We start from the raw sequence: 56,508 nt of genomic DNA, 5'->3' as shown, positions 1-56,508 counted from the left end.
CGGCGGTCCAGAACGCGATGGCGACCACACTGTTCCACTGGACGCTGCACCCATGGGCGCTCTATGCCGTCGTCGGCCTCGCCATCGCGTACGGCGTCTACCGCAAGGGACGCCTGCAGCTGATCTCCTCGGCGTTCGAGCCCCTGCTCGGCAACCGCGTGCACGGGGGCCTAGGCAAGGTCATCGACATCTTCGCCATCTTCGCGACCCTCTTCGGCTCCGCGACCTCGCTCGGCCTGGGCGCCCTCCAGATCCGGACCGGCCTGGAGATCGTCGCCGGGATCGGATCGACGGGCAACGCCGTTCTGATCGGCATCATCGCGGTCCTCACGGCCGCCTTCGTCGTGTCGGCCGTGTCCGGTGTCGCCAAGGGCATCCAGTGGCTCTCGAACATCAACATGGTGCTGGCTGTCACGCTCGCGCTGTTCCTGTTCGTGGTCGGCCCGTCGGTCTTCATGCTCGACCTGCTCCCCACCTCGATCGGCAGCTACATCCAGACGCTTCCCGAGATGTCGGCCCGCACCGGCGCCGAGGGCGCTGACACTCAGGCCTGGCTCGAGGGCTGGACCGTCTTCTACTGGGCGTGGTGGCTGTCCTGGACGCCGTTCGTCGGCATGTTCATCGCCCGCATCTCCCGGGGTCGCACCATCCGGCAGTTCGTCACCGGCGTGCTCGTCGTCCCCAGCCTGGTCAGCGTCGTCTGGTTCTGCGTCATGGGCGGCGCCGCGATGGACCTGCAGCTCAACGGTGTTGACATCGCCGGCGCCGGCGGGCTGGAGTCCCAGCTCTTCACCACGCTGGACTCCTTCCCGCTCGCAACGGTCACCTCAGTGCTGGTGATGGTGCTGGTCGCGATCTTCTTCGTGTCCGGCGCGGATGCGGCGTCGATCGTGATGGGCACTCTGTCCCAGAAGGGCACCCAGGAGCCCGGCCGGCTCAACGTGATCTTCTGGGGCGTCGCGACCGGTGCGTCCGCGGCGGTGATGCTGCTCGTCGGCGGCGCCGACGCCCTCAGCGGCCTGCAGACGATCACGATCGTGGCGGCTCTGCCGTTCGTCGTCGTCATGGTCGGGCTCGCGGTGGCACTGGTGAAGGACCTGCGCATGGACCCGCTCATGGTTCGCCGCAAGTACGGTGAGGCTGCGGTTGAGAACGCCGTGATCGCCGGCGTCACCGAGCACGGCGACGACTTCGTCCTCAGCGTCCAGTGCAGCAACGGGAAGCCAGACCCCAGCTAACGATCTCGTCCCAGACGCTCCGGCCGTGCGCCCCGCGCACGGCCGGAGCCTCGTGGTCGTTGGCCGTCTGGCCAGGCGACGGGTCCCCGGTCAGCCACGCGCGCAGACTAGCCCGAAGGGATGCCTGGCCACTCAGCTGGTTGCTCCCGCCGGGCCCGGTACGTGTGACCCAACGCGACCAGCCCGAAGCCGACGCCGAAGATGCTCAAGGTCACGGCCCCGTAGGCGATCGGGAACTCCTCGGGCCTGAAGGCGGGATCGGTGCTCCGGTTGATCGAGTCGAGGGTCAGATAGAGCGTCTGGAACACGAACGCCCACAGGTAGGCGATGGCGTACGCCGTGTTGGCGGCCAACCGCGAGCGGAAGAAGAGGCCGGCCGGGAGGACGGCGGCACCGATACCGCCACCGTCGTTGTGACCACCGCCCCGCCGAACACGGCTCCGAACGCGGTGGATGACACCGCCTCCACGCCCGCCGGTCCAGTCCGTCACCGGTGACGCCCTCGGTGGGACCACCTCGGCGTTCTACAACGACGCCTGCACCTGGGCACAGCCACCGGGAAGGCCGGTGACCAGGTCCAGATCGCAGTAACTGTGAAGGTGGTCGGCACCGGTTCTGCCAGCATCAGCGCACTCATCTACGACTTCTCCGGTTCCAGCTACCACTACAACGCCGACTTCGGAGTTGGACTCGACTCGCTCGCGATCACCGCGCTCCCACGGGGGTCCTTGCGTAAGGGCACCCCCTAGATGAGAGCGCGGACTGAACGTTCCCGGGAAGGCTACGTGCGAGATTCGCTGCCGTTGACCCGCCACGGGGTCGTGCTACTCCACGGCTCGACCGCGGCCGTTGTCGGCGGAGAGGCGTGAGTGTGTCGGTGTGGTCGGCTCGGCCTCTGTGAGCCGTTGGCTGGCAACCCAGCCGGCGACCTGGGCGCGTGACCTGACGCCGAGCTTCCCGAGGATGTTCTCCACGTGGGACTCCACGGTGCGTTGGGAGATGAGCAGTCGGGAGGCGATGTCCTTGTTCGTCAGCCCTTCTGCCACGAGTTCGGCGACCTGCGACTCCCGCTTGGTGAGTGGGCCGGGTTCCTGCTCGCGCTGCGAGGCGACGGGCCGACCGCCCTTCGGCTTGCCGATGCTCGTGGCTAGCGCGAGCGCCTCTTCGAGGGAGCAGCAGGCTCCTTCGGCAAATGCGGCCTCGTATCGCTCCTGACCGATGGCGGTGCTCACCGCCTCCTTCGCCTGACGGTCCCGCTCGAAGTAGAACGGCAGCTCGTCGACCCTCATGCCGCTGCGCCGCCACACCGCGGCCGACGCGCCGAGAAGCCGGGCGGCGAGGTCGTCGGGTCTCACCGCGCTGACGACCCATGCCATCGCCTCGACCGCAAATGGCATGCCGGCGACATACATCCAGGGCTCCCACCGAAGCAGGCTCTCCCGATAGCACCGGATGGCCTCGTCGGCACGGCCGGCGCGCCAGTGCGCGTTCCCGAGCGCGTACAGCACCCCAGCCTTGGAGGACTCGGCTGCGTGCTCCTCCGCCAGGGCCACCGCCTTCCTCGCATAGCCCTCCAGACGCGGGTCGTCGGAGAAGAAGGCCGCCGCGGAGCTGGTCATCAGCACATGGAACTCTCCATACGGGTCGCCGGCCTCCCTGAACGCAGCGGCACTCTGCTCCCACACCGCGATGCAGCCCGGGGCGTCCCCTTCGCAGAACAACGCCTCGCCTTCGACCTGTTGCACCCTCGCCCGTAGCCTCACGTCGTCGAGCTGCCCGCCGAGGTCGCGGCACTCCTCCAGCAGCCGTCTGCCCTGTGCCACCTCATTGACGTACATCGCACAATGGGCCGCGGCCCACAGGCCCTCAGCGCGCACGAGTGTGGGCTCTGGGACCCGGTCCAGGGCCTTCAGCAGCAGGCCGTAGCCCTCACGGACCGAACTCGCGAACCAGTACTCGACCAACGCGGTAGCCATCCGCAGTCCGACCTGCGCCTGGCCCGGCTCCCCGAAGCACCACGCGATTGCCGTCCGGAGGTTGTCCAGCTCCCGCTGAATGCGCAGCAGCCACTCGTTCTGCCCCGGCCCGAAGAACGCGTGCGCGGCCTCCTCCGCGAGCCCGGCATAGTGGTCGCGATGCCTGAGCCGCAGCTGCCGCAGCTCCCCCGCGCTCCGGAGCCGGCCCTCACCGAACGAGCGGATCGTCTCGAGCATGTGGTACCACCCGGCCTCGGCCTCCGATCCCTGCACCCGCTGGACCGCGGAGTGCTCCACCAGTCCGGCAAGAGCCGGGAGCACCTCTTCGACAGGCATCCCCTGGCCTGCACACACAGACTCCGCGCCACGCAGGTCGAACCCTCCGGCGAAGACCGACAGCCGACACCACAGCATCTGCTCCGCTGGGGAGCACAGCTCGTAGCTGGCGCGGATGGTGGACTCCAGCGTGCGCGCGACCCCGTCCGGCCCCTCATCCGACGGGCCGTACACCCGTCGGGTGCCAAGCCGTTGCACGACCTGGTCCAGGGTCATGCCGCGCATCCACGAGGCGGCCAGCTCCAGGGCCAGCGGCATGCCCTCCAGCCGCCGGCACAGCCCCGCGATCGGCGCGCAGCTCTCCGGCGTGAGCCGGAACGTGGGCTGCACTGCCCGGACACGGTCGACGAACAGGGCCACCGAGTCATACGTTGCGACGTTCTCAGGAGACACCTCGGAGTCCTGCTCCGGAACCGGAAAGGCCTGCACCGTCAGGAGCTGCTCGCCGGACACGTGGAGCACGTGTCGGCTGCTCGCCAGCGCCTTGAGGCCGGGCGCCGCCCGGAGCAGGGAGTCGAGCAGCCGGGCGCAGCCGGCGGCCACGTGCTCGCAGTTGTCCAGCACGAGCAGGAGGCGCTTGTCGACGAGGAAACGAGCCAGGCCCGCTGTGAAGTCGGCCTCGACCAGCGATACGCCGAGGGCGCCGGCCACGGTCAAGGGAACAAGGCGCTCGTCGCGCACACCCCGTAGCTCGACCCAGCACACCCCGTCACCGAACCGCCGTCCCACCGTGCCCGCGAGCCGCAACGCGAGCCTGGTCTTGCCGACCCCACCAGGACCGACGAGCGTGAGCAATCGGTTCGATGCGAGCAGATCTCGCGCACGCCTCAGCTCCTCCTCACGCCCGACGAAACTGCTCACTTCGGCGGGCAGCCCACCGTTCAATGCGTCCGCTGAGAGGGGCGCCGTACTCACCACGTCACCGCCCTGCGCAGTGCCAGCCTGACACCTCAATCTAAGACGATCGGCGACCGCCGTCGAACTCCACAGTCGGAGGCTATCGCTGGTACCAGCCCTCTACGAGAGTAGGTCCGACGTGGAGGAGGTCGAGGTCATCGTCGCCATCACTGGGCGCGCGACCCTACGCGCTGGCGACGTGTTCCTGAAGATCGACACCGACCAGGCGCGCACCGACATAGAGCTCGAGGCGATGACCATGGCGCCAATCCGCCGTAAGGCGGCTGCACGACGCGCCGCTGCCGCCGTCGCCCGGCCGGAGCCTCGACGAGAAGGCATCGCGCCTCGACAGCGAATGCGAGTGGATCATCACGAACAGCGTCCTTCCCACAGACCTCGTCATGCGCAACCGCTCGATCGCCGAGGCTGCCGCCGGCCGTGGACACCGGTGTTCATGCACGGCGACCTGCAGATCGCCCACGTGTTCGTCGACGTTGACGAGGTCACCGGCGTGGTCGACTGGTCCGAAGCGGGCCAGGGCGACGCCCTGTACGACCTCGCCAGCTTGACGCTCGGACATCCAGAACATCTCGGCGACGTCGTCGCCGGCTACGGCGCCGACGTCGACCTCGACGTGATCCGCGGGTGGTGGTCGTTGCGAAGCCTGACGGCCGTCCGCTGGCTGCTCGAGCACGGGTTCGACCCGTCCTCGCCAGGCTGTGAGGTGGACGTGCTGAGATCCCAGCTCTGAGGCTGCATGACCCGACGGCGTGCCCCGGGCCCCTCCCCGATGCCACGCTCATGCCGCTGTCCGCGCGCACCTGCCGAGCTGCCGAGGACGCGTTAGGCGGTCGGGCTCGGACGACTACGTGAGCCCTTGTGTGCATGTCGACGTCCGGAAGCAATCGAGGCGCTCAGGCTCGGATCACAATCTCCGGGACCTCGTGGGCGCGGGCACCGAACTTCGCCTTGAATTGCTCCAGCGACGTCTTGCCGCTCGACTTGCCCAGCACATAGCGCTGCACGCCTCGATCGCAGAGGGACTCGATGACCGTCGTCATCATCAGGTCATTGGCTCGGGCTGGCCCCGCCTGGGGCGTACTGGCGGTTCGCCACATCACGGCCTCCGGGCCATGCACGAGCACCAGTGTGGCGGCGACCGCGCGACCATCTTGATCGGCTACCCACACCTCGTAGAGATCGCCGAGCCGTTGGGCGGCCAACCGGCAGTGACGCGGTGGGTCGCGTCGAAAGGCCGCGAGCTGCAGCAGTGGGGTCGGAATGCGACGCCTTGCCGCCCTGCCGCGTACCCAGTCACCCCAGACTGCGAGGTATGTCTCGGTCCCGTGGACCGCGTCGTCTTCTCGATGCACCGACACACCGACCTGGAGAGCCTTCCGGGCACCGGTGCGGGCGCCGCCCTTGAAGCCAGCCCAGACCGCGTCCCACCCGCCGGTCAAGTCGACGATGTGGGTGCGGTTCGGAATCCGCCTCGTGCCCGGGACTCCGGTCCATGCCGCCGCATCAGCCGGGGTGGTGCTGATGTGGACCTCGGCAGCGCGGCCCTCGCGGAGCCGGGCGACGAGGGGATCGAGGTCACGCGACGAGACAGGTCCGTCGACAAGAAGCCCCGATGCGCCGAACCCGGGGGGCAGCGACCAATCAACGGTTCGTGCCCGTCGCCGCATTCGCACCAGCGGCAGCGTCACAGGACGGGCGTCAGATGTCTCGGCGCGACAACTGGCGTCGCGTCCACCTGTCGCTTCACAAGCGAGGTCGAACCAAGCCTGGGTGGCCAACGGCACCAGACCACCCGTGGCCCTCGCGTCGTCGTCAAAGACACCCTCCGGCACCCTCCCCATGCTTGAACGGTACGAGACCTGCATGCCGTCCGCCTAGACTCTCCGGTCACAACCACAGCCGTCGAATTGAGGCTGCCACCGCAGCTGCGAACGCACTACGCCCGTCTGGCGGAAACCTCGTCCTCGGTCGTACTCGGCCTGAAATGCGCCGGAGGGCTGGCCCCAATCTCCGGAGGGTGAATATTGACGCCCTTGGGGTGTCAGGTCATCCTGACAGCGTGAGTGGATCCTGGCAGCACGGCCGGCGCGCGTGGCAGCAGGAGGGAGAAACGCCGGCCCAACGGGAACGTGCCGCCATGCAGGCGCTGGGCGACATCCGCCTGATGCGAGAACTCCTGGACCAGGCAGAGCTGGGTGCTGTTCGCGCGGCCCGCGCTGGGGGTCGGTCCTGGGCCGAGATCGCGGCCGTGCTCGGCGTTACGCGGCAGTCGGCCTGGGAGCGCTGGCGAGATCTGGCGGATAGGGAGCAGCCGAGGACGACGCTGGAGCCGGAGGATGTCGAGGCCCTGCTCGACCTGGTGGCCAACGAACTGAGGCGAGACCAAAGTCGTGCGGTGCGAGACGGCTCGATCTGGCTTCAGAGGAGTCGAATCGAGGGTGATCGGGGCATGCTCGCCGTCAACTTCGACACCGACGAGAACCCTGGCGGGGACTGTTCGTACATCAGCTTCTGGGGCGTCGCCCGCGAGCCGACGGGTTGGGGGCTGGCAGGCGGGGCGTACAGCTGTCGCCTTGGCGAGGGCGGCCACACGTCGAGGTTATGGTTCCGCAGCGGGGGCTGGGGCACGGATGGCGATTGGTGCTTTGGTGGCATAACGGCCGATCCCGATCGAATTGTGCGCAGTGTCCGCGTCGCTACAGGCGGCGGCAGCACGGTGGAGGACGTCCCCGAAAGAGGCGTGGTGCTGATCATCGCCAGGGATGGGGATCTCGGCAGTGCCACAGTCGAGATGTTCGATGCCAGAGGCAACCTGGCCGCTTCGGGTCCCTTGCTTCAGCCCCGGGGGTAGCCGCAGGACGCCAGCGGCCTCGTTCGTGGATGGCCAAGGACGACCTGGCGCCGCTGCCGACGTGGCAGGTCAGTCATGCACGTGCCGCGATCCGCCCGCGCGGCAAAAGCGTCCGGAACTGCCGCGATATGTGCGTCTTTTCGCCCTGCCGGGGTACCGCCCAAGTGCGTGCTCGTCGAGTCTTTCCTTCGGGTGAGACACGCTCACGCCCGTGGTTGCGAGCGCGGCGGGCACGCCCCAATCCGAACGCACTCACATGCCGCCGAGAGTGCGCACTCCTGCGCCGATGAGCGGCCGCGCCACGAGCGGGCCTCGCGGCAATCATCATGAACCCCCGCCGACTGCCGTGCGGCTCAGTTGGCGAGCCACACCTCGTAGTCCAAGCAGGAGGCAGGGACCTCGACGCCACCCACTGGTCCCGCTGCCGGTCCACCGACAGTATCGGTGACGAACCCACCGCCGACCTGCACCTCATCGCCGACCTGCACGGTTCCATCATCCGGGATGTCGACATTCAGCGGATCGCTGGTCTCCACCTAGGCCTGGAGGCATGCGAACACCCCCGCTGTGGTCCTGCGTTCCTGCAGGTCAGCGGGGGTGTGTGTCGGTGGGCGATACTGGGTTCGAACCAGTGACCTCTTCGGTGTGAACGAAGCGCGCTACCACTGCGCCAATCGCCCGTGGAACGACTCGGAACTCTAACCTACCGGCGGGCCCGGCTCGAATCGAGGGGTCTCGACTTCGCTCGACCAGCCGTGTCGCCCACCCGACTCGATGGGTCACATGCCCGGCAGCTCGGGCACGGCGCCGGAGAGCCCCTGCACGCGGTCCCAGCCCTCGACGGCGACCGCCGGCCAGTCGTAGAGGTAGAGGTAGCCGACCACGGCCGCGCTCACGGCCGTCACGGCCAGGCCTGAGACCAGGAGGCGGCGGCGGCGTACGGCGGGGTCCATGGCGCGGGCGCGCTCCGCGGCCTCCCGCGCCTTCTCCCTGGCCCACTTCACGAGCCGGTCGGCCCACGTCCACTCGGTGGCGAGGATCGCCAGGCCGAGGATGATCACGACGAAGCCGGGACCGGGGATGCCGGGGCCGGACAGCACCACGCCGACCAGGATCACGGCGGCACCCACCACCGAGACCACGACCTTGGTGATCAGACCCGTGACCGGGTTGGAGTGCAGCCGCTGGTGCAGCCGCTTGAGGAAGCCGGGCTCGTCGTGCTCCGGCGACGCCTCCAGGTCGCTCACTCCCCCTCCAACCGCATCAAGAATTCGTATATCTCGACCCTAGCGTCCGCGTCATAGCCCGGCAGGCAGTTCGTCTCCTCAGCAGGACCGGGAAGGGAAGTGCATGAACCAGCCAGTCAACCGCCGAGTCGCTGCGGACGTGTCGATGCACGTCACCGTCGAGTGCTTCGACGTCCGCGGAAGGGCCCACCAGATCGACACCGTGCTGGGCTACCACCGCAGGGACGCCTATGCCGTGACCATGACCTTCCTGGTGGGTCAGGGTGAGCTCACCTGGACCTTCGCCCGCGACCTGCTCGCACGCGGCGTGAACAACCCGACCGGTGACGGCGACGTGCTCGTCGCCCCGGGCCTGGGCCCCTCCGGGAGGGCCGTCGTGCACATCGACCTGCGGTCCCCCGACGGGGAGATCCTCCTGGAGGCACCGAGCGCGGCCATCACGGAGTTCCTCCTCCGCACCTGCGCGCTCGTGCCGCCGGGCACCGAGTCGGGCGAGCTCGACCTCGACGGACTCGTGCGCCAGCTGGTGGCGGGCTAGACCAGCGCGGCCAACCAGGGGAACGTGGGGACTCCTGGTCGGCCGCGCCACACCGCCCAGCGGCGCGTCGTACGGCCGTCAGGCGTCGTGCTGGGCGATCCAGGAAGCGTGCAGCCCGGCGTAGACGCTGCCCTCCTGCGCGACCAGCTCGCGGTGCGGGCCGCGCTGCACGACCCGGCCGCGATCGACCACGATCACCTCGTCGGCCGCCTCGGCCGTCGAGAGCCGGTGGGCGATCGTCACCGAGGTGCGTGCCTCCATCAGCCGCTCCAGGGCCCGCCCGATCTGCATCTCCAGCCGCGGGTCGACGGCGCTGGTCGCCTCGTCCAGTACGAGCAGGTCGGGGTCGGCCAGGTGCGCGCGCAGCAGCGCCACCAGCTGGCGCTCCCCCGCCGACAGCGACTCGCCGCGCTGGCCGACCTTCGTGGCCAGCCCGCGGGGCAGCCCCTCTAGCCACTCGCTGAGGCCGAGCTCGCGCGCGGAGGCGCGGATCTCCTCCTCGGTGGCGCCGAGCCTGCCGTAGCGCACGTTGGCCGCGATCGAGTCGTCGAAGAGGAAGCCCTCCTGCGGCACGAGCACGACGCTCGCCCGCAGCGACTCCTGCGCGATCGTCCGCACGTCGAGGCCATCGAGCAGCACGGCACCCTCGACCGGGTCCATCAACCGGGTGAGCAGCTTGGCGAACGTCGACTTGCCCGAGCCCGTCTCCCCGACGATCGCCACCCGGGTGCCGGCCTCGAGGTGGAGGTCGACGTCGACCAGCACGGGCGGCCCGTCGGGGTAGGCGAAGCTGACGTGGTCGAAGGTGACGTCGATCGGCCCGCGGGGCAGCACCACCCCGTCGGGTCCGGGGTCGACGAGGTCGGCCGGGGTCTCCAGGATGCCGATGACGCGGCGCCAGCTGGCGATGGCGTTCTGCGCGTCGGTGAGGATCTGGGTGCCCATCTGGACCGGGCCCACGAACAGCGTGACCAGGAAGGCGAAGGCCAGCACCTTGCCGGCGGTCATGTCGGTGGTGAAGCCGAGCAGCACCCCGACGATCAGCACGCCTGCGTTGGCGAGGCCGGCCGAGATGCCGCCGAGCGAGAACGAGACAACCGTGAACTTCTGTGCCCGCGTGCTCGCCGACTGGTAGGCCCCGATGGCACGGTCGATGCGCCGCTGGGTGCGGTCCTCGACGGCGTAGGAACGGACCACGGCCGCACCCACCACGGGCTCGCTGATCGCCCCGAGCAGCACGCCGACCTGGTGGCGGACGACGCCGTAGGCCGCGGACAGCTTGCGCTGGAAGTAGCGGATGGAGAGGAACAGAGGCGCGAAGGACAGCCACACCACGAGGGCCAGCTGCCAGCTGTAGACGACCATGAGCACGGTGGCCACCAGCATCTGGCCCACGCTCACCACGAAGATGAGGCCGCCGAAGACCAGGAACTGGCTGACCTGGTCGACGTCGCTCGTCACCCGTGAGACGAGTGCCCCGCGGCGCTCGGTGTTCTGCGTCAGCAGCGGGAGGTCGTGGACGTGGCGGAACGCCTTGATCCGCAGGGTGGCCAGGCCGCGCTCCGAGGTCGCGAACAACCGGCTGGTCATGAGGTAGGACGCGGTGCTGGTGACGGCGATCGCGGCGGCTGCGGCCAACCCCATCCAGACGACGTAGCCGAGTCGCGGACCGCCTGGCCCGTTGAGGCCCCGGTCGAGGGTCTGCTGCACGGCGATCGGCACGACCACCTGCCCGCAGGAGGCGATCACCGCCAGCAGGAGCGTGGCCCAGACGCCCTCCTTGAGCTCGGGCGAGATCGCCACTCCGCGGCGGAGGGTGTCGATGGCCCCGATGTCCTCGCCGGTGTCCATCCGGGTGCCGGACGTCTGCGGGCCGGTCGTCGTCGTGCTCATCGCTCACCTGCCTCGTGGGCGGCCTGCTCGTAGGCGTTGACCAGCCGGGCGTAGGCCGGGCTGCTGGAGAGCAGGTCAGCGTGGTGGCCGCGGCCGGCGACCCGGCCGTCCTGGAGGTGGATCACGTCGTCGGCGAGGCTGATGGTGGCCTTGCGGTAGGCCACCACGACCAGCGTGGTGTCGCTGCCTCCCGTGGAGTCGCCGTCGCCCATCGCCCCGTGACGGAGGGTGGCCAGGATGCGGGCCTCGACCTCCGGGTCGACGGCCGACGTCGCGTCGTCGAGGATCAGCAGCCGCGGGCGGCGTACGAGCGCGCGGGCCAGCGAGATGCGCTGGCGCTGGCCGCCGGACAGCGACGTGCCACGCTCGCCCAGCCGGGTGTCGAGGCCGTGCGGGAGTGCCGCGACGAAGCCGTCGGCCTGAGCGGCGCGGAGGGCGGCCCACACGTCCTCGTCGGGGACTTCGGCGCCCAGGGTGACGTTGCCGCGCACCGTGTCGTCGAAGAGGAACGCGTTCTGCGGCACCAGCGCGACCGATCGGGCGAGCTCGCCATGGGCGAGGTCGCGGAGGTCGGCGCCGTCCACGAGGATCCGGCCGCCGTCGGGGTCGACGAGGCGGGTCAGCAGGCTGGTGAGGGTGCTCTTGCCCGACGCGGTCGCGCCCACGATCGCGACCGTGCGGCCGGGCTCCACGTCGAAGCTGAGGCCCTGCAGGAGCGGCGCCTCCTCGTCGTAGGAGTAGCGCAGGCCGTCCACCTCGAGCCGGGCCCCGACCGGCGTGGTGGGCAGCGCCTCGCCGCCGTGGGGCATCGAACCGGTCGCCTCGATCACCGCCCTGGTGCGGCGGAAGCCGACGACGGAGCGTGGGAACTCCCCGAGCAGCCAGCCGATCGCCCGGATCGGGAAGGAGACGATGGTCAGGAGGTAGGCGACGGTGACGACGTCGCCGGCGTCGGTCTGGCCGCTGGTCACCCGCGCCACCCCGACCGCGAGCACGACGAGGACACCGACGTTGGGCAGCGACGCCAGCGTCGGGTCGAAGGCGGCGCGGATGCGGCCGACGCGGATGTTGACGTCCCGCAGCTCGTGGGCCTTGGCGCGGAACCGCTCGGTCTCCTCGCCCTCCCGGCCCAGGGTCTTGACCACCATCGCGCCGTCGAAGGACTCGTGGGCGATCTCGCTGACCTCGGCGCGCAGGCCCTGCGCATGGGTCATCAGGGGCGAGGCCAGCCGCTGGTAGGCGAGGTTGGCGACGAGGACCAGGGGGAAGACCAGCAGTCCGACGAGGGCCATCACCACGTCGGCGAGCAGCATCTGCACCACCGCGATCACCATCATCACGACCGTGCCGAGCGCCATCGGCAGCGGCGCGATCGGCGCCCACGCCGCCTCGACGTCGGAGTAGGCGTTGGAGAGCAACTGGCCCGTCGGGTGCCGCTGGTGCCACTCCATGGGAAGCGTGAGGTATTGCCGGGTCACGGCGCGGCGGGTGTGCGCCTGCATCCGGTATTGCATGACGCCGGCGCCCAGCCGGCGGGCGACGATGCCGACGGCGCGGAGGATCGCCACGCCGAGGAAGAGGCCGAGCACTGCCCACAGCAGCCCGGCGCCGATCTCCCCGGTCTCGAACGCCGGGATGACGACGTGGTCGGTCGCCCAGCCGAGCACCCACGCGTCGGCGACGGTGAGCACCGCGAAGAGGACCGATCCGAGGGTCGAGAGGACGAAGATGCCCGGCTCCCGCCGGATCGCGTGGCCGAGGACCCGGAAGCCCTCGAGGGTGGTGGACCTGCGCTGACTCTCTTCGCTGCCCACGCCGTCCCGCTCCCCCTCGTCCCACGTCTCGTCTCGTTGCCTGGCGCAACCACCTCGTCCGGTCAGGCTATTCCCCGCCACCGACAGCGGCCACCTGCACGGTACGGCGAGGGTCAAGGCTGCGGCGCACGCCACTACGCTGCTCGGCATGACCAGCTTCGCCCGCCGCGAGCGGCTCCAGCTCTGCGACCTGCTCGACGAGGTCGGCGAGGCCGCTCCGACGCTCTGCGGGGGGTGGACGACCAAGGACCTCGTGGTCCACCTGCTCGTCCGCGAGCGCAGTCTCCTCGGCTCCCCCGGCATCCTGGTCCGCCAGCTCCAGCCGCTCACCGACATGGTCTCCGGGCGGGTGGCACGTGCCGACTACGCGCTGCTCGTCGACCAGCTGCGCAAGCCGCTCCTCAGCTGGGCCGCCATCCCCGCGGTCGACGCCGTCGCCAACGCCGCGGAGTTCTTCGTGCATCACGAGGACGTCCGGCGGGCCCAGCCGGAGTGGGCCCCGCGCATCCTGGACGCGGACGACCAGCGGGCCCTGTGGCGGATCGTGTCCCACGGGGGCAAGGCCCTCGTCCGGCCCGCCCGCGTCCCGGTCGTCGCCGTCGACAGCCTGAGCGGGCGGCGTACGACCCTGCGGCCCGGCGCCGACCCTGCCGTGGTGAGCGGCCCGCCCGCCGAGCTCGTGCTGTTCCTCTACGGCCGGCAGCGGGTCGTCGACCTCGAGTTCGACGGGCCGGAGGAGCACGTCACCGCCCTGCAGTCGGCGTCCATGGGGGTTTGAGCAGGCGCCGGGTGGAGCAGACTACGGGCACTGCCACCTGACTCTCGGAGACCCACATGCCACGCGCCTTCGCGACCGCAGCCCTTGCCCTCGCCACGACCGCGCCCCTGCTGGTGGGCGTCGGCTCCCCTGCGGGGGCGGACAGCAGTGACCGACCCTCACGCACCAAGACGTCCGCCGCCTGGTCCGCCACCTCGGTGGTCGCCGGCACCCCCGTGACCGTCAGCGGACGCGTCAAGGACCGGGTCAAGGGCACGCGGAAGGTGGTCCTGCAGCAGAAGATCGCCTCCGGCTGGATCAAGGTGGACGGCACGAGGACCACGTCCTCAGGCGACTACGTGATGGCCGTGCCGACCGGATGGTTCTACTCCAGCAAGCTGCGCGTCCTCGCCAAGCGCACGCGCAAGGCCGGCGGCGACATCTCGAAGGCCACCCGCGTCACCGTCGTCCCCGCCTGGGCGCCGCAGGGCGACCCGAAGGCGTGGCGGCACATCACCAGGTACCAGGTGCGCCTCAACCCCTGCCGGACCGTCACCTACCGGGTCAACGCAGCACAGGGGCTCCCGGACCCGGCGACAGCGCTCACGGCGGCGCACGCGGCGGTCGATGACATCGCGCAGGCCACGGGACTGACGTTCAAGTACCTCGGCACCACCGACGCGATGTTCCAGGGCTCCGGCAAGAGCATCCCCAAGGACACCGACCTGCTGATCTCCTGGCAGCGCGACGACCAGACCAAGCTCGACATCGGGCCCAGCTACGGCGCCCGCGGCGGCGCCGGCAAGGTCATCTGGGGACGCAACGCCCAGGGCAAGCGCATCGGCCTCGCCCTCAACACCGGCATCGCGGCCGACTCACAGGAGCAGGGCATGACCTACACGAGCATGACCCAGCTGCTCATGCACGAGCTCCAGCACGCCGTCGGCCTGCACCACGTGAACGACCCCTACCAGTACATGAACCCCAGCCAGTCGATCTACACCCTGCCCCTGGGGCAGTGGGGCGCCGGCGACCTCACCGGCCTGCGCAAGGTCGGCCTGCAGGCCGGCTGCGTCCGCCGCTGGTGAGACTTCGCTCGACTTGAGTCAGGCGCGCAGCCGGGAGAGGAACGCCCGGGTGCGCTCCTGGCTCGGGTCGTCCAGCACCTGGGCCGGCGTGCCCGACTCGTGGATGACCCCGTCGTGCAGGAAGCACACGGTGTCGGCGACGTCGCGTGCGAAGCCCATCTCGTGGGTGTTGAGCAGCATGGTCACGCCGTCGTCCTTGAGCTCACCGAGCAGGTCGAGCACCTCGCCGACCAGCTCGGGGTCGAGGGCCGAGGTGACCTCGTCGAGCAGCATCAGGCCGGGGCCGGTCACCAGGGCCCGGGCAATCGCCACCCGCTGCTGCTGGCCGCCGGAGAGGTCGTCCGGGCGCGCGGCCGCCTTGGACTCCAGGCCGACCCGCGCCAGCATCGCCAGCCCGCGCTCCTCGGCCTCGCCGGCCGCCACCCCGTGCACCTTGCGCAGCGCCAGCGTCACGTTGCCGAGCACCGACAGGTGCGGGAACAGGTTGTAGGACTGGAAGACCAGCCCCATCCGCGACCTCACCGCGTCGGCGTCCATCCGCGGGTCGGTGATGTCGCGGCCCTCGAAGGTGATCACGCCGTCGTCCACCGTCTCCAGGAGGTTGACGCAGCGCAGCAGCGTCGACTTGCCCGAGCCCGAGGCGCCGATCAGCACGACGCACTGGCCGGGCTCGATCTCCAGGTCGACGGCGCGCAGCACCACGTGCGAGCCGAACGCCTTGCGCACCCCGGTCATCTCCAGCAAGGCCATCTAGAGCATCCCTCCCGCCCCGTGGAACCCCTGCTTGCGCGCGAACCAGTCGGTCGCGCGCGCCATCGGCACGGTGAGGCAGATGAACAGGAAGCCGGCCACGACGTACGGCGTGTAGTTGAAGTCGAGCGACGTCTCGACCCGGGCGCGCTGGATCGCGTCATAGACGCCGAGGACGGCGATCAGGCCGCTGTCCTTCTGCAGGGAGACCAGGTCGTTCATCAGCGGCGGGAGCACCCGGCGCCAGGCTTGGGGCAGTACGACGTGGCGCAGGGTCTGGCCGTAGCTGAGCCCCAGCGCCCGGCCGGCGAGCCGCTGCGAGGGATGCACCGACTCGATGCCGGCCCGGAAGACCTCCGCCACGTAGGCCGAGTAGGACAGCACGAGCGCGGAGCAACCCCAGAACAGGGCGGACCGCGGCAGCCCCGAGAGGTTGAGCGCCGGCCCGCCGAAGCCGAGCAGGAAGATCACGAGCAGCAGCGGCAGCCCACGGAACACGTCGACGTACGCCGTGCCGAGCAGCCGCAGCGGGAAGGTGACCGGGCCACGAGTGGTCCGCATGACGGCGATGAGCAGGCTGAGCGCCACGATCAGCACGGCGCAGAGCAGTGTCACGCGGATGTTGAGCCAGAGGCCGTCGAGGACCGCGGGGAACGAGTCCACCGCCTTGTCCCAGTCGAAGTAGGTCTCCTGGACCCGCTGCCAGCCCGGCGACGTGACGACGGCCGTGCCGACGAGGCCGACGAGCAGCACCGTGCTCAGGGCCGCCACGGACCCGCTGCGCACGGCGCGTCGACGGCGCCAGGCGTCCCGCTCCTGCTGGACCGGTGAGGGCTGCCAGGGGTTTGGGGCGGCAGGCGCAGGCACCTGCGTCATCAGGAGAGCTCGGGCGCGCCCTGCTGCGCGAGCCACTGCTGCTGCAGCTCGTCGAGGGTGCCGTCCTCGCGCAGCGCGTCGACGGCCTGGCTGACGCAGTCGGTGAGCGGGCTGCCCTTGGCGAGCACCGCGCCGAACTGCTCGGGCGTCCCGGACGCCTGCGGCAGCTGGCCCACGATCGTGCCCTTGTCCACCTGCACGGCGACCATGAAGTAGGCGGTCGGGAGGTCGACGACGACGCCGTCGATCTGGCCGTTGTTGAGGGCCTGGACCGCCTGGTCGTTGGTGTCGAACGGCACGGCCTCCTCCTCGGCCTGGATCTGGTCGTTGATCGCGGTGAAGCTCGTCGTGCCGACCTGGGCGCCGAGGCGGGCGTCCTGGAGCTCGGCCGTGCTGGTCGCGCCGTCGATGGCGCTGCCCTTGGTGGTGATGACGGCCTGGCGGACGTCGTAGTAGCCGGAGCTGAAGTCGACCGCCTTGCGGCGCTCCTCGGTGATGGAGACCTGGTTGAGGTCGAAGTCGAACTTCTTCTCACCGGGCTGCACGACCGCGTTGAACGGCACCTTCACCCACTCGACCTCGTCCTCGGCGTAGCCGAGCTCCTCGGCGATGGCGTAGCCGACGGCCGACTCGTAGCCCTTGCCATTGCTCGGGTCGTTGTCGACGAACCACGGCTCGTAGGCCGGGTCGTCCGTCGCGATAGTGAGCACGCCGTCGGCGTAGGTGGACAGGGAGTCCTTGGTGCACGCCTCGGCCGCCTCGGTGCCGCCGGCGTCAGGCGCGGTGTCGACCTCGTCGCGCGGAGCGCCGCAGGAGGTGAGGGCCAGCGTGGCCAGGACAAGGGCTGCGAGGCTCGTCGTACGCATGGACGAATCCTAGGTGGTGCCCCTCGTCCGCCGACCGGCCGGAGGACGAGAGGTTTCCTACCACCGGGTCAGCCCTTCACCGCTCCGCCCTGCGCGTTCATGATCCGCCTCTGGAACACCAGGAACACGATCGCCACCGGTATGGTCATGATCGCGGCGGCCGCGAGCTTGACCGGATACTGCGTCCCGGAGCTGAGGGCGCCAGAGGCGAGTTGGGCGACGCCCTTGGTGAGCGTGAAGAGAGCCGGGGAGTCGCTCGCCACGATGAAGTGGTTGAGCTCGTTCCACGATCCCTGGAAGGAGAGGATCCCGATCGTGACCACGGCGGGACGCGCCATCGGGAGCACGATCGACCAGAAGACCCGGAACGGGCCGGCCCCGTCGACACGGGCCTGCTCCTCGACGGCGACCGGGATCGACTCGAAGAAGTTCTTCATGATGAAGATCCCCGCCGCGTCGACGAGCAGCGGGATCACCAGGCCCGGGTAGGAGTTGTACATCCCCAGCTGGTTGATCACCAGGAACTTCGGGATCAGCAGCACCACGTTGGGCACGGCCATCACGCCGATCAGGACGGCGTAGATGACCGTCCTGCCGCGGAACGGCAGCCGCGCCAGCGCGTAGCCCGCCATCGAGTCGAACAGGACCCGCCCCGCGGTGACCAGGATCGTCACGATCGCGGAGTTCTGGAACCAGGTGGGGAAGTCCGACCGCAGGAACAGCAGGTCGTAGGCCGCCGTCGTCGTCGTCTGCGGGATCAGGCCGAGCGGGTTCTGTGCCGCCTCGGCATCGGACTTGAACGATGTCGCCACGTCCACCAGGAACGGGAAGATGTAGATGACGGCCAGGACGACGAGCACCGCGTAGAGCCAGGACCTGGCGACCAGGCTCTCCCGCGGACGTGCCCTCGGCGTCGACCGAATCGCGCTCATCGCGCCACCCCCTGGGCCGCTGCCGCGACCGGGATGGCGGGTCGGCGGCGCTTCCGGCGCGGACCGCCCTTCTCCCGGAGCAGCCACCGCTGGAGCAGCGTCAGCACCACGATGATCGCGAAGAGGATGAAGGCGATCGCTGCTCCCTGTCCCCACTGCTGGTTGGTGAACGCAGCCTGGAAGGAGAGGTAGGCGGGGGTTAGCGTGGACTTCGCCGGGCCGCCGCTCGTGCCGGTGTAGATCTGGTCGAATACCTGCCACGTGCCGATCAGGCCGAGCGTCAGGACCGTGAACATGGTCGGACGCAGCATCGGGACCGTGAGGTAGCGGAAGCGCTGCCAGGCACTCGCCCCGTCGACCATCCCGGCCTCGTCGATCTCCTCCCCGATGGACCGCAGCGCTGCGATGAAGAGCAGCATGAACGTCCCCGAGGTCGTGAAGATCGCCATCAGGATCAGCGCGGACATGGCGAACGAAGGTCCGGACAACCAGTCCCACCAGGTGACGCCCAGGAACCTGTGCTCGGTGAGGGCTCCGGGGGCCGAGTCGATGCCCAGGGCGCGAAGTGCCACGTGGACGATCCCGCGCGGGTCGTTGAACCACGGCGGGCCGTTGATCCCCACCCACCCGAGCACCCGGTTGACGACGCCGGTGGCGCTGAAGAGGTAGAGCCACAGCACCGTGATCGCCACCGAGCTCGTGACCGAGGGGAAGTAGAACGCGGTCTGGAAGAAGCCGCGCCCCTTCAGCGCCTTGGCATTGACCAGGACCGCGAGCGCCAGGGCCAGCGCCGTCTGGAGGGGCACGACGAACAGCACGTAGTAGGCGTTGTTGCGCAGCGACGTACCGAAGTCGCGCTGGGCGAGCGTCCCCCCGGACAGGATCGCCCGGTAGTTGTCGAGTCCGACGAAGCCGACGCTCGAGGCGAACGGGCTTCCGCTGCCGCGCCAGTCCGAGACGCTGACCCACGCCGCCATCAGGACCGGCAGGAGGAGGAAGATGCCGAGGACGGCAACGCCGGGGCCGACGAAGAACCAGCCCCAGGCGTTGCGTCCGCGGTTGATCCCCCGATCAGCCTTGGGCATCGAGGGCCGCCTGCATGGTCTGCTGGACCGACTCCAGGATCGCCCTCGGGTCGCCGTCCTCCAGCCCCTCGAGCTGCGCGTTGAAGTCGGAGATCACGTCGGTGGTCCCGGCCTGCGACGGCGGGTTCTGCGCGTACTCCGCGCCGGCGACGAATGCGTCGAAGTCCGGGGTGTCGCCTACCCAGGTCTCGGCTGCCGATTGGACCGAGGGGATGACTCCGAACGCCTCGGCGAAGGCGATCTGGCTCTCCTCGCTGATGAGGTGCTCCACGAGGCTGACCGCCGCTTCCTTGTCGCCGGTCTTCTCCGGGATGCCCCAGCAGTTGGTGAACGCGAGCGTCCCGTCACCGGCCGGGCCGGCGGGCAGCTCGACCGCCCTCCACTTCACGTCCGGGAAGTCGTTGGTCAGCGCCCCGGCGATCCAGTTGCCCTCGACCACCATGGCGGCCATGCCCTTGCCGAAGGCCTCACCGCCCCAGCCGGCGCCCAGCGTCGAGGAGTAGTCGAGCGAGCCGTCCTTCATCAGCCCCTGCAGGTAGGTCAGCGCCTCGAGGTTCTCGGGGCTGTCGACCGTGGCCTCCGTGCCGTCGTCCGACACCATGGCGCCACCGGCCTGCGGGAAGAAGGCGCCGACCCGGGCGTACTCCGGGCTCATCGCCAGGCCGACGACGTCACCCTTGGTGAGCTTGCCAGCCACCTCGGCGAGCGAGTCCCAGTCGGTGGGGATGTCCGCGTCGGTGAGGCCGGCGGCCTCCCACAGCTCGGTGTTGATGATCAGGGCCAGGGTGGAGAAGTCCTTCGGCGCACACTGCAGCGCGTCGTCCACCGTGAACGCGTCCACGAGCGCCGGGTAGAACGCGTCCGGATCCTCGAGGTCGGCGCCGTAGGCGTAGAGCGATCCGTTCGCGGCGTAGCCCGCCATCTGGTCGACCGCCAGGTAGAAGACGTCCGGGGGGTTGTCCGCCGCGAAGCCCTGGCTGACCTGCTGGTTGAGGTCCGAGGCCACGGAGACGGTCGCCTGGGTCCCGGACTCCTCCGACCAGGCGGCGACCGCGTCCTCGACCGCCTTGGTCTCGGCCTCGCCCGAGGAGCCGATCAGCACGGTCAGCTCCTCGGCGCCGGAGTCGGTCTCCGTCTCCTCCTCGAAGCCGGAGCCGCCTCCGCACGCCGCGAGGGCGAGCGTGCTCACTGCCGCCACGACGAGCGGACGCAGGATGTGGGTGTTCATGATGGTCTCCTTGCGGGATGTGGTGTGACATCGGTGGGGGTGGGCCCTCCGCCGCTGGACTCGCGAACGACCAGCTGGGGCTCGAGGAGGGTGTGGCACGGGGTGCCGCCGGGGTCTTCGATCTCCCGACGGACGGAGTCGACCAGGGCCTTCGCGACATCGGCGAGTGGCTGGCGCACGCTGGTCAGGGCGGGGGTGGAGAGACCTGCGGGCGCGGAGTCGTCGAAGCCGGTGACGGCCAGGTCCGGGCCGACCGGGATCCCGCGGTCGGCGGCGGCGCGCAGTACGCCGAGGGCGAGGGTGTCGCTGGCGCACACCACGGCCGTCGGGGGCTCGGGCAGGGCGAGGAGCCGGCCGGCGGCCGTGACCGCAGCGTCGAAGTCGTCGCGGCAGCGCTCCTCCGGGCCCGGGCGGACGCCGCGCGCCGTACAGGTCTCCTGCCACCCGGCCCGCCGGTCGCGCCCGACGTCACTGTTCCCGGGCCAGCCGAGGTAGCCCACGCGGCGATGGCCCCCATCGAGCACGTGGCGGGTCGCCGCGGCAAGCCCGGCACGCCCGTCCACGTCGACCCAGGAATAGCTGGGCTCGGCGTTCCAGGCGCGGCCGAACGACGCGAACGGCACGGCCCACTCCTGCAGGACGGACGCCCTGACGTCGCGGGTCCTGGTGCCGGTGAGGATGAAGCCGTCGACGCTCGTCGTCGCGCGCAGCTCGCGGTAGGCCCGGAGCTCCGCCTGGGAGGTGTCGGCCTGGCACAGGATCAGGTGGTATCCCGCGCCGTCGGCCGCCTCGCACAGGCCGTGCAGGAAGTCGTCGAGCAGCAGCGCCGCACGGCCAGGGCGGGAGCGCTCGACCGTCACGGCGAGCAACCCCGAGGCGCGTCCCCGCAGTGCACGCGCCGACCGGTTGGGGCGGTAGCCGAGCTCCTCGATGGCCGCGAGGATGCGCACCCTCGTGTCCGGATTGAGGCGCTCGGGCCGATGCAGGGCGTTGGAGACCGACTGGGCGGAGACCCCGACGTGCCGAGCCACGTCCGCCAGCGTGACGTGACCGTGTGTCTCCGGACCACGAGCTGATCCCCCGCGGGCCATCGCCCCTCCGATCCGTGCCCTTGCCCCAGCCAGCGTGTTTAACGCTAAACTCCGCGATGTGACGGACGTTACACAGGCCGCCGAGAACGGGTCAAGGCCCTCGCTGCAGCCCCTCCTCCACACGTTGCGGTCCTGTGCCGCCGCGCCCGCGATGCTGCTCACCGAGCCCGACGGGCAGGTCCGGGCGGGCGGCGTGAGCGGGTGGTATCGCAGCGACGTGCGACTGCTCGACCGCCTCGAGCTGTCCGTCGACGAGTCCGGCCTGGAGCTCGTGCGGTCGGGTGCGCGTGGCGCCGACCACCAGGAGTTCTGCTACGTCGCGAGGTCTGTGGGGGATCCGATTCCGGATCCCACCGTCACCCTGGAGCTCACGCGGCACCTGACCGGCGACGTCTTGCGGGAGCGCCTCGTCACCGCGTCCACCGCCCAGCGGCCCGTCCACCTCACCGTGCGACTCACGGCGCGCGCCGACTTCGCCCCCCTGTCAGTGGTCAAGCAAGGCTCGGCGACCGCCGCGACGAGGCCGACGGCAGGTCCCGGCCGGCGCGTGGGCTGGCGTGTCGCTGACGCGGGCTTCGAGCTGGTCGGGTCTCCGTGGCCGGAGGTCGAGACCGGAAACCAGACGGTCCTCACCTGGGCGGTGGCGCTGGACCCGGGTGAGAGCCGGGAGATCTCGTGGCAGTGGGAGTCCGACGTGACCGGCCCGTGGGGCCGCGGCACCGCGCGCGGCTGGCAGGAGTCGATCGCCGTCGACGCGGCTGCTGTCACCGTCCGGCGCACCGTCGAACAGAGCGTCGGCGACCTGGAGTCGCTGCTGCTCGACGACCACGGAGACGCGTTCCTTGCCGCAGGGAGCCCGTGGTTCCTCACCCTGTTCGGGCGGGACTCCCTGTGGGCCGCACGGATGCTCGTGCCCTTCGACGTGGACCTCACCCTCGCGACCCTGCGGGTGCTGGCCCGGCGGCAGGGCAGGCGCGAGGACCCCCGTATCGAGGAGGAGCCCGGCAAGATCCTGCACGAGGTGCGGGGAGGGATCCTCGACCTGGGCCAGCAGGTGCTGCCCCCGCTCTACTACGGCAGCGTGGACGCCACGCCCCTGTGGGTGTGTGCGCTGGCCGACGCGGTCGACTGGGGGGCCGACCCCGACGCGGTCCGGCCGCTCGTGCCGGCCCTCGTCGAGTGCCTGGCGTGGCTCCGGTCGGCGTCGTCAGCGACCGGCTGGCTCCGGTACGTCGACCACACCGGCACCGGCCTGTCCAACCAGGGCTGGAAGGACAGCCACGACTCCATCCAGTTCGCGGACGGACGGCTCGCCGAGCCGCCGATCGCCCTGAGCGAGGTGCAGGCCTACGCGTTCGAGGCCGCCACGCGTGGAGCAGCACTCCTGGAGACGCTCGGACATCCGGTCCCCGCGGGGCTGCGGGAGTGGGCACAGGACCTGCGCGCCCGCTTCCAGTCCGACTTCTGGGTGGGCGACACGGCGACCGGGCATCCCGCGCTCGCGCTCGACGGAGCGGGGCACCTCGTCGACAGCGTGGCCTCCAACATGGGCCACCTGCTCGGCACGGGCATCCTGACCCCCGAACAGCAGCGACGGGTGGCTGAGCTCCTCACCAGCCCCGCGCTGGACTCCGGCTTCGGGCTGCGCACCCTGACCCGCGAGTCACCCCGGTTCTCCCGTCTCTCCTACCACGGCGGCACCGTGTGGCCGCACGACACAGCGGTCGCCGCAATGGGGCTGGCCCGCATCGGTCAGCTCGAGGATGCCGCCACGCTCGCGCGCGGAATCTTCCGGGCTGCCGAGGGCTTCGAGCACCGCCTCCCCGAGCTCTACGGCGGCGACTCGGCGGAGGACGTGGCAGTGCCCACCTCCTATCCCGCCGCCTGCCGTCCCCAGGCGTGGTCAGCGGCCGCGCCGCTCGCAGCGCTCGTCGCCTGCCTCGGCGTCCGGGTCTCGGGACACACGGTCACCGTCCCGGCGTACTCCCCCCTCGGCCTGGGGCGCCTCGCGCTGCACGGGCTCAAGGCGGCAAGGGCCCCCTTCTCCGTGCGGGTGGACGAGAACGGGCGCGTGACGGTGGAGCTGCCCGAGGGCTCCCCACTCTCGGTCCGGACGAGGGACTGAGACCGTCAGCGCACGGGGTGCCCGGCCGCGGCCAGGGTGTCCTTGACCTCCGAGATGCGCAGGGTGCCGAAGTGGAAGACGGTGGCGGCCAGTACGGCGTCGGCGCCGGCGTCGACCGCGGGCGGGAAGTGGTCGAGCCGACCCGCTCCCCCACTGGCGATGACCGGGATGCTGACCTCGCGGCGGACCGACCGGATCAGGTCGAGGTCGAAGCCGTCCTGGGTGCCGTCGGCGTCCATCGCGTTGAGGAGGATCTCGCCCGCGCCGAGCTCGGCCGCCTTCACGGCCCACTCGATCGCGTCGAGGCCAGCGGACTTGCGGCCACCGTGCGTGGTCACCTCGAAGCCGGACTGCGTGCCCTCGGCCCTGCGGGCGTCGACCGAGAGCACGAGCACCTGGTTGCCGAAGCGGTCGGCCACCTCGGCCACCAGCTCGGGCCGGCGGATGGCGGCGGTGTTGATGGCGACCTTGTCGGCGCCCGCGCGCAGCAGCCGGTCGACGTCCTCGACGCTCGAGACTCCCCCGCCGACGGTGAGCGGGATGAAGACCTCCTCGGCACAGCGGGAGACGACCTCCATGGTGGTGGCGCGGCCCTCGTGGGAGGCGGAGATGTCGAGGAAGGTCAGCTCGTCGGCGCCCTCCGCGTCGTAGGTGCGGGCCAGCTCGACGGGGTCGCCGGCGTCGCGCAGCTCCTGGAAGTTGATGCCCTTGACGACCCGACCGCCGTCGACGTCCAGGCAGGGGATGACGCGGACGGCGAGGCTCATCCGTCTGCCTCGGTGGTCGAGTAGTCCTCGGCGAGGGACGAGCCGGGGACGTATCGAGACCTGGTGAGGGCGAGCGCGTCCTCGAGGGTGAACCGCCCCTCGTAGAGCGCGGTGCCGGCGATCGCGCCCTCGACGCCGATCGGCACGAGCTCCATCAGCGCCCGGATGTCGTCGAGGGTGGTGACGCCGCCGCTGGCGACGACGGGGCGGTCGGTGCGCGAGCAGACGTCGCGCAGCAGATCGAGGTTTGGGCCCTGGAGCATGCCGTCCTTGTTGACGTCGGTTACGACGTAGCGGGCGCAGCCCTCGGAGTCGAGCCGGGCCAGCGTCTCGTGGAGGTCGCCGCCCTCGCGTGTCCAGCCACGAGCGGCCAGGGTGGTGCCGCGCACGTCCAGGCCGATGGCGACGCGGTCGCCGTACTCGGCGATCGCCCGGGCGCACCACTCCGGCTGCTCGAGCGCCGCCGTGCCGATGTTGACCCGCCGGCAGCCCGTGGCCATCGCGGCTGCGAGCGACTCGTCGTCGCGGATGCCGCCGCTCATCTCGACCTTGATGTCCAGCCGGCCGACGATCTCGGCCTGCAGCGCGCGGTTGTGGCCGTGGCCGAAGGCCGCGTCGAGGTCGACGAGGTGGATCCACTCCGCCCCGGCCTCCTGCCAGCGCAGGGCCGCCTCGATCGGGTCGCCGAACCGCTTCTCCGAGCCGTCGACGCCCTGCACCAGCTGGACGGCCTGCCCGCCCTTGATGTCGACGGCGGGAAGGAGCTCGAGGTAGTCGCTCATGGCGTGAATCCTAGGAGTCCTGGGCTCGTACGCCGCGACGCCGGCGTGCGCGCGAGACGGGTCCTCGATCAGTCGTCCGGCATCGAGCGGCGGTCGCCGACCGGCCGGCCCGTGAGTGGGAAGGCGAGGGAGCCGGCGCGGACCCACCACTCCATCACGTCGTACGCCAGCCGACCGGCGACCACCGACGGGTCCCCGTCCGAGAACCGGGCCGCCTCGGCCGGGTCGCAGGCGAAGATCGACATCCCGCGGTACGCCGGGTCGCTCTGCTCGCCGAACGGCCCGTTGGCCACCAGCACACCCCTCTCGGCCAGCTTGGCGCGGTAGGCGAGGTGGCGCGCCTGCAGCTCGTCGAGCTCCTCGTCCGACATCTCCGGCGCGTCCGCCGGCCGCCGGAGGACGACGACCGTGTAGACGTCGAACTCGTCGGGGATGTGAGGGTCGCGTGGCATCGGTCGGCTCCTGGTGTGCTCGGCCCATTCTCTCCTCAGCCGCTGCCGAACGCCGGAAGTTGGGGAGGGGCGAGATCCGGCTGACGCAGAGGGCAGACTGCGTGATCTCGGGGCTGTGTCCCGGCTCGACGCCGACTGGACCACCTTGCTGCCCGCGGGCCGCGGACTATCGTGGCCGCGTGTCCATCTCGGTCCACCCCGCGACGGCCGACCGGTTCGACGACGTGGCGACCATGCTCGGCCCGAAGAACCCCGCGTCCTCGGTGTGCTGGTGCCTCAGCCACCGCCTCGATTCCAGGACGAACAGGGAGCTGGTCGGTCCGGCGAGGGGCGAGTACGTCAGGCAGCTGACCGAGCGCGACGTGGCACCGGGTGTGCTGGCGTACGACGGGGACGAGGTGGTCGGGTGGGCAGCGGTCGCGCCGAGGGCGGAGCTGCCGTTCGAGCGCTCGAGGAAGATCCCGCACGTCGACGACCAGCCCGTCTGGTCCGTCTGGTGCGTGAGGGTGCGGCCGGGTCACCGCGGCAAGGGCATCTCCCTTCCCCTGCTCGAAGGAGCGGTGGCCTACGCCGGGCAGAAGGGAGCGCCCGCCGTCGAGGGCTACCCGGTCGACAACCGGGGCGCGAAGGTCGACCTCACGATGGCCTACGTCGGCACCCGCAAGCTCTTCGAGCGCGCGGGCTTCACCATGGCGGCGCAGACCGACGCTGTCTCGGGCGGCTTCCCGCGGGTCGTGATGCGCAAGGCCCTGACCTAGGAGAGCGACGACACCCAGTTGCGCAGCAGGTGGGCGCCTGCGTCCCCGGACTTCTCGGGGTGGAACTGGGTGGCCGAGAGGGGGCCGTTCTCCACGGCCGCGACGAACCGGTCGCCGCCGTGCTCGGCCCAGGTGACCAGGGGCGCCTTCGTGCGGTCGTTGGTGACCAGGTCCCAGCTGCGGGCGGCGTAGGAGTGCACGAAGTAGAACCGCTCGTCCTCGATCCCGGCGAACAGACTCGTCCCGACAGGAGCGTCGACCGTGTTCCAGCCCATGTGGGGTACGACGGGTGCCTGGAGCCGCTCGACGGTGCCCGGCCACTCGTCGCAGCCCTCGGTCTCGACGCCGTGCTCGACCCCGCGCGCGAACAGGATCTGCATGCCGACGCAGATGCCGAGCACCGGCCGGCCGCCGGCGAGCCGGCGCCCGATGATGCGGTCGCCCTTGATCGCCCTCAGGCCCGCCATGCACGCGGCGTACGCCCCGACGCCCGGCACCAGCAGGCCGTCGGCCTCCAGCGCGGTCTCGAAGTCACCGGTCAGCTCGACGGTGGCACCCGCGCGCTCGACGGCACGGACCGCGGAGCGGAGGTTGCCCGACCCGTAGTCGAGGACGACGACCCTGGGGCTCAGGACGCGCTCCCCTCACCCACGAGGGTGCCCTTGGTCGAGGGCACGCCCGTCTCGCGCGGGTCGAACGCGATCGCGTCGCGGAACGCCCGGGCGAACGCCTTGAACTGCGCCTCCACCAGGTGGTGCGGGTCGCGCGAGGACAGCACCCGCACGTGCAGCGCGATCTGGGCATGGAAGGCGATCGTCTCGAAGACGTGGCGGGTCAGCGAGCCAACGTACGACGCGCCCTGGTCGCCGCCGATCGCGACGAAGACCTGGCCCTCGGGCTCGCCGGTGTGCACGCAGTAGGGGCGGCCGGAGACGTCGACCGCGCATTGCACGAGCGCCTCGTCGAGCGGCACCAGGGCGTCGCCGAAGCGGCGGATGCCCTGCTTGTCGCCGAGCGCCTCGCGCAGCGCCTGGCCGAGGACGATCGCGGTGTCCTCGACGGTGTGGTGGGCGTCGATGTGGGTGTCGCCGTTGGCGTGCACCACGAGGTCGACGAGCGCGTGCCGGGCGAAGGAGTTGAGCATGTGGTCGTAGAAGCCGACGTTGGTGCTGATGTCGGCGCGGCCGGTGCCGTCGAGGTCCACCTCCACGGTGACCTGCGACTCCTTGGTCCTCCGCTCGATGCGGGCGGTGCGGCTCATGTCAGATCCTTCTGCTGGGCATTCACGGGGTCGGCCTTCATCACGTCGGTCAGCGCGTCCTTGAACGCGGTCATCTCCTCGGGCGTCCCGACCGAGACGCGCAGCCAGCCGTCCGGGCCGGTCTCGCGGATCAGCACGCCCCGGTCGAGCAGGCCCTGCCAGACAGCGTGCCGATCGGCGAAGCGACCGAACAACGCGAAGTTGGCGTCGCTGTCGGCGACCTCGAGGCCCTGCGCCCGCAGCCAGTCGACGGTGAGGTCGCGCTCCTTGCGCAGCGCGTCGACGTTGCCGAGCAGCTCCGGGGCGTGCTGCAACGCCGCCAGCGCGGTCGCCTGCGTCACCGCCGACAGGTGGTAGGGCAGCCGGACGACCCGGATCGCGTCGCAGATCTCCCTCGCCGCCGCGAAGTAGCCCAGGCGGGCGCCGGCGAGCGCGAACGCCTTGCTCATGGTGCGGCTGACAACCAGGTTGCGGTGGCGGTCGAGGAGCTCCAGGGCACTGGGCGTGCCGGCCCTGCGGAACTCGCCGTACGCCTCGTCCACCACGACGATCCCGTCGCCGGCGGCCTCGCAGAGCATCGACACCGCCTCCGGCGGCAGCGCCGTGCCGGTCGGGTTGTTGGGGCTCGGCAGCAGCACGACCGCGGGACGGCGCTCCTCGACCAGGGCGCGCGCGGCGTCGAGGTCGAGGGAGAAGTCGGTCTCGCGGTGCCCGACGACCCATTCGGTCATCGCGTCGCGGGCGTACTCGGGATACATCGAGTAGGTCGGCGCGAAGGACAGCGCGCAGCGCCCAGGCCCGCCGAAGGCCTGCAACAGCTGCAGCATCACCTCGTTGGAGCCGTTGGCCGCCCACACCTGGTCGGGGGTGACGCCCCGGCCGCCGTCGGTGTTCAGGTACGCCGCGAGCGCCTCGCGCAGGGCCGTGAACTCCCGGTCCGGGTAGCGGTTCAGCGAGGTGGCCGCGTCGGCGACCGCCGCCGCGATGTCGGCGACGCACTCGGCCGAGGGGGCGTAGGGGTTCTCGTTGACGTTGAGCTGGACGGGCACGTCGAGCTGCGGCGCGCCGTAGGGCTCGATCCCCCGGAGCTCCTCACGCAGCGGCGGCCAGGTCCCAGTGCTCGCCACCGGCCGGGTCACCGGGCGAACCGCACGGTGACAGCCGCGCCGTGCGCGGGCAGGTCCTCGGCCTCCGCAAGCGTCACCACGTGGCCGGCGACCTGCTCGAGCGCCGCGCGCGAGTAGTCGACCACGTGCATCGACTTGAGGAACGCACGGACCGACAGGCCGCTGGAGTGGCAGGCGCAGCCCGCGGTCGGGAGCACGTGGTTGGAGCCCGCGCAGTAGTCGCCGAGCGAGACCGGCGCCCACGGGCCGACGAACACGGCACCCGCGTTGACGACACGCGCCGCGACCTCCGACGCGTTGGCGGTGTGGATCTCGAGGTGCTCGGCGGCGTAGGCGTTGGCGACCTCGACGCCCTGCTCGAGGTCGTCGACCAGCACGACCGCCGACTGCTGGGCGGTCAGCGCGGTGACGATGCGCTCGGTGTGGCGGGTCGCGTGGACCTGCTTGTCGAGCTCGGCGGCCACGTCGTCGGCGAGCTGCTCCGACGGGGTGACCAGCACGCTCGCGGACGTGGTGCCGTGCTCGGCCTGGCTGATCAGGTCGGCCGCGACGTACGCCGGGTCGGCGGTGTCGTCGGCGAGCACCATCACCTCGGTCGGGCCGGCCTCGGAGTCGATGCCGACGACGCCGCGCAGCAGCCGCTTGGCGGCGGTGACGTAGATGTTGCCGGGACCCGTGACGAGGTCGACCTTGCGGCAGGGGCCGGCGCCGTAGCCGAACATCGCGACCGCCTGGGCGCCGCCGACGGCGTAGACCTCGTCCACGCCGAGCAGGGCGCAGGCGGCCAGGATGGTCGGCTCGGGCAGGCCGCCGTGGGTCTTCTGCGGCGGGCTCGCGAGCGCGATCGAGGGAACGCCGGCGACCTGGGCGGGGACGACGTTCATCACCACGCTGCTGACGAGCGGCGCGACGCCCCCGGGGACGTAGAGGCCCACGCGCTGGACCGGCACCTTGCGGTGGGTGATGACCGCGCCATCGGCCACGGCGGTGACCACGTCGGACTCGAGCTCGGCCTCGCAGGTGGCGCGCAGCCGCGCGATCGCCTCCTCGAGGCCGGCCCGGACGGCCGGGTCGAGGGCGGCGAGCGCCTCGTCCATCGCCTCCCGGGGGACGGTGATGCCGACCGGCGTGCCGTCGTCACGGCGTACGCCGTCGAATCGCTCGGAGAACTCCACGATCGCCTCGACGCCGCGGGTGCGCACCGCCTCCACGATCGGCCGCACCTGATGGGTCGCGGCCTCGACGTCGAACTCGGCGCGCGGCAGGGCCGCGGCCAGGTCGACGGGGGCCCCGCTGCGCGCAGAGCCACCCCTGAGGTCGATTCGTCGGAGCATGGGCGCAAGTCTACGGTCGCCCCACCCCTCGCTCCTGACCCCCGACGTCATCCGGACCGGTCGCCGGGCGGCCGGTGCGGAGGGGGCCACGGGCGTCATGCCTCCGCTACGGTGAAGGGGTGAGCGAGTCACTCCCGATGTTCCCGCTCAGCACGGTCCTCTTCCCCGGGGTCACCGTGCCGCTGCACGTGTTCGAGGACCGCTACCGCGCCCTCGTGCACCACCTTCTGCGCGTGGACGACCCGGCCCAGCGCATCTTCGGCTCGGTGGCGATCCGCGAGGGCTACGAGGTCGGCGACCACGGCTCGCAGTCGCTCTACCGCGTGGGAGTCGTGCTGCAGCTGACCGAGGTCGAGGTGCAGGACGACGGCACGTTCCAGATCGTCGCGGTCGGGCGCGAACGGATGGCGATCGACGACCTCGACGGGTCGGGCGAGTTCGCCGTCGCCTCGTTCCACGAGGTGCCCGACGAGCCGGTCCCCGTGCCCGGGGAGCTGCTGGACCGCGCACGCGCGACGTTCACGGCCTACCGGGCCGCCGTCGCCGAGCTGCGCGGCGACGTCTTCTCCGGCGCACTCCCCCGCGACCCGGAATACCTGTCCTGGACGCTGGCGGCCCTCGCGCCGCTGCCGATGGCCGAGCGGCAGTCGCTGCTCGAGGCGAGCGACGTGGCCACCCGCCTCGAGCTTGTCACCCAGATGCTTCGCGAGGAGCTGCGCGCCATGAACGTGATCCCGTCCCTGCCGGCCATCGAGGTGGCCCGCACCGCCTGGAGTCCCAACTGATGGCCCGGAAGCAGTCTGCCGGAGGCACCCCCGCGACCGTCGCACTGACGAAGGCGGCGGTGCACTTCGTCCTCCATGCCTATGACCACGACCCGCGGGTCGAGTCCTACGGCCTCGAGGCGGCTGAAGCGCTCGGCGTCGACCCCGATCGGGTCTTCAAGACCCTGATGGCCTCGCTCGACGGTCGCCTCGTCGTGGGCATCGTGCCGGTCACCAGCCAGCTGGACCTCAAGGCACTCGCCCGGGCCCTCGACGGCAGCAAGGCGGTGATGGCCGAGGTGGCGGTTGCCGAGCGAGCGACGGGCTACGTCGCCGGCGGGATCTCGCCGATCGGCCAGAAGCGGGCGCACCCGACCGTGCTGGACGAGTCGGCGCTCGACCACCCGACGATCTTCGTCTCCGGCGGTCAGCGCGGCCTGGACGTCGAGCTGTCACCGGCCGACCTGATGGCGGTCACGTCTGCGACCTCCGCCCCGATCGGCCGGTGACGGCGCTCGGCTGCCTCAGTCGGTGGTGAGCCGGACGAAGCCGTGGGAGACCCGGTCCTCGTACCACCCGGTGATGCCGAGGGCCGAGAGGGGCTCCAGGTTGTCCGCCAGCTCCGCGTCGTCCTGGGCCACCCGTGCCAGCCAGTTGTCGTCGGCGTCGAAGTCGACGAACATGACGGCCGCCGCGCCGTCGGCCCCCTCGACCACCTGCTGGTAGGCCTCGGAGCCCTCGAGCCCGTCCTCCTGCGCGACCTTCTCGCGGTAGTCGGCGTTGGGGCCGAGCACGACGTAGTCGTCGCCGGTGGCGGTCTCGAGGAGGTCTGCCTCCTCGCCGAGCTGCGGACGCAGCTTCTCCAGGACCGCCTCGACCTCGGCCTCGTCGCCGTCGATCTTGATCGCGATCGGCAGCTCGGCGGGCCCGCCGTTCATCACGGCGTCGGGGTCGATGCCCTCGCCGAGAGAGACCGCGAGGCCGTCACCGACGAGCGCCTCCAGGTCGTCCGGCAGGTCCAGGCCCGTCTGCGCGGAGGCCTCCGCGTAGAGCTCGTCCTTCGTCTGGCCCAGGCTGCTGGCCATCTGCTCGGCCATCATGTCGACCCAGCCGTCCGGGACGCCGAAGCCGATCGCCGCGATCGTGCCCTCGGGCAGGGATCCGACGATCTCGCCGCCGGAGTCGACGTCTGCGAAGATCTCCGCCTGCTCGCCAGAGTCGGCGGCGAACTCCAGCTCCAGTGAGCCGTCGGAGAAGCGGAGCGTGGCGGCCGCGCCCCCGAAGTCCTCGAGGCTCTTCTGGACCTCCGGCGGGACGCTCGGGGAGGCCGAGGGCTCGACGTCCTCGAACTCGCCGGTCTCGGGGTCGATCCCGCCGAGCTCGGAGCCGCCGAACGGGCTGACGCCGGTGTCCTCGAGGAGGGAGAGCAGCTCGGGGCCGATCTCGGGGGACGCGTACATGGTCAGGATGCCCGCGTCGCCGGTCTCGCCGGTCCAGCGGGTGAAGTCGTCGTCATCGGCCAGGGTGCCCTCGCCCGCGAGCTCGACCACCTTGTCGGCCTGCTCCTGCGTCTCGGCCACGATCGCCCAGTCGCCCTCGACGGCGATGCCGGCCGGCTCGTCGGTGTTGCCGCAGGCCTCCTCGATCGCCCGGAAGCCGTCCTCGGCTGCGCCGGCGTCGCTGATCTGCACGACGACGACCGGGGAGGGCTGCTCCGCGCCGGTGTCGACGCCGGCCACGGCGAGGCGGTTGCCGAGCCACGGCTCCACGTCCTCGGCGTAGTCGAGACCCTCGCACTCGCCGCTCGAGGTCATCTCCTCGAAGAACCGCTCACGCAGGTCGTCGTCGGTGTCGAGGTTGATCTTGTCCTTGAACGCGGGGAACTTGCGCAGGGTGCGGATCGCCTCGATCTTCTGGCTGCCGCTCGGGTCGAGGTCGACGCTGGCGTAGGCGAGGGTGCCGGCCGGCAGTGCCTCGGCCGGCTGGGCGCCCGTGCCCACGAAGGACGTGATCGCCCAGGCAGCGGCGCCACCGACGGCGACGAGCCCGACGACGCCGCCCAGCACGAGCAGGCGCTTGCGGTTGTCGCCCGAGCGGGAGCTGGAGCCGACCGGACTGCCGCCGGTCGGCTCGAGGAACTCGGGACCCCCCGGTCCCGAAGGAGTGGTGCTGGACAAGGGAACCCCCGTGTGGATGGCCGGCTTGCGCCGACGTGTGTGTGACGTCGTCACCCTACCCGCGTCGGTGCACTCTCAACCCGGGGTCTGCTGACCTCGCGCGGTCCGCCCGCGACCCATGAGGAAGACGGCCATCAGGCCGAGCGTGGCGCCGGCCGGGAACGCCGCGAAGGCGCTCGACTCCGGGCGCAAGAGGGAGGGCCGGGCGTCCGAGCCGGCGACCCGCAGGTCGGCCGGCAGCCTGACCAGGTCGGCCTCGCCCGCGGCGAGCACCCGGGGGTCCGGCGGGCCCAGGGCGTGGCCGACCCGGAACATCAGCCAGCCTGCGACGAACGCCCCGACCACCACGGCGGCCAGGGTCACCAGCTCGCGGCCCGGGAAGCCCCAGCCGATCGCGGCCGCGAGCACGGCCCCGACGGCCATCGCGATCACGACGTACCAGCCGGTGTCGGAGAAGCCGAGGTCCGGCCCCGCGGGCTCCAGCACCCACTGGCCGGAGACGACCAGGCCGGTCGGCGGTTCCCACAGCCACTCCCAGAGGACGCCGGACACCGCGCCGGACAGGGCGAAGGCGGCCACCACCGCGACGGGGCGGACCAGGGCATGGAGCGGGCTCATCCGGTGAGGCACCCGGGGCCGAGCAGCTGCTTGAGGTCGGCGAAGAGCGCCGGGCTCGGCGTGACCCGCAGCTGGTCGGGCATCCGCATCACGATCGTCTTGTCCCGGCTCATCAGCCGCAGCCGCACTTCGGTGACCCCCGGGTGGGTGCCGAGGATGTCGCGGAACTGGTTGACCACCGGCGGCGTGCACCTGGTCTGCGGCAACGTCACGACGACGGGTCCCGACGGGCCCTCGCTCAGGTCGGGGACGGTGACCTCCTGCGCGCGCAGCTCGGGCTGGTCCTTGTCACGGGAGAGCTGGCCCTTGACCCGGATGATCGCGTCCTCGACGAGGTGCGTGGAGGCGAGCTGGTAGGCGCTGGGGAAGAGCAGCACCTCGATGGCACCGTCGAGGTCCTCCAGCGTGATCGTGGCCCACGCGTCTCCGCGCTTGGTGATCTTGCGTTGCACGCTCGTCACCAGGCCGCTCACCGTGATCGTCGAGCCGTGCGGGCGGTCCTCGTCGAGCATCAGCTGGCCGATGGTGCAGTCGGTCCCGGCGGAGAGCACGTGCTCGAGGCCGAGCAGCGGGTGGTCGGAGACGTAGAGGCCCAGCATCTCCCGCTCGTGGCCGAGCAGGGTCGTCTTGTCCCAGTCGTCGATGTCGGGGATCGAGATCGAGACACCGAAGCCGCTGAAATCATCGCCGTCGAGGCTGCCCATATCGGCGAAGAGCGAGTCCTGGCCGATTGCCTCGTTCTTCTTGATGTCGATGTACTGGTCGACCGCGGTCTCGTGGATCGTCACGAGGGCGCGCCGCTTGTGCTTCATCTCGTCGAAGGCGCCGGCCTTGATCAGCGACTCGATGACCCGCTTGTTGCAGACGTGGGCGGGCACCTTGTCCATGAAGTCGTTGAAGTCGGCGTAGCGGCCCTTCTGCTGGCGCGCCGAGACGATGCCGTCGACGACGTTGGCGCCGACGTTGCGGATCGCGGTGAGGCCGAAGCGGATGTCGTTGCCGACCGGGGTGAAGTTGGCGTGGGACTCGTTGACGTCGGGCGGGAGCACCTGGATCTTCATCCGGCGGCACTCGTTGAGGTAGATCGCCGACTTGTCCTTGTCGTCCCGCGTCGAGGTCAGCAGGGCGGCCATGTATTCGGCCGGGTAGTTGGCCTTGAGATAGGCCGTCCAGTAGGAGACCAGGCCGTACGCCGCGGAGTGGGCCTTGTTGAAGGCGTAGTCGGAGAACGGCAGCAGGATGTCCCAGAGGGTCTTCACGGCGGCCATCGAGTAGCCCCGCTCGGTCATGCCGCCGGAGAAGATCTCGAACTGCTTGTCCAGCTCGGTCTTCTTCTTCTTGCCCATCGCGCGGCGGAGCAGGTCCGCCTGTCCGAGCGTGTAGCCCGCGAGCTTCTGCGCGATGGCCATGACCTGCTCCTGGTAGACGATCAGGCCGTAGGTCTCGCCGAGGATGTCCAGCAGGGGCTCCGCGAGCTCGGGGTGGATCGGTTCCACGGGCTCGCGGCCGGTCTTGCGGCGCGCGTACTTGTTGTGGGAGTCGGCGCCCATCGGGCCCGGCCGGTAGAGCGCACCGACGGCGGAGATGTCCTCGAACTTGTCGGGCCGCATCGACCGCAGCAAGGCCCGCATCGGGCCGCCGTCGAGCTGGAAGACGCCGAGGGTGTCGCCGCGCTGGAGCAGGGCGTAGGTCGCGGGGTCGTCGAGGGTGAGGTCCTCCAGCACGACCTTCTCGCCCCGGTTGACCTCGATGTTCTTCACCGCGTCGTCGAGGACCGTGAGGTTGCGCAGCCCGAGGAAGTCCATCTTGATGAGGCCGAGGGCCTCACACGTGGGGTAGTCGAACTGGGTGATCATCGCGCCGTCGGCGGGCCGCTTGAGCAGCGGGATCACGTCGATGAGCGGCTCGCTCGACATGATGATGCCGGCGGCGTGCACGCCCCACTGGCGCTTGAGGCCCTCGATGCCCATCGCGGTGTCGACGACCCGCTTGACGTCGTTGTCGGCGTCGTAGAGCTGCCGGAACTCGCCGCCCTCGCCGAAGCGCGGGTGGGCGGGGTCGAAGATCTGCTTGAGCGGGATGTCCTTGCCCATCACCGCGGCCGGCATCGCCTTGGTGATCCGGTCCCCCATCGCGAAGGGGTAGCCCAGGATGCGGCTGGAGTCCTTCACCGCCTGCTTGGCCTTGATGGTGCCGTAGGTGATGATCATCGAGACCCGGTCGTCGCCGTACTTCTCGGTGACGTAGCGGATCACCTCACCGCGCCGGCGCTCGTCGAAGTCGATGTCGAAGTCGGGCATCGAGATGCGGTCGGGGTTGAGGAAGCGCTCGAAGATCAGGCCGTGCTCGAGCGGGTCGAGGTCGGTGATCCGCATGGCGTAGGCGACCATCGAGCCCGCTCCGGAGCCGCGGCCCGGGCCGACCCGGATGCCGTTGTCCTTGGCCCAGTTGATGAAGTCGGCGACGACGAGGAAGTAGCCCGAGAAGCCCATCTGGGTGATGACGCCGATCTCGAACTCGGCCTGCCTGCGGACGTGGTCGGGGATGCCCTGGGGGTAGCGGAACGCGAGCCCCTTCTCGACCTCCTTCACCAGCCAGGAGTCCTCGCTCTCCCCGGGAGGGCAGGGGAACCGCGGCATGTAAGTGCCGTTGCCCTCGGTGAACTCGACGTTGCACCGCTCGGCGATCAGCAGGGTGTTGTCGCAGGCCGCGGGGAAGTCGCGCCAGAGCTCGCGCATCTCGGCGGCGGACTTGATGTAGTAGCCGTCGCCGTTGAAGGCGAAGCGCTGGCCAGGGCCGTCACCGGCCGGGATGTCCATCGTCGACCCGGAGTTGATGCAGAGCAGGTGCTCCTGGGACGGGGCGTCCTCGCGGCGGACGTAGTGGGAGTCGTTGGTCGCGAGCAGCGGGATCTGCAGGTCCTCCGAGAGCTTGAGCAGCCCGTCGCGCACCCGGCGCTCGATGTCGAGCCCGTGGTCCATCAGCTCGAGGAAGTAGTTGTCCCTCCCGAGGATGTCCTGGAAGTCGCCCGCCGTCTGGCGCGCCGCCTCGTAGTTGTCGTGGCGCAGGTGCACCTGCACCTCGCCGCTGGGGCACCCCGTCGTACCGATCAGGCCCCTGGCGTGCTGGGCCAGCAGCTCGCGGTCGGCGCGCGGGTGCTGGAAGAAGCCGTCGCGCCAGGCGCCGGTGGAGAGGCGGAACAGGTTGTGCATGCCCTCGGTGGACTCCGAGAGCAGGGTCATGTGGGTGTAGGCGCCGCGGCTGGAGACGTCGTCGGGGCCGCCCTTGTAGAAGTTGACGCGCTTGCGCTCGAAGCGGCTGATGTTGGGCGTGAAGTAGGCCTCGATGCCGATGATCGGCTTGATGCCGGCGTCCTTGGCCGCCTTGTAGAACTCGTAGGCGCCGAAGACGTTGCCGTGGTCGGTCATCGCGATCGCCGGCATGCCGAGCTCGGCGGTGCGCGCCGCCATGTCCTTGAGCCGGGCCGCGCCGTCCAGCATCGAGTATTCCGTGTGGACGTGGAGGTGGACGAAGCTGTCCTGGGCCGACATCGGGGGTCTTCCACACCTTCCTGCAGGTCAAGGCACTGCATCGCAGCGGCAACGTCACGGAGCCGCTCACCGGGCCGCTCGTGGGGGAAGGACGTCAGCCTACGTCAGTCTGGCAGGGCCCTCCGACACCCGTGTCGGCGCGCCGAAAAGCCAGTCGATCGCGTGCCCGTGACCGTGGGTGTACGCCGCGGCCTGGCCGTCCAGGGCCAGCAGGAACCGGCCCGCCGGGACCCGCCGCCCGCCGGCCAGCCGGGGCAGCACCTGGGGCGCCTCGTTGCTGACCCAGCGGCAGGCGCCGTCGGCGACCAGGCCGGTCATCAGCTCGTCGAAGCGCTCCCGGTCGTCGTCCTCGAGGTAGGCGACGACGGCCGAGTGGAAGACCACCGGGGTGCCGTGCCGGCCGGCCTCCCGCAGCAGTCGTGGCAGCGCGTCGAAGAGGTCGCCGCGCACCACCTGCGGCGGGTCGGTCCGGGCCACGGCGATGGCCTGCCTCAGCCGCTCTCGTCGCTCGTCCTGCTCGGGCCAGACCAGATTCTCGAGCCAGGCCATCGCGTCCTCGTCCTCGACGTCGAGCGGGTTGAGGTCGGCCCCGCCCCGCCAGGCGACGTCGGGGTGCGAGGCCGGGACCGGCATCGGGCCGGTCGCCGTCGCGGTGAGGGTGGGGCCTCCGCTCCCCCGCAGCTCGCCGCGCGGTGGCCACGCGTAGTCGTAGCGGTCCGGGAAGAGGCACAGCCCGGCACTGGCCCCGACCTCGACCAGTCCGAGGGGGCCGGGGATAGTCGCGAACACCGGGGTCAGGGTGGCGAGCCGGCCCACCTCGTTGGTCTGGGTGGCCCGCTGCCTGATCGTCTCCTTCACCTCCGCCTCGCGCTCGAACAGCACGGCCTTGAAGCCCTCGTAGCCGCCCGGCGCCTCGGCACCGTGCCACCGGGCGGCGGCGAACACGAGGTTGGCCTGCTGCTTGATCCGCGGCAGGTCCGCGAGCCAGGCATGCACCTCCGGGTCGTCGGCCACCCGGAGCGCCCAGTCGGCGAAGCACGGCGAGTCGCCCTCGGCGTACGCCGCGAAGTCGCGGTAGCGGTCGGCGATCTCCCCGTCCATCTCCATGCCCCGATCATCCCTCTTGCCGAGTCGGCGCATCTGCACACGGCGAGGGCGCCGAGTCGGCGCATCTGCACAAGCGTCGGTCCGCGTCCGACGCATGCTGGCGCGCCGGACCTGCACGAGGCCTTGCCCCGCCACCGACACGGGAGAAGAGTGGCGGACTGTACGCACATCCAACCCAGGGAGGCCAGCATGTCCGGCAAGGTGGTGCACTTCGAGCTCCCGTTCGACGACGGTGACCGGGCACGGAAGTTCTACGGCGACACCTTCGGCTGGCAATTGATGCCGATGCCCGACATGGACTACACGATCGTGACGACCGGGCCGACGGACCAGGAGTCCGGCCCGTCCGAGCCGGGTTTCATCAACGGTGGCATGTTCGAACGCAGCGAGCAGTTCCCCGGAAAGGCGCCGAACATCGTCATCGACGTGCCGAGCGTGGAGGACGCGCTCAAGCGGGTCGTCGAGGCTGGCGGCGCCGTGGTCACCGAGCGGATGCCGGTGGGCGACATGGGCTTCGCGGGCTACTTCACCGACACCGAGGGCAATCTGGTCGGCCTCTGGGAGAGCGCCTGACCTGAGCATCGCGAGACGCCGACTCGGCGGGTCCAGCGTGTGCAGATGCGCCGACTCGGCGGGTCCGACGTGGCAGATGCGCCGACTCGGCGGGTCCAGCGTGTGCAGATGCGCCGACTCGGCTCAGCTGCCCGGCCACGCGAGGTGGATGTCCGGGGACCGCTCCTCGTTGTCGCGGCCGTCGGTGCGGGCGACCTCGACCAGGCCGTGGCGGGCGTAGAACTCCCGGGCCGGGGTGTTGCACTCGAAGACCCAGAGCCCGAAGCCACCCGGCCGCAGCCCCTTCACCAGATCGAGCAGCGCGGACCCGATGCCCGCCCCTTGCGCCGAGGGCGCGACGTAGAGGCCGTCGAGCCATGTGGTCGTGAGGTTGACGAAGCCCACCAGCTGGTCGTCGAGGAGCGCGATCCAGACCTCGCGGGTCGACAGGTCCCACGAGCGCACCCACTCCCGCACCTCGTGAGGCGAGTGGACACCGGGCGGGAACGCTCCCAGGGCCTCGGCGGCGGCCCGCGCCTCGAGATAGACCTCGGCGACGTCGGGCAGCTCGTCGACTGACGCCGGGACCAGCAGGACGTCGGAGCGGGAGGTGTGGGAGGAAGGCACGTCAGTGGGCGTTGCGGATGACCTCGAGCGCCTGGGCGAGGTCGGCGGGATAGCTGGACTCGTACTCGACGTAGTCACCCGAGTCGGGGTGCTCGAAGCCGAGCTTCACGGCGTGCAGCCACTGGCGCTCCAGGCCCACCCGCTTGGCGAGCACCGGGTCTGCGCCGTAGGTGATGTCGCCGACGCACGGATGCTTGAGCGCCGCCATGTGCACGCGGATCTGGTGGGTGCGACCCGTCTCGAGGTGGATCTCGAGCAGGCTGGCGAAGCGGTGGGCCTCGAGCGTCTCGTAGTGCGTGACGCTGTGCCGGCCGTCGCCCATCACGGCGAACTTGTAGTCGAACTTCGGGTGGCGGCCGATCGGGGCGTCGACGGTGCCGCTGAGCGGGTCGGGATGGCCCTGCACGAGGGCGTGGTAGGTCTTGTCGACGGTGCGGTGGCGGAAGGCGTTCTTGAGCACGGAGTAGGAGTGCTCCGACTTCGCGATCACCATGACCCCGGACGTGCCGACGTCGAGGCGCTGGACGATGCCCTCGCGCTCCTTGGCACCGCTCGTCGAGATGCGGAAGCCTGCGCCGGCCAGGTGGCCGACCACGGTGGGGCCGGACCAGCCGGGGCTGGGGTGGACCGCGACGCCGACGGGCTTGTCGATCACCACGAGGGCGTCGTCGTCGTGGATGATCTTGATGCCCTCGACGATCTCTGGGACCACCTCGAGGGGGTCGGTCTCGACCGGGATCCTCACGTCGAGCATGGCGCCCGGCTCGACGCGGTCGCTCTTGCTGACAGCCGAGCCGTCGACCTCGACGAGCCCCTGGGCGATCAGGTCGGCCGCGCGGCTGCGGGAGAAGCCGAACATCCGGGCCATCGCGGCGTCCACGCGCTCGCCGGCCAGGCCCTCGGGCACCAGGACCGTGCGATGGTCGGCGAAGCTGCTCATCGGTGGGGCTCCACGCGCCGGCCGTCGACCTGCATGCCCCGGAAGGTCTGCACGACGATCAGCACGGCGGCCGCGTTGATGCACATGTCGGCGATGTTGAAGACCGGCCAGTGGGGCAGCATCAGGAAGTCGACCACGTGGCCGCGCATCGGGCCCGGGTCCCGCACCAGCCGGTCGGTGAGATTGCCGCCGACACCGCCGAGGAGCAGGCCCAGGGCCAGCGCCCACAGCGGACTCCCCACCTTCCTGACCACCCAGAGCACCACCAGCACCGCCACGATCGACAGGCTGCTGAACACGACCGTGAACTCCGCGCCCGTGCTGAAGGCCGCCCCCGGGTTGTGGGTCAGGTGGAAGACGAGCAGGTCGCCGACGGCGTGGATGTCGCGGTCGGCGAGGGCCGAGAGCGCCCACTGCTTGCTCGCGAGGTCCGCGACGTACGCCGCGAGGGCGACGAGCCCGAAGATCGCACGCGCCCGCCGGGGTCGCGTCGGAGCGGTCGTGGTGGCCGGGTCGCTGGTGGTCAGCGACGCTCCTCGCGCTGCTTGCATGACAGGCACAGTGTGGCACGCGGGAACGCCATCAACCGCATCTTGCCGATGGGGTTGCCGCAGGACTCGCAGACGCCGTAGGTGCCGTCGTGGATGTGTCCCAGCGCCCGCTCGACCTGGGCCAGCATGTCGCGCTCGTTGTTGACGACCGTGAGCTCGTGGTCGCGCTCGAAGCTGGTCGCGCCCATGTCGGCCTGGTCGTGGCCGGCGCCGTCGCCGGCGTCGCGCATCAGGCCGGCCAGCTCGCGCTCGGCGTCGTCGATCAGGGCCTTGAGCCGGTCGTGGTGGGTGGTGAGCTCGGCGACCACCTCGTCGAGCTCGGCCTTGGTCCACGCGCTCTCGTCGTCCTTGACGACCAGAGCGGAGGCGGGTGCCTTCTTCGTGGCCTTCCGGGCCGATGGTGCCTTGGTGGCGGGGGCCTGGGCGGTCGTGGTCTTCTTCACCGGCACTGCCTTCTTCGCTGGGGTCTTCGCTGGGGTCTTCGTGGTCTTCTTCGCCGGCGCCGCCTTGGTGGCGGTCTTCTTGGCGGGCGCCGCCTTCTTCGCCGGCGCCTTCGCGGCGGGCGCCTTCGTCGCCGGGGTCCTCTTCGCGGCCGGCTTCTTCGCGGCCGCCGCCTTCTTCGCGGGCGCCGCCTTCTTCGCGGGCGCCGCCTTCTTCGCGGGCGCCGCCTTCTTCGCGGGCGACCCCTTCTTCGTGGCGGACGTCTTCTTGGCGACGGTCTTGGCAGACGTGGCCGAGAGGGCCGCGGGCTGCTCCGAACCGTCCCGGCGGCTGCTGCGGCGGCCGATCACCTTTTTGGCCGCGGCGGCAGCATTGCCGGCCAGGGACTTGCGTGTGGAGCGAGCCATCGGGTGGGCCTCCTCAACAGGGCCATGCGGGGTGGCCGAGGCCACACGGTGGCAGGGAGGTTAGCCCCTGCCCCCTCCCCACTCAAACACCGGCACACCCCTGACACGACGACGGCGGCCGCCGCGCCGTGCCGCCCGGGTCGGGAAAGCACGAAGGCCGACCCTCCACGGGGCCGGCCGTCGTCGTGCGTGCTGTGTCAGCTGTCGTCCTCGCCGAGGATCGAGCGCAGTCGCTTCGGAGCGGGCGTCGAGCCGTCGCCCGCCATCTGCGACTCGGTGGACGAGCCCTCGAGCGCCTCGAGCTGCTGCGTGAAGTAGCTCTTGAGGCGGGAGCGGTATTCGCGCTCGAACGAGCGGAGTGTCTCGACCTCGCTGCTGAGCTTGTCGCGCTCCCTCTCGAGGTCGCCGAACATCTGCTGGCGGCGCTCGGCGGTCTCGGAGTCGAGCATCTGGGCGCGCTGGCGGGCATCGGCCTCGAGCTTGTCCGACTTGGCCTTGGCCTCGGCCTCGAGGCGCTCGGCCTTGGTGCGGGCGGAACCGACGATGCTGTCGGCCTCGTTCTTGGCCTCGTTGACGAGCTCGTCGGCGTTGCGCGTGGCGATCTCGAGCAGGCGGGCCGCGGCGTTGGACGCCTCGGGCACGGTCTGCACCCTGATCGTCTCCACCGCACCGGCCGCGGTGGGCGCGGACGCGACGGCGGCGACGGGCTCGGGAGCCGGCTTCGGCGCGGGCTCCGGCTCGACCTTCTCGACCGGCTTCGCCACCTGGGGAGCCGGGACGGGGGCGCCGGTCTGGGCGGCCGCGAGCTTGGCCCGGAGGTCGTCGTTCTCCTGGGTCAGTCGCGCCAGCTCGGCCTCGACCTCGTCGAGGAACTGGTCGACCTCACCCATGTCGTATCCCTCACGGAGACGGACGGGAGTAAAGCGCTTGTTGCTCACGTCCTCAGGCGTCAGCGGCATGACCTCACCCATTCACTTTCGTCGGAAAACCTAGGGGGTTGGAACTTCCATCGAACAATAGCGTCCCATCCTGCCACTCCGTGAGCGCCCCAAGCGGGGCGCCCCATGGGGGCCGGGGGGCAGGCCGGTTCAGCCGAGCATCGTGGTCGCGACGACCCGCAGCATGAGGTAGGCGGCGACCATGACGAGCAGGAAGCTCAGGTCGAGCGCGAACGAGCCGAGCCGGAGGGGTGGGATCACCTTCCGGAGCGCCTTGATGGGCGGGTCGGTGGCGGTGTAGACGCCCTCGAGGACCACCAGGAGCGGCCCGTGCGGGGTCCACTGGCGCGCGAAGACCTGCACCCAGTCCACGATGAACCGGATCCAGAGCAGGGCGATGAACACCCAGATCAGTGTGTAGAGGATCGAGCCGACGGCTGCCATGCGGGACTCAGCTCTGGTTGAAGAAGCCGCCCTCGGCGATGCGTTCCTTGTCCTCCGCTGCCACCGTGACGTTGGGCGGGGATAGCAGGAAGACCTTGTTGGTCACGCGCTCGATCGAGCCACGCGTCGCGAAGATCAGGCCGGCGGCGAAGTCGACGAGGCGCTTGGCGTCCTGGTCGTCCATCTCCGAGAGGTTCATGATCACGGGCGTGCCGTCGCGGTAGTTCTCCCCGACGAGGCGGGCCTCGTTGTAGTTGCGGGGGTGGAGGGTGGTGATGCGGCTCAACTCGGCAACGACTCCAGGCTGGACCGAGGCCGGGCGGCGGCGCTCGGAAAGGTCGGACACGGGGGCGGGGCGGCGGTCCCGGGACACGGGGGCCGGCCGCTGGTCGACGGCGTCCTGCTGGCTGGTGTCGTAGTCGCCGTCGAGGTCGTCGTACTGGCCGGTGTCCTCGAGCAGGCCGAGGTACTCGCCGATCTTGCGCATCGCGCCGCTCATGACACTTGTCCTCCGATTTGCCGGGCACCGGTCGGCGCCTGGTGGGGATGGGTACGTCTGCTCAAGGACACTACTTGATCCGGGGCCTCGGACCGAGGACCGCGCTGCCGACGCGCACGTGTGTCGCGCCGTGCCGGATCGCGTGCTCCAGGTCGCCGCTCATGCCCGCCGAGAGCACGTCGGCGCAGGGCCGGGACTCCAGGAACTGCGCCCGGATCCGGGCCAGCCGGGCGAAGGCCGCGGCCGGGTCCTCCCCCAACGGCGCGACCGCCATCAGCCCCCGCAGGCGCAGCCCGCCGGCGGTCTCCACCGCCGCGGCCAGGGCGTCGAGCTCGTCGGGGTCCGCACCGGCTCGCCCCTCGCGCCCCGGTGGGTCGAGGCTGACCTGCAGCAGCACGTCGATCTCGTGGGACCGCTCGTGCGCGCCCCGCGAGAGCCCCGGCACCAGCTTGGCGCGGTCGACGGACTCGACGACGTCGGCGTACGACGCCACGGCGGCCGCCTTGTTGCTCTGCAGGCCGCCGACGAAGTGCCATCGGACGTCGAGGTCGGCGCACTCGGCGGCCTTCGCGGCGGCCTCCTGGTGGCGGTTCTCCCCCACGTCGGTCACGCCGAGCCCGGCGAGGATCCGCACGTCGCTGGCGGGGAAGAACTTGGTGACGACCACCAGCCGCACGTCGTCGCCCGCGCGGCCGGCTGCGTCGCAGGCGGCGGCGATGCGGCGGCGTACGGCGTCGAGGTTGGCCGCGATCTCGTCGGCGCGGGTCACGAGATCCACACCAGCCCCGCCAGGCGGCCCGCCCGGGCGCCGTCGCGCCGGTAGGAGTGGAGGGCCGGCTCCTCGCGCGTGCAGCCACCCACGTCGACCACCTCGACGCCGGCCTTCTCGAGCTGGCTGCGCACACCGGCGCCGATGTCGAGCGCCGGGGTGCCCCACGAGGTGGTGGCGTACGCCGCGGGGACGAGGGCGGTGACCTCGGCGCGCATCGCCGCGGGCACCTCGTAGCAGCGGCCGCAGACGCGTGGCCCGACCCAGGCGACCAGGTCGGCCGCGCCCCGGGCGCGCAGCTGCTCCACCGTGCGGGTGGTGACGTCGAGGGTGAGTCCGGGCCGGCCCGCGTGCACCGCGCCCACGAGGCCGGCACGGGGATCGGCGAGCAGGACGGGGACGCAGTCGGCGACCCGGACCATCAGGCCGACGCCGCGTGATCCGGTGACGAGGGCGTCGCCGGTCGGGATGTCGTCGCTGGTCGGCTCGGGACCCGGCGCGTCGACGGCGACGACGTCGTCGCCGTGCACCTGGTGCAGGCGGGCGAAGCGCACCCCGCAGGCCTCTTCCATCCGCGTGAGCTCGGCCGGGAAGCAGGGCTGGAGCCCCTTCACGTCCAGGGATGCGTCAGTGAAGGCGACGTCCACGCGGACGTCGCCCTCACGATGGTCTCGGAACCAGAACACCGCTTACTTGAGGAAGTCGGGCACGTCGAGGTCATCGTCGTCGAACTGCACCTGCCGCGGCTGGCGCGGCGGCTGCTGGGACGGCGCCTGGCCACCCGACGCGGCCCCGGGCTGGCTGCCCTGGCCGTTCCCCTGGCCGCTCCCCTGGGCGGGGGCAGCCTGGGGCGCCGGACGCGACTGCACCACCGGGCGCGCGGCCTCGGGAGCCGCCGCCCGCTGCGGGGCAGCCGGCTGGGCCGCGGCCCGGGTCTGCTCCTGCGTCTGCACCGGCGTCTGCACCGGGACGTTCGGCCGCAGGGCGTTGCCGCCGTCCTGGCGACGCTTGGGCATGCCCCCGTCGAAGCCGGCGGCGATGACGGTCACCCGCACCTCGTCGCCGAGCGCGTCGTCGATGGTCGCGCCGAAGATGATGTTGGCGTCGGCGTGGGCGGCCTGGCTGACCAGGGCGGCCGCCTCGTTGATCTCGAAGAGGCCCAGGTCGGAGCCACCGGCGATGGACAGCAGGACGCCGTAGGCACCCTCGATGCTCGCCTCGAGCAGCGGGCTGGAGACGGCCATCTCGGCGGCCTGGACGGCCCGGTCCTCGCCCCGGGCCGAGCCGATGCCCATCAGCGCGGAGCCGGCGTTGGCCATCACCGACTTCACGTCGGCGAAGTCGAGGTTGATCAGGCCGGGGGTGGTGATCAGGTCGGTGATGCCGGAGACACCCTGCAGCAGCACCTGGTCGGCCTGCTTGAAGGCGTCGAGCATCGAGACACTGCGGTCGCTGATCGACAGCAGGCGGTCGTTGGGGATGACGATGAGGGTGTCGACCTCTTCGCGGAGCTGGGAGATGCCCTCCTCCGCGGAGTTGGCGCGACGGCGGCCCTCGAAGGCGAAGGGGCGCGTCACGACACCGATGGTCAGGGCGCCCAGGGAGCGGGCGATGCGGGCCACGACGGGCGCACCACCGGTGCCGGTGCCGCCGCCCTCGCCCGCGGTCACGAAGACCATGTCGGCGCCCTTGAGGACCTCTTCGATCTCGTCGGCGTGGTCCTCGGCCGCCTTGGCACCCACCTCGGGGTTGGCGCCGGCACCGAGACCACGGGTGAGCTCACGGCCGATGTCGAGCTTGACGTCGGCGTCGCTCATGAGCAGGGCCTGGGCGTCGGTGTTGATCGCGATGAACTCGACGCCCCTGAGGCCGACCTCGATCATGCGGTTGACGGCGTTGACGCCACCACCACCGATACCCACGACCTTGATGATCGCTAGGTAGTTCTGTGCAGCTGCCACGGCTCCGGGGCCTCTCGTCTGGATCGGGTCCGGCGGGATTGCCGGACGTCGGGCTGATCGGTGGGGAAGTCGCTCGGTCTCCACTCCCTTCGGCCACGGAACCCTAACCGTGAACCTGAGGGTTATAGTTATGTCAACCTCGCGTTGGCCATGACGATAGGCACGTCGCCTCGTCGATGTGAACCGACACGCCCAACCACGCGGCAGAAGTTGCCGGCGCCCCAGGATCAGGGGCGGTACGTCGGGTGGGCCGGGACGCTGACGTCGAAGCTGCGGGCCTCACCGGCCTCGGCCAGCAGCGCCTCGAGCACGGTCGCCTTGAGCTCCGACTCGTCCGCACTCCCCCAGAGCACCTCGCGTCCGTCGCGCAGAACGAGGGTGATCTGGTCGATCGTCTCGACGGCGAGGTGGTCGACCCGCTTCGCCAGGTCGGCCGGCAGCGCGGCAACGACGCCCGCGGCCTCCTTGAGCGCGTCCGTGCCGGTCGCGGTGGTCGGCCGCACCCGCGGCATCCCCTTCGGGACTGCCTTGTACTCCCGGAACACCACCCCCTCGGGGTCCAGCGCCCGGAGGCGGCCGCCCAGCTCGACCACGGCGACGGCCGTGCGCTCCTCGACCTCGATGTGCACCCTGTCCGGCCAGCTGCGCGTGACGTCGGCCGAGCGCACCTCGGCCAGCGACTCGAGCCGTCGCCTCGCCCGGTCGAGGTCGACGAGGGCCAGCTGCTCGCCCTCGGGCACGGCAGCGACGCCGAGCACGCGCTGGGTCGTCAGGATCCGGTTGCCCTGCACCTCGACGCCCTTGACCGACAGCCACGTCGAGAAGAAGAGCGCCCAGACCGACGCCACGGCGAGGCCGACCAGCAGCAGCGCGGCGACGATGTACTTCCACGACATCCACCTGCGACGCCACTGTCGCCGCGCGAACCGCTGACGGGTCACCCGCTCGGCGCGGACCCGTGGGTCCTCCCGGGACTGCGACCTGCGGTCAGCGAGCGCCATCGGCGCCCTCTCGCAGCAGCTCGAGCACGCGCGGGCCGAGCTGGGTCACGCTGCCGGCACCGAGGGTGAGCACGACGTCTCCGGGGCGGGCGCGGGCCGCGAGCTCGGCCGGCACGGCATCGAAGTCGGGGACGTAGGCGACCTGCCCGGACGGGAGGGGCACGGCGCCGGCGACGAGCGCACCCGTGACCGCCGGGTCGGCGTCCTCGCGGGCGAGGTAGACGTCGAGCACCACGACCTCGTCCGCGGCACCGAGCGCCTCGCCCATCTGGGTGCCGAAGATGCGCGTCCGGGACACCAGGTGGGGCTGGAACGCGACGACGAGCTGCCCCTCCCCCACGATCGAGCGTGCTGCCTGGAGGTCGCCGGCGATCTCGACGGGGTGGTGGGCGTAGGAGTCGTAGACGCGCACCCCGGCGGCCTCACCCTTGAGCTCCATCCGCCGTCCGGTGCCGGTGAACCCGGCCAGCCCGAGGACGAGGTCGTCGAAGGAGAAGCCAAGGCGCAGGCCCATCGCGAGCGCGGCCAGCGCGTCGAGGAGGTAGTGCCGGCCCGGGATCGCGAGCCTGAGCTCGCCGAGGTCGCGGCCGCCCCGGACGACCCGGCAGCGCGACGTACTGCCCTCGAAGACCGGGTCCACCGCTCGCAGGTCGCACCCCTCGGACTCCCCCACGGTGATGGTCTCGAGCCCGGCGGCGCGCGCCGAAGCGGCGAGGGCCGCGGCGCCCTCGTCGTCGGCGCAGCAGACCAGGAAGCCGTCCCGGTCGAGAGTCGCGGCGAAGTCGTCGAACGCCTGGCGGTAGGCCTCCTCCGTGCCCCAGTTGTCGAGGTGGTCGGCCTCGACGTTGGTCACGATCGCCGCGTGCGGGCGGTAGACCAGGAAGGCGCCGTCGCTCTCGTCGGCCTCGGCGACGAAGAGGTCGTCGGAGCCCGCGTCGGCGTTGCGACCGGTGGCGGTCAGCACGCCCCCGACGGCGTACGTCGGGTGGGCACCGGCCGCGAGCAGGGCACTCGTCAGCAGCCCGGTCGTGGTGGTCTTGCCGTGGGTGCCGGCCACGGCGAGCACCCGCTGGCCGGCCATCACCGCCGCCAGGCCGGCGGAGCGGGGCAACAGCCGCAGCCCTCGGCGCCGCGCCTCGACGACCTCGGGGTTGTCCTCGCGGGCGGCCGTGGTGACGACGACGGTGTCGGCGTCGCCGAGGTGGGCCGGGTCGTAGCCGAGGTGGCAGGTGACCCCGAGCTCGCGCAGGGCGGGGAGGAACGGGGTGTCCTGGTCGTCGCTGCCGGTGACGGGCAGTCCACGGGCGGCCATGATCCGGGCGATCGCGGACAGGCCCGCGCCGCCGATGCCGATGAAGTGGGTGCTGCCCAGCTGGTCGGCTGGCAGTAGCTCGTCGGGAACGGGAATCCTCACCGTGCCCTCCCGGCCTGCGCGGTCTCCTGGACGATGTGGGCCAGGGTGTCGTCGGCGTCGCGGGGCACCAGGGCGGAGGCGGCGGCACCCATCCGCCGCAGCCGCTCGGCGTCGGTCGCCAGCGCCGGCACGGTCGCGCGGATCCACTCGGGCGTGAGGGCGGCGTTGTCGACCATCAGTGCCCCTCCGGCGTCCACCACCGGACGGGCGTTGTGCGCCTGCTCGCCGTTGCCGACGGGCAGCGGCACGATGACCGCGGGCAGGCCGACAGCGGCGGCCTCGGTGACGCTGGAGGCGCCGCCCCGGCAGATGACGAGGTCGGCCGCGGCGTAGGCGAGGTCCATGCGCTCGACGAACGGCAGCACGACGTAGGGCACGTCCGACGGCGCCGGCGAGGCCTCGCCCTTGGGCCCGACGACGTGAAGGACCTGCACGCCGGCCCCGGCGAGCGCGGCGGCGGAGGCCGAGACCGAGTCGTTGAGGTGGCGCGCGCCCTGCGAGCCGCCCGTGACGAGCAAGGTCGGACGCGCGGGGTCGAGGCCGAAGAAGTGGCGGGCCTCCTCGCGCCGGGCGGGGCGGTCGAGCCGCGAGATCATCCTGCGGATGGGCAGGCCGACGAACTCGGCCCTCGGCAGCGGCGTCCCGGGGAAGCTCACCGCCACCCGGGTGGCGATCCGGGCGCCGGCGCGGTTGGCGAGCCCGGGCAGGGCGTTCTGCTCGTGCACCACGATCGGCAGCCTGCGTCGGCGGGCCGCGAGGTAGGCCGGCATCGAGACGTAGCCGCCGTAGCCGACGACGACGTCGGGACGCACCCGGTCGAGGACGTCCATCGTCTTCTTCACGGCCTCGCCCAGGCGCAGCGGGACGCGGGCCAGGTCGGCCGACGGCCGGCGCGGCAGGGGCACCGGCGGCACCAGCTCGAGCGAGTAGCCGGCGGCCGGGACGACGGTGGTCTCGAGGCCGCGCCGGGTGCCGAGGCAGGTGACCTCGATCGCCGGGTCGAGCCGCTGGAGGGCGTCGGCCGTGGCGATCAGGGGGGACGTGTGTCCGGCGGTGCCACCGCCGGCGAGGAGAACGCGCATCACGGACAACCTAACGAAGCAGCAGGGCCGGCGAGATCAGCGGGCAGCAAGGCCGGCGGAGCGGTTGCGGCGGCGGGCGGCCAGCGCCTTGGCGGCCTCCGGCTCGCGCCGGGCGAAGCCCACGAGCAGCCCGAGGGCCACCAGCGAGGGCAGCAGCGCGGACCCGCCGTACGAGACGAGCGGGAGCGGGATGCCGATGACCGGCAGCACCGCGAGCACCATGCCGACGTTGATGATCATCTGGCCGAGCAGCCAGACCACGATGCCGAAGGACATGTAGCGGACGAACGGGTCCTGGGTCTCCGAGGCGACCCGGATCGCGGCGTAGGCGATGGTGAGGAAGAGGCCGACGACCAACAGGGTGCCGGCCAGCCCCAGCTCCTCGCCGAGCACCGCGAAGATGAAGTCGGTGTGGGCCTCCGGCAGGTCGCCCCACTTCTGGGTCGAGGCGCCGATCCCCTGGCCGAACCAGCCGCCCGTGGACAGCGCGTAGAGGCCGTGGGCCGGCTGCCAGCCGGTGTCGAGGTAGTCCTGGAACGGATCGGTGAACGTCGTGATGCGTGCGAGCCGCTCCTTGTCCAGGGCCGCGAGGAAGACGGCGACCGCGCTGATGATCGTGATGCAGACGACGAAGAGCCGCGCCGGCGCCCCGACCACCCAGAGCATCCCGAGCAGGATCGCGAAGAGCACCAGCGCCGTGCCGAGGTCGCGGCCGCCGACGACCAGGCCGGTGGCGAGCAGCATGCCGGGCACCACGGGGATCATCACCTCGTGGACCCGCCCCAGCCGCCGCTCCTTGCGGGCGTAGACGTCGGCCGCCCACAGGATCAGCCCGAGCTTGGCGATCTCGGAGGGCTGGATCGCGAGCGGACCGACGGCCAGCCAGTTCTGGTTGCCGTTGCGCTCCACGCCGAGGAACGCGGTCAGCAGCAGGAGCACGAGCGAGACGAGGTACGCCGGCCAGGCGAGGCCGCGGATCCACTGCACCGACATCCGCGAGGCGATCCAGGCACAGGGCACGCCCAGCACGACCCACATCAGCTGCCGCTTCACCACGGCGTAGGAGTCGTCGTAGAACCTGTAGGAGTAGACGCTCGAGGCGCTCAGCACCATGATCACGCCGATCGTGAGCAGCAGCCCCGAGGCGCCGAGCAGGAGGTAGTAGCGGGCGAGCGGCTTGTCGAGGGCATGCCGCAGCGACGTCCACGCGGCGAGGACTCCCGACCCGAGCGGGCGGCGGTCCCGGACCTGCTGGGGGTTGGCGGTGGTCACCTCGCCCCCCTCTCGTCGGTCAGCTCTCGATCAGCCGGTGCACCGCGGCGGCGAAGGCGTCACCACGGGCGCCGTAGTTGGCGAACATGTCCATGGAGGCGCATCCCGGGGCGAGCAGCACGGTGTCGCCCGGCCGGGCGAGGCGTGCGGCCGCGTCCACGACGCGCTCCATCGGGTCCCCAGTCTCCCCGTCGCCGATCTCGATCACAGGCACATCCGGGGCGTGTCGCGAAAGCGCGTCGGCGATCACCCGGCGGTCCCGGCCGAGCAGGACGACTCCCCGCAGCCGGGCGCGCACACGCTCGACGAGGTCGTCGAAGCGGGCCCCCTTGGCGAGCCCGCCCGCGACCCAGACCACCGACTCGTAGGCCAGCAGGGAGGACTGCGCGGCATGCGGGTTGGTGGCCTTGGAGTCGTCGACCCAGCGGACCCCGCCCGCCTCGGCGACGAGCGCGATCCGGTGGCCGTCGGGGGCGAAGGACCGCAGCCCGTCGCGCACGGCCGCCTGGGAGACGCCGTGGGACCGGGCCAGGGCGGCGGCCGCGAGGGCGTTGGCCACGAAGTGCGGCGCCGGCGACGCGAGGTCGCCGATCGTGCACAGCTCGGCGGCGCTGCTGAGGCGCTCCTCGATGAAGGCGCGGTCGACCAGGATGTCGTCGACCACGCCGACCATCCCTACCTCCGGCATGGCGAGGGTGAAGCCGACGGCCCGTGCGCCCTCGACCACGTCGGCCTCGCGCACGAGGCGCTCGGTCTCCGGGTCGGCGACGTTGTAGACGCAGGCCCGCTGCACGTGCTCGTAGATGCGGCCCTTGTCCGCGGCGTACTCCCTCATCCCCTCGGGGCCGGTGTACCAGTCCAGGTGGTCCTCGGCGACGTTGAGGACGACGGCCGACTCGGCGCTCATCGAGTGGGTGTAGTGCAGCTGGAAGCTGGACAGCTCGACCGCGAGCACGTCGTGCGGCTCGGGGTCCATCACGGCCTCCACGATCGGCCGGCCGACGTTGCCGACCGCGGCGCTGCGCAGGCCGGCCGCGCGCAGGATCGCGTCGAGCATCTGCACGGTCGTCGTCTTGCCGTTGGTGCCGGTGATCGCGAGCCAGGGCGCGAGGTGGTCGGGGTCGCGCAGCCGCCAGGCGAGCTCGACCTCTCCCCACACGGGGATGCCGCGTGCCTCGGCCTGGGCGAGGAGTGGGGCCTGGGGCCTCCAGCCTGGCGAGGTGACCACCAGGTCGACGTCGTCGGGCAGGGTCGCGGTGGCGCCGGGCTCGAGGCGGATGCGGGCGCCGAGGCTCTCCAGGAGGGTGGCCTTCTCGGCCTTCTCCTCGCTGCTGGACTCGTCGAGGGCAGTGACGTCGGCGCCGAGGAAGAGCAGGTTGTCGGCGGCCGCGAAGCCGGAGACGCCGAAGCCGGCTACGACCGCGCGCACGCCGTCCCAGGAGTCGCGCCGGCCGAGGAGGGAGGGGTCACGACGGCTCATCCGACGCCGGCCACCCATTCGGCGTAGAAGATGCCCAGGCCGGCGGCGACGCAGAGGCCGGTGATGATCCAGAAGCGGATCACGACCGTCACCTGCTCCCAGCCGAGCATCTCGAAGTGGTGGTGGATCGGCGCCATCCGGAAGATCCGCTTGCCCTTGCTGACCTTGAAGAAGCTCACCTGCATCATCACCGACACGGTCTCCATCACGAAGAGTCCGCCGAGGACGACGAGCAGCATCTCGGTGCGGGTCAGGATCGCCAGGCCGGCGAGCGCGCCGCCCAGGGACAGCGAGCCGGTGTCGCCCATGAAGATCTGGGCGGGCGATGCGTTCCACCACAGGAACCCGAAGCAGGCGCCCATGATGGCCGCGGACACGACGGCGAGGTCGAGCGGGTCGCGCACCTCGTAGCACTTGGGGCCCATCTCGAGGGCGCAGGACTGGCTGTTCTGCCAGATGTTGACCAGCGTGTAGGCGCCGAAGACCATCACGCTCGCCCCCGTGGCCAGCCCGTCGAGGCCGTCGGTGAGGTTGACGGCGTTGCTGGTGCCGGTGACGACGAGCCAGATGAGCAGCACCACCACGACCGCCGGCATCGCCCACGAGTCGAAGTCGCGGATGAAGGAGAGGTGGCGCGAGGCCGGGGTCATGCCACGGTCGTCGGCGAGCCAGGGCGAGAGCGCGAGCGCGCCGAAGGTGATGGCGACCACGGTCTGGCCGATCATCTTGGCGCTGCTGCGCAGCCCCAGGCTGCGCTGGCGGCTGATCTTGATGAAGTCGTCGAGGAAGCCGACGAGCCCGAGCCCGGCGAAGAGGAAGAGCAGCAGCACCGCGGAGGCCGACGGGGGATCCCAGGTGATCAGCTTGGCGACGGCGTAGCCGGTCAGCGCCGCCAGGATGATGACGATGCCGCCCATCGTGGGCGTGCCGCGCTTGGTGTGGTGACTCGTCGGGCCGTCGTCGCGGATCTCCTGGCCGTAGCCGCGACGGGAGAGCACCGAGATGGCGTAGCGGGTCCCCAACAGCGAGATCAGCAGCGACAGGCCGCCGCCGAACAGGATCGCTCTCATGGGGTGCTGCTCCCTTCCTCCTCGGTGAGGAGTGCGTCGGCGACGAGCTCGAGTGCTGCCCCCCTCGACGCCTTCACCAGGACGACGTCAGCAGCCGAGACATTGTGTCGTAACCACTCGACCGCCTCGGCACGCCCCACCGTGACGATCGCCTCACCGCCCCAGTCCGGGTGCTCCCGGGCTGCGTGGGCGATGTCGGCGGCCACGTCTCCGACGGTGAGGAGTACGTCGATCGCGGCGGCCGCGACGACGTCACCGACCCGCCGGTGGCCTGCCGTCGAGTCGACGCCGAGCTCGCGCATCTCCCCCAGCACCGCCACCGTGCGCCGGCCGCGGCGCTCGCCGATCACCCGGAGCGTCTCGAGGGCGGCGGTCATCGACTCGGGGTTGGCGTTGTAGGCGTCGTTGACGACGAGCAGGCCGTCGGGCCGCTCGGTGAGCTCCATCCGCCAGTGGGAGGCCGGCCGGGCCGCCGCCAGCGACTCGGCCGCCTCGCCGAGCGGCACGCCGACGGCCAGCGCCATGCCGAGCGCCATGCCGGCGTTGACGGCCTGGTGGGCGCCGGGCAGCGGGAGGCGCACCCGCGCGCTCGCGTCCTCCGACCGGTAGCCGACCTCCGGACGACCCAGGTCGTCGGTGTCCACGATCTCCCAGCGCAGGTCGGCGTCCTCGGCCAGGCCGACGGTCCGCACCCGGGCAGCGGTGCGGTCGGCCATCGCCGCCACGAGCGGGTCGTCGGCGTTGAGCACCGCGGTGCCCCCCGCGGGCAGGGCCTCGACGATCTCGCCCTTGGCCTGCGCGATCGCCTGCCGGCTGCCGAACTCGCCCAGGTGGGCCGAGCCGACGTTGAGCACCGCGGCGACGTCGGGGGGCGCGATCGAGCACAGGTAGGAGATGTGGCCGAGGCCGCGGGCCCCCATCTCGACGACCAGGTGGCGGGTCTCCTGCGTCGCCCGCAGCACGGTGAGCGGCACGCCGATCTCGTTGTTGAAGTTGCCCGCCGTGGCCACCGTCGGTCCCGCTGCCTCCAGGACTGCGGCGAGGTAGTCCTTGACGCCGGTCTTGCCCTGCGAGCCGGTGAGGGCGAACACGGTCACCTCCGGCAACCGGTCGACCACCTGGCGGGCCAACCTGCCCAGCGCCGCCACGACGTCGTCGACGACGACGCACGGCCCGTCGACCGGACGGCTGCACAGCACGGCCGCAGCTCCCGCCTCGACCGCCCGGTCCGCGAAGTCATGTCCGTCCACGTGCTCGCCGGCGATCGCGACGAAGAGACCGCCGGGCACGGCGAGGCGGCTGTCGACGAAGGCGGGGGCGGTGACCACCGCGTCGCCGTGCGCGAGGCCGCCCACGACCTCGGCGACCTCGGCGAGGGTCATCTCGATCATCGTGCGCGGATCTCCTCGGCCACCACGAGGCGGTCGTCGAAGGGGTGCACCTCGCCGCCCATCTCCTGGCCCGTCTCGTGCCCCTTGCCGGCGACCAGCACGACGTCACCCGGCGCCGCGCGGCGTACGGCCTCGCGGATGGCTAGGCGGCGGTCACCCTGCTCGACGACCTCGGCCGCGCCTGACGCCGTCCCCCGCAGGACGGCGGCGCGGATGGCCGCCGGGTCCTCGGTGCGCGGGTTGTCGTCGGTGACGACCACGACGTCTGCCAGGCGGGCGGCGATCTCGCCCATCATCGGCCGCTTGCCCGGGTCACGGTCGCCGCCGGCACCGATCACCACGATCACCCGGCCCTCGGTCAGCGGACGCAGGGTCGCGATCACGGCCTCGAGGGCGTCGGGCTTGTGCGCGTAGTCGACGACGGCGGTGAAGTCCTGTCCGGCGTCGACGCGCTCGAGCCGGCCGGGGACGCCCGCACCCCCTGCGATGCCGCGTGCGACGAGGTGCGGGTCCAGCCCTGCGAGCGCGGCGGAGGCGATGCCGGCCAGCGCGTTGGCGACGTTGAAAAGTCCGGGCACCGGCACGCTGGCCCGGATCGTGAGCCCGTCGGGGCCCAGCACCGTGAACCGCGACCCCTCCCCCGTGGCGTCCACGTCGACGGCGCGCCAGTCGGCCTCGGCACCTTCGGCGGAGAACGTCGACATCGGGATCGTCGCCTCGGCGACGAGCCGCCGGCCGAACTCGTCGTCCACGCTGGCCAGGCCCTGCCGCGCACGTGCGGGCGTGAAGAGGGAGGACTTGGCGGCGAAGTAGTCCTCCACGTCCCGGTGGAAGTCGAGGTGGTCGCGCCCGAGGTTGAGGAAGGTGGCCACGTCGAACACGACGCCGTCGACGCGGCCGAGGACCAGCGCGTGGCTGGACACCTCCATCGCGCAGACCTCGACCCCCCGCTCGCGCATCACGGCGAACAGGGCGTGCAGGTCCGGGGCCTCGGGCGTGGTGAGCGCCGTCTTCACGTCGCGGCCGGCGATCCGGGTGCCGACGGTGCCCACGACGCCCGCGGGCACGCCGGCCACCTGGAGGCCGCCCTCGAGCAGCCGCGTGGTCGTGGTCTTGCCCTGGGTGCCGGTCACGCCGATGACCGTCATCGACGCGGCCGGGTCGCCGTGCACGTGCGCGGCGAGCCTGCCGAGCACCGCCCTCGGCAAGTCGACCACGAGCGCGCTCGTGCCGGCCGGCAGCCGGGCGGCCCCGTCCTCGTCGGTCAGCACGGCCACGGCGCCCGAGGCCAGGGCGTCGGCCGCGAAGTCGGCTCCGTGCGCACGCGACCCCGGCAGCGCGGCGTACAGGTCGCCCGGCAGG

54 protein-coding genes and 1 tRNA gene (2 of these 55 running past the window's edge) are annotated in these 56,508 nt (G+C 71.3%); 11 read left to right on the top strand and 44 right to left on the bottom strand.

Translation table 11 applies throughout. The features are described 5' to 3' along the window. Positions 1-1,238 carry the 3' portion of a BCCT family transporter gene (locus tag DDE18_RS10860; protein WP_116572279.1) on the top strand. The gene continues 472 nt to the left of window position 1, outside the view, so the window shows 1,238 of its 1,710 coding nt (coding positions 473-1,710); its start codon lies off the left edge, out of view; it ends in the stop codon at positions 1,236-1,238. 107 nt (positions 1,239-1,345) lie between these two features. On the opposite strand, the gene DDE18_RS10855 is transcribed toward DDE18_RS10860, so the two are convergent. Beyond that, positions 1,346-1,729 (bottom strand): hypothetical protein, encoded by a 384-nt coding sequence (locus tag DDE18_RS10855; RefSeq protein WP_116572278.1) that lies wholly within the window; start codon positions 1,727-1,729, stop codon positions 1,346-1,348. 333 nt (positions 1,730-2,062) lie between these two features. Next, a complete protein-coding gene (locus tag DDE18_RS23635) occupies positions 2,063-4,345 on the bottom strand; it encodes a LuxR C-terminal-related transcriptional regulator (protein WP_245916598.1) in 2,283 nt (760 codons plus the stop codon). 241 nt (positions 4,346-4,586) lie between these two features. Here DDE18_RS23635 and DDE18_RS10845 point away from each other — a divergent pair, with 241 nt between their 5' ends. Then, positions 4,587-5,198, top strand: coding sequence for a phosphotransferase family protein (locus tag DDE18_RS10845; RefSeq protein ID WP_116572276.1), 612 nt, complete (start codon positions 4,587-4,589; stop codon positions 5,196-5,198). A gap of 163 nt (positions 5,199-5,361) precedes the next feature. Here the strand turns inward: DDE18_RS10845 and DDE18_RS10840 are convergent, their stop codons facing one another. Next, positions 5,362-6,333: a GNAT family N-acetyltransferase gene (locus DDE18_RS10840; protein WP_116572275.1), complete on the bottom strand. Its 972-nt coding sequence runs from the start codon at positions 6,331-6,333 to the stop codon at positions 5,362-5,364. A gap of 272 nt (positions 6,334-6,605) precedes the next feature. Here DDE18_RS10840 and DDE18_RS10835 point away from each other — a divergent pair, with 272 nt between their 5' ends. Beyond that, a complete protein-coding gene (locus DDE18_RS10835; RefSeq protein WP_116572274.1) occupies positions 6,606-7,319 on the top strand; it encodes an AsnC family protein in 714 nt (237 codons plus the stop codon). A gap of 353 nt (positions 7,320-7,672) precedes the next feature. Here DDE18_RS10835 and DDE18_RS10830 read toward each other — a convergent pair whose 3' ends face one another. The 3 genes from DDE18_RS10830 to DDE18_RS10820 all read right to left on the bottom strand — a co-directional run bounded on the left by DDE18_RS10830 (position 7,673) and on the right by DDE18_RS10820 (position 8,566). Beyond that, entirely contained in the window at positions 7,673-7,855 is a 183-nt protein-coding gene (locus tag DDE18_RS10830; RefSeq protein WP_116572273.1) for a hypothetical protein, read from the bottom strand. Positions 7,856-7,927: 72 nt separating this feature from the next. Continuing rightward, positions 7,928-7,999: transfer RNA gene (locus DDE18_RS10825), tRNA-Val, on the bottom strand. A 99-nt stretch (positions 8,000-8,098) separates the two neighbouring features. Next, the gene (locus DDE18_RS10820; protein WP_165821123.1) at positions 8,099-8,566 is read right to left on the bottom strand and encodes a PGPGW domain-containing protein; all 468 of its coding nucleotides are present in this window, start codon (positions 8,564-8,566) and stop codon (positions 8,099-8,101) included. Between the two features lie 103 nt (positions 8,567-8,669). On the opposite strand from DDE18_RS10820, the gene DDE18_RS10815 reads away from it, so the two are divergent. Next, entirely contained in the window at positions 8,670-9,104 is a 435-nt protein-coding gene (locus DDE18_RS10815; RefSeq protein ID WP_116572271.1) for an SsgA family sporulation/cell division regulator, read from the top strand. Between the two features lie 78 nt (positions 9,105-9,182). Here DDE18_RS10815 and DDE18_RS10810 read toward each other — a convergent pair whose 3' ends face one another. After that, positions 9,183-10,997 (bottom strand): ABC transporter ATP-binding protein, encoded by a 1,815-nt coding sequence (locus DDE18_RS10810; protein ID WP_116572270.1) that lies wholly within the window; start codon positions 10,995-10,997, stop codon positions 9,183-9,185. Then, positions 10,994-12,811, bottom strand: a complete 1,818-nt coding sequence (locus DDE18_RS10805) for an ABC transporter ATP-binding protein (protein ID WP_165821122.1) — start codon at positions 12,809-12,811, stop codon at positions 10,994-10,996. The genes DDE18_RS10810 and DDE18_RS10805 overlap by 4 nt, the downstream gene beginning before the upstream one ends. A 148-nt stretch (positions 12,812-12,959) precedes the next feature. Between DDE18_RS10805 and DDE18_RS10800 the strand changes: the two genes are divergently transcribed. Both DDE18_RS10800 and DDE18_RS10795 read left to right on the top strand, forming a co-directional pair. Next, the gene (locus DDE18_RS10800; protein ID WP_116572268.1) at positions 12,960-13,589 is read left to right on the top strand and encodes a TIGR03085 family metal-binding protein; all 630 of its coding nucleotides are present in this window, start codon (positions 12,960-12,962) and stop codon (positions 13,587-13,589) included. 56 nt (positions 13,590-13,645) lie between these two features. Further along, on the top strand, positions 13,646-14,656 hold the full coding sequence (locus DDE18_RS10795) for a hypothetical protein (RefSeq protein ID WP_116572267.1): 1,011 nt from the start codon (positions 13,646-13,648) through the stop codon (positions 14,654-14,656). A gap of 18 nt (positions 14,657-14,674) precedes the next feature. Here the strand turns inward: DDE18_RS10795 and DDE18_RS10790 are convergent, their stop codons facing one another. The 7 genes from DDE18_RS10790 to DDE18_RS10760 form a co-directional block, all read right to left on the bottom strand. Next, complete coding sequence (locus tag DDE18_RS10790; protein WP_116572266.1) at positions 14,675-15,406, bottom strand: amino acid ABC transporter ATP-binding protein; 732 nt, start codon at positions 15,404-15,406, stop codon at positions 14,675-14,677. After that, complete coding sequence (locus tag DDE18_RS10785) at positions 15,407-16,282, bottom strand: amino acid ABC transporter permease (RefSeq protein WP_116572265.1); 876 nt, start codon at positions 16,280-16,282, stop codon at positions 15,407-15,409. Further along, positions 16,282-17,148 (bottom strand): ABC transporter substrate-binding protein, encoded by an 867-nt coding sequence (locus DDE18_RS10780; RefSeq protein WP_116572264.1) that lies wholly within the window; start codon positions 17,146-17,148, stop codon positions 16,282-16,284. Before DDE18_RS10780 ends, DDE18_RS10785 begins: the two co-directional genes overlap by 1 nt. Before the next feature lie 68 nt (positions 17,149-17,216). Continuing rightward, entirely contained in the window at positions 17,217-18,080 is an 864-nt protein-coding gene (locus DDE18_RS10775; protein WP_116572263.1) for a carbohydrate ABC transporter permease, read from the bottom strand. Further along, a complete protein-coding gene (locus tag DDE18_RS10770) occupies positions 18,077-19,165 on the bottom strand; it encodes a carbohydrate ABC transporter permease (protein ID WP_116572262.1) in 1,089 nt (362 codons plus the stop codon). Before DDE18_RS10770 ends, DDE18_RS10775 begins: the two co-directional genes overlap by 4 nt. Beyond that, a complete protein-coding gene (locus DDE18_RS10765) occupies positions 19,152-20,393 on the bottom strand; it encodes a sugar ABC transporter substrate-binding protein (RefSeq protein ID WP_116572261.1) in 1,242 nt (413 codons plus the stop codon). The genes DDE18_RS10770 and DDE18_RS10765 overlap by 14 nt, the downstream gene beginning before the upstream one ends. Further along, positions 20,390-21,424 carry a LacI family DNA-binding transcriptional regulator gene (locus tag DDE18_RS10760; RefSeq protein ID WP_165821121.1) on the bottom strand — a complete coding sequence of 345 codons (1,035 nt, stop codon included), beginning with the start codon at positions 21,422-21,424 and terminating at the stop codon, positions 20,390-20,392. The genes DDE18_RS10765 and DDE18_RS10760 overlap by 4 nt, the downstream gene beginning before the upstream one ends. 118 nt (positions 21,425-21,542) lie before the next feature. On the opposite strand from DDE18_RS10760, the gene DDE18_RS10755 reads away from it, so the two are divergent. Then, positions 21,543-23,609 (top strand): glycogen debranching N-terminal domain-containing protein, encoded by a 2,067-nt coding sequence (locus DDE18_RS10755; protein ID WP_133241210.1) that lies wholly within the window; start codon positions 21,543-21,545, stop codon positions 23,607-23,609. Positions 23,610-23,614: 5 nt separating this feature from the next. Here the strand turns inward: DDE18_RS10755 and hisF are convergent, their stop codons facing one another. The 3 genes from hisF to DDE18_RS10740 form a co-directional block, all read right to left on the bottom strand. Beyond that, the gene (gene hisF / locus DDE18_RS10750) at positions 23,615-24,376 is read right to left on the bottom strand and encodes an imidazole glycerol phosphate synthase subunit HisF (RefSeq protein ID WP_116572258.1); all 762 of its coding nucleotides are present in this window, start codon (positions 24,374-24,376) and stop codon (positions 23,615-23,617) included. After that, positions 24,373-25,158, bottom strand: a complete 786-nt coding sequence (gene priA / locus DDE18_RS10745; RefSeq protein WP_211754507.1) for a bifunctional 1-(5-phosphoribosyl)-5-((5-phosphoribosylamino)methylideneamino)imidazole-4-carboxamide isomerase/phosphoribosylanthranilate isomerase PriA — start codon at positions 25,156-25,158, stop codon at positions 24,373-24,375. Before priA ends, hisF begins: the two co-directional genes overlap by 4 nt. Before the next feature lie 68 nt (positions 25,159-25,226). Next, positions 25,227-25,610 carry a YciI family protein gene (locus DDE18_RS10740; protein WP_116572257.1) on the bottom strand — a complete coding sequence of 128 codons (384 nt, stop codon included), beginning with the start codon at positions 25,608-25,610 and terminating at the stop codon, positions 25,227-25,229. A 179-nt stretch (positions 25,611-25,789) separates the two neighbouring features. On the opposite strand from DDE18_RS10740, the gene DDE18_RS10735 reads away from it, so the two are divergent. Continuing rightward, positions 25,790-26,368 (top strand): GNAT family N-acetyltransferase, encoded by a 579-nt coding sequence (locus tag DDE18_RS10735; protein ID WP_116572256.1) that lies wholly within the window; start codon positions 25,790-25,792, stop codon positions 26,366-26,368. Here the strand turns inward: DDE18_RS10735 and hisH are convergent. From hisH to hisD, 4 genes are read right to left on the bottom strand one after another with little or no spacing between them, the layout of a single operon-like run. After that, positions 26,365-27,000: an imidazole glycerol phosphate synthase subunit HisH gene (gene hisH / locus DDE18_RS10730; RefSeq protein ID WP_116572255.1), complete on the bottom strand. Its 636-nt coding sequence runs from the start codon at positions 26,998-27,000 to the stop codon at positions 26,365-26,367. The two genes, DDE18_RS10735 and hisH, sit on opposite strands and share 4 nt — an antisense overlap. Then, positions 26,997-27,629 (bottom strand): imidazoleglycerol-phosphate dehydratase HisB, encoded by a 633-nt coding sequence (gene hisB, locus DDE18_RS10725; protein ID WP_116572254.1) that lies wholly within the window; start codon positions 27,627-27,629, stop codon positions 26,997-26,999. The genes hisH and hisB overlap by 4 nt, the downstream gene beginning before the upstream one ends. Beyond that, the gene (locus tag DDE18_RS10720) at positions 27,626-28,768 is read right to left on the bottom strand and encodes a histidinol-phosphate transaminase (RefSeq protein WP_211754506.1); all 1,143 of its coding nucleotides are present in this window, start codon (positions 28,766-28,768) and stop codon (positions 27,626-27,628) included. Before DDE18_RS10720 ends, hisB begins: the two co-directional genes overlap by 4 nt. Next, positions 28,765-30,090 (bottom strand): histidinol dehydrogenase, encoded by a 1,326-nt coding sequence (hisD, locus tag DDE18_RS10715; RefSeq protein ID WP_116572253.1) that lies wholly within the window; start codon positions 30,088-30,090, stop codon positions 28,765-28,767. The genes DDE18_RS10720 and hisD overlap by 4 nt, the downstream gene beginning before the upstream one ends. 119 nt (positions 30,091-30,209) lie before the next feature. On the opposite strand from hisD, the gene DDE18_RS10710 reads away from it, so the two are divergent. Further along, entirely contained in the window at positions 30,210-30,875 is a 666-nt protein-coding gene (locus DDE18_RS10710) for an LON peptidase substrate-binding domain-containing protein (RefSeq protein WP_116572252.1), read from the top strand. Further along, positions 30,875-31,363, top strand: a complete 489-nt coding sequence (ybaK, locus tag DDE18_RS10705) for a Cys-tRNA(Pro) deacylase (protein WP_116572251.1) — start codon at positions 30,875-30,877, stop codon at positions 31,361-31,363. Before DDE18_RS10710 ends, ybaK begins: the two co-directional genes overlap by 1 nt. Before the next feature lie 15 nt (positions 31,364-31,378). Here the strand turns inward: ybaK and DDE18_RS10700 are convergent, their stop codons facing one another. From DDE18_RS10700 to DDE18_RS10685, 4 genes are all read right to left on the bottom strand, one after another. Further along, a complete protein-coding gene (locus tag DDE18_RS10700; protein ID WP_165821120.1) occupies positions 31,379-33,031 on the bottom strand; it encodes a DUF3352 domain-containing protein in 1,653 nt (550 codons plus the stop codon). A 75-nt stretch (positions 33,032-33,106) separates the two neighbouring features. Then, positions 33,107-33,649: a hypothetical protein gene (locus DDE18_RS10695; RefSeq protein ID WP_116572249.1), complete on the bottom strand. Its 543-nt coding sequence runs from the start codon at positions 33,647-33,649 to the stop codon at positions 33,107-33,109. After that, positions 33,646-37,200 (bottom strand): DNA polymerase III subunit alpha, encoded by a 3,555-nt coding sequence (gene dnaE / locus DDE18_RS10690; protein WP_116572248.1) that lies wholly within the window; start codon positions 37,198-37,200, stop codon positions 33,646-33,648. Before dnaE ends, DDE18_RS10695 begins: the two co-directional genes overlap by 4 nt. Positions 37,201-37,299: 99 nt before the next feature. Further along, the gene (locus DDE18_RS10685) at positions 37,300-38,307 is read right to left on the bottom strand and encodes a DUF2332 domain-containing protein (RefSeq protein WP_116572247.1); all 1,008 of its coding nucleotides are present in this window, start codon (positions 38,305-38,307) and stop codon (positions 37,300-37,302) included. Between the two features lie 189 nt (positions 38,308-38,496). On the opposite strand from DDE18_RS10685, the gene DDE18_RS10680 reads away from it, so the two are divergent. Beyond that, positions 38,497-38,880: a VOC family protein gene (locus DDE18_RS10680; protein WP_116572246.1), complete on the top strand. Its 384-nt coding sequence runs from the start codon at positions 38,497-38,499 to the stop codon at positions 38,878-38,880. 123 nt (positions 38,881-39,003) lie between these two features. Here the strand turns inward: DDE18_RS10680 and DDE18_RS10675 are convergent, their stop codons facing one another. The 18 genes from DDE18_RS10675 to DDE18_RS10590 all read right to left on the bottom strand — a co-directional run. Further along, complete coding sequence (locus DDE18_RS10675) at positions 39,004-39,486, bottom strand: GNAT family N-acetyltransferase (protein ID WP_165821119.1); 483 nt, start codon at positions 39,484-39,486, stop codon at positions 39,004-39,006. Between the two features lies 1 nt (position 39,487). After that, on the bottom strand, positions 39,488-40,426 hold the full coding sequence (locus DDE18_RS10670; RefSeq protein WP_116572244.1) for an RluA family pseudouridine synthase: 939 nt from the start codon (positions 40,424-40,426) through the stop codon (positions 39,488-39,490). After that, on the bottom strand, positions 40,423-40,977 hold the full coding sequence (locus DDE18_RS10665) for a signal peptidase II (protein ID WP_116572243.1): 555 nt from the start codon (positions 40,975-40,977) through the stop codon (positions 40,423-40,425). The genes DDE18_RS10670 and DDE18_RS10665 overlap by 4 nt, the downstream gene beginning before the upstream one ends. Further along, positions 40,950-41,825: a TraR/DksA family transcriptional regulator gene (locus DDE18_RS10660; RefSeq protein ID WP_116572242.1), complete on the bottom strand. Its 876-nt coding sequence runs from the start codon at positions 41,823-41,825 to the stop codon at positions 40,950-40,952. The genes DDE18_RS10665 and DDE18_RS10660 overlap by 28 nt, the downstream gene beginning before the upstream one ends. Before the next feature lie 197 nt (positions 41,826-42,022). Continuing rightward, positions 42,023-42,784: a DivIVA domain-containing protein gene (locus tag DDE18_RS10655; RefSeq protein WP_165821118.1), complete on the bottom strand. Its 762-nt coding sequence runs from the start codon at positions 42,782-42,784 to the stop codon at positions 42,023-42,025. Positions 42,785-42,913: 129 nt separating this feature from the next. Beyond that, on the bottom strand, positions 42,914-43,207 hold the full coding sequence (locus DDE18_RS10650) for a YggT family protein (protein ID WP_116572240.1): 294 nt from the start codon (positions 43,205-43,207) through the stop codon (positions 42,914-42,916). A 7-nt stretch (positions 43,208-43,214) separates the two neighbouring features. Continuing rightward, positions 43,215-43,706 carry a cell division protein SepF gene (locus DDE18_RS10645; RefSeq protein ID WP_116572239.1) on the bottom strand — a complete coding sequence of 164 codons (492 nt, stop codon included), beginning with the start codon at positions 43,704-43,706 and terminating at the stop codon, positions 43,215-43,217. Positions 43,707-43,776: 70 nt separating this feature from the next. Further along, positions 43,777-44,475 (bottom strand): YggS family pyridoxal phosphate-dependent enzyme, encoded by a 699-nt coding sequence (locus tag DDE18_RS10640; protein ID WP_245916597.1) that lies wholly within the window; start codon positions 44,473-44,475, stop codon positions 43,777-43,779. Beyond that, positions 44,472-45,161 (bottom strand): purine nucleoside phosphorylase YfiH/LACC1 family protein, encoded by a 690-nt coding sequence (locus tag DDE18_RS10635; protein ID WP_245916596.1) that lies wholly within the window; start codon positions 45,159-45,161, stop codon positions 44,472-44,474. Before DDE18_RS10635 ends, DDE18_RS10640 begins: the two co-directional genes overlap by 4 nt. 3 nt (positions 45,162-45,164) lie before the next feature. Next, on the bottom strand, positions 45,165-46,436 hold the full coding sequence (gene ftsZ, locus DDE18_RS10630) for a cell division protein FtsZ (protein WP_116572237.1): 1,272 nt from the start codon (positions 46,434-46,436) through the stop codon (positions 45,165-45,167). 227 nt (positions 46,437-46,663) lie between these two features. Then, a complete protein-coding gene (locus tag DDE18_RS10625) occupies positions 46,664-47,437 on the bottom strand; it encodes a cell division protein FtsQ/DivIB (protein ID WP_116572236.1) in 774 nt (257 codons plus the stop codon). Next, positions 47,424-48,851, bottom strand: a complete 1,428-nt coding sequence (gene murC, locus DDE18_RS10620) for a UDP-N-acetylmuramate--L-alanine ligase (protein WP_116572235.1) — start codon at positions 48,849-48,851, stop codon at positions 47,424-47,426. Before murC ends, DDE18_RS10625 begins: the two co-directional genes overlap by 14 nt. After that, a complete protein-coding gene (murG, locus tag DDE18_RS10615; protein WP_116572234.1) occupies positions 48,848-49,933 on the bottom strand; it encodes an undecaprenyldiphospho-muramoylpentapeptide beta-N-acetylglucosaminyltransferase in 1,086 nt (361 codons plus the stop codon). The genes murC and murG overlap by 4 nt, the downstream gene beginning before the upstream one ends. Before the next feature lie 36 nt (positions 49,934-49,969). Further along, a complete protein-coding gene (gene ftsW, locus DDE18_RS10610; protein ID WP_116572233.1) occupies positions 49,970-51,205 on the bottom strand; it encodes a putative lipid II flippase FtsW in 1,236 nt (411 codons plus the stop codon). A 19-nt stretch (positions 51,206-51,224) separates the two neighbouring features. Continuing rightward, the gene (murD, locus tag DDE18_RS10605) at positions 51,225-52,703 is read right to left on the bottom strand and encodes a UDP-N-acetylmuramoyl-L-alanine--D-glutamate ligase (RefSeq protein ID WP_425437557.1); all 1,479 of its coding nucleotides are present in this window, start codon (positions 52,701-52,703) and stop codon (positions 51,225-51,227) included. Then, entirely contained in the window at positions 52,682-53,755 is a 1,074-nt protein-coding gene (mraY, locus tag DDE18_RS10600) for a phospho-N-acetylmuramoyl-pentapeptide-transferase (RefSeq protein WP_116572231.1), read from the bottom strand. The genes murD and mraY overlap by 22 nt, the downstream gene beginning before the upstream one ends. Further along, complete coding sequence (locus DDE18_RS10595; RefSeq protein WP_116572230.1) at positions 53,752-55,146, bottom strand: UDP-N-acetylmuramoyl-tripeptide--D-alanyl-D-alanine ligase; 1,395 nt, start codon at positions 55,144-55,146, stop codon at positions 53,752-53,754. The genes mraY and DDE18_RS10595 overlap by 4 nt, the downstream gene beginning before the upstream one ends. Further along, on the bottom strand, positions 55,143-56,508 hold the 3' portion of the coding sequence (locus DDE18_RS10590; protein WP_116572229.1) for a UDP-N-acetylmuramoyl-L-alanyl-D-glutamate--2,6-diaminopimelate ligase. The gene runs 161 nt beyond the window's last position; only the last 1,366 of its 1,527 coding nucleotides appear in the window; its start codon lies off the right edge, out of view; it ends in the stop codon at positions 55,143-55,145. The genes DDE18_RS10595 and DDE18_RS10590 overlap by 4 nt, the downstream gene beginning before the upstream one ends.

This window comes from Nocardioides gansuensis, from assembly GCF_003076135.1.
Lineage (GTDB): Bacteria > Actinomycetota > Actinomycetes > Propionibacteriales > Nocardioidaceae > Nocardioides > Nocardioides gansuensis.
Note: the sequence above shows the minus strand (reverse complement) of the source record. Positions and strands in the feature narration are given on the sequence as shown.

Bases quoted from the DNA above. Each gene is read 5' to 3' on its own strand.
- DDE18_RS10840 (WP_116572275.1), bottom strand. From the start codon at position 6,333: ATGCAGGTCTCGTACCGTTCAAGCATGGGGAGGGTGCCGGAGGGTGTC.
- DDE18_RS10835 (WP_116572274.1), top strand. From the start codon at position 6,606: ATGCAGGCGCTGGGCGACATCCGCCTGATGCGAGAACTCCTGGACCAG.
- DDE18_RS10815 (WP_116572271.1), top strand. From the start codon at position 8,670: ATGAACCAGCCAGTCAACCGCCGAGTCGCTGCGGACGTGTCGATGCAC.
- DDE18_RS10810 (WP_116572270.1), bottom strand. From the start codon at position 10,997: ATGAGCACGACGACGACCGGCCCGCAGACGTCCGGCACCCGGATGGAC.
- DDE18_RS10800 (WP_116572268.1), top strand. From the start codon at position 12,960: ATGACCAGCTTCGCCCGCCGCGAGCGGCTCCAGCTCTGCGACCTGCTC.
- DDE18_RS10795 (WP_116572267.1), top strand. From the start codon at position 13,646: ATGCCACGCGCCTTCGCGACCGCAGCCCTTGCCCTCGCCACGACCGCG.
- DDE18_RS10790 (WP_116572266.1), bottom strand. From the start codon at position 15,406: ATGGCCTTGCTGGAGATGACCGGGGTGCGCAAGGCGTTCGGCTCGCAC.
- DDE18_RS10785 (WP_116572265.1), bottom strand. From the start codon at position 16,282: ATGACGCAGGTGCCTGCGCCTGCCGCCCCAAACCCCTGGCAGCCCTCA.
- DDE18_RS10780 (WP_116572264.1), bottom strand. From the start codon at position 17,148: ATGCGTACGACGAGCCTCGCAGCCCTTGTCCTGGCCACGCTGGCCCTC.
- DDE18_RS10775 (WP_116572263.1), bottom strand. From the start codon at position 18,080: ATGAGCGCGATTCGGTCGACGCCGAGGGCACGTCCGCGGGAGAGCCTG.
- DDE18_RS10770 (WP_116572262.1), bottom strand. From the start codon at position 19,165: ATGCCCAAGGCTGATCGGGGGATCAACCGCGGACGCAACGCCTGGGGC.
- DDE18_RS10765 (WP_116572261.1), bottom strand. From the start codon at position 20,393: ATGAACACCCACATCCTGCGTCCGCTCGTCGTGGCGGCAGTGAGCACG.
- hisF (WP_116572258.1), bottom strand. From the start codon at position 24,376: ATGAGCCTCGCCGTCCGCGTCATCCCCTGCCTGGACGTCGACGGCGGT.
- priA (WP_211754507.1), bottom strand. From the start codon at position 25,158: ATGAGCGACTACCTCGAGCTCCTTCCCGCCGTCGACATCAAGGGCGGG.
- DDE18_RS10740 (WP_116572257.1), bottom strand. From the start codon at position 25,610: ATGCCACGCGACCCTCACATCCCCGACGAGTTCGACGTCTACACGGTC.
- hisB (WP_116572254.1), bottom strand. From the start codon at position 27,629: ATGAGCCGCACCGCCCGCATCGAGCGGAGGACCAAGGAGTCGCAGGTC.
- hisD (WP_116572253.1), bottom strand. From the start codon at position 30,090: ATGCTCCGACGAATCGACCTCAGGGGTGGCTCTGCGCGCAGCGGGGCC.
- ybaK (WP_116572251.1), top strand. From the start codon at position 30,875: ATGGCCCGGAAGCAGTCTGCCGGAGGCACCCCCGCGACCGTCGCACTG.
- DDE18_RS10695 (WP_116572249.1), bottom strand. From the start codon at position 33,649: ATGAGCCCGCTCCATGCCCTGGTCCGCCCCGTCGCGGTGGTGGCCGCC.
- dnaE (WP_116572248.1), bottom strand. From the start codon at position 37,200: ATGTCGGCCCAGGACAGCTTCGTCCACCTCCACGTCCACACGGAATAC.
- DDE18_RS10685 (WP_116572247.1), bottom strand. From the start codon at position 38,307: ATGGAGATGGACGGGGAGATCGCCGACCGCTACCGCGACTTCGCGGCG.
- DDE18_RS10680 (WP_116572246.1), top strand. From the start codon at position 38,497: ATGTCCGGCAAGGTGGTGCACTTCGAGCTCCCGTTCGACGACGGTGAC.
- DDE18_RS10670 (WP_116572244.1), bottom strand. From the start codon at position 40,426: ATGAGCAGCTTCGCCGACCATCGCACGGTCCTGGTGCCCGAGGGCCTG.
- DDE18_RS10665 (WP_116572243.1), bottom strand. From the start codon at position 40,977: ATGCAAGCAGCGCGAGGAGCGTCGCTGACCACCAGCGACCCGGCCACC.
- DDE18_RS10660 (WP_116572242.1), bottom strand. From the start codon at position 41,825: ATGGCTCGCTCCACACGCAAGTCCCTGGCCGGCAATGCTGCCGCCGCG.
- DDE18_RS10655 (WP_165821118.1), bottom strand. From the start codon at position 42,784: ATGCCGCTGACGCCTGAGGACGTGAGCAACAAGCGCTTTACTCCCGTC.
- DDE18_RS10650 (WP_116572240.1), bottom strand. From the start codon at position 43,207: ATGGCAGCCGTCGGCTCGATCCTCTACACACTGATCTGGGTGTTCATC.
- DDE18_RS10645 (WP_116572239.1), bottom strand. From the start codon at position 43,706: ATGAGCGGCGCGATGCGCAAGATCGGCGAGTACCTCGGCCTGCTCGAG.
- DDE18_RS10625 (WP_116572236.1), bottom strand. From the start codon at position 47,437: ATGGCGCTCGCTGACCGCAGGTCGCAGTCCCGGGAGGACCCACGGGTC.
- murG (WP_116572234.1), bottom strand. From the start codon at position 49,933: ATGCGCGTTCTCCTCGCCGGCGGTGGCACCGCCGGACACACGTCCCCC.
- murD (WP_425437557.1), bottom strand. From the start codon at position 52,703: ATGGGTGGCCGGCGTCGGATGAGCCGTCGTGACCCCTCCCTCCTCGGC.
- mraY (WP_116572231.1), bottom strand. From the start codon at position 53,755: ATGAGAGCGATCCTGTTCGGCGGCGGCCTGTCGCTGCTGATCTCGCTG.
- DDE18_RS10595 (WP_116572230.1), bottom strand. From the start codon at position 55,146: ATGATCGAGATGACCCTCGCCGAGGTCGCCGAGGTCGTGGGCGGCCTC.